The following is a 57,671-nucleotide window of genomic DNA, read 5'->3' on the forward strand; positions in this document are numbered from 1 at the left end:
TGCCGGCACCGCCGAGTACCTGGCCGAGAACGACGCCGACGGCGTGCGCCTGGCGCGTGAGATCCTCGCCATGCTGCCCTGGAACCAGCAGTTGCCGGCGCGGCCGTCGAACACCTGGCGCGAACCGCTGTACCCAGCCGAGGAACTGCTCGGCCTGGTACCGGCCGACGCCAAGAAGCCCTACGACGTGCGCGAGATCATCGCGCGCATCGCCGATGGCTCGGTGTTTCTCGACTTCAAGAACGAGTTCGACAGCCAGACCGTCTGCGGCCATCTGCAGATCGAAGGCCAGGCCTGCGGCTTCATCGGCAACAACGGCCCGATCACCCCGCAGGGCGCGGCCAAGGCAGCGCAGTTCATCCAGCTGTGCGAGCAGAGCAACACGCCGATCCTGTTCTTCCACAACACCACCGGTTTCATGGTCGGTACCGAGTCGGAACAGAACGGCGTGATCAAGCACGGCTCGAAGATGATCCAGGCCGTGGCCAACGCCACCGTGCCCAAGCTCACCATCGTCGTCGGCGGCTCCTACGGCGCCGGCAACTACGCCATGTGCGGCCGCGGCCTCGACCCGCGCTTCATCTTCGCCTGGCCCAACAGCAAGACCGCCGTGATGGGTGGTGCCCAGGCCGGCAAGGTGCTGCGCATCGTCACCGAGGACAAGCATGCCAAGGAAGGCAAGGAAGCCGATCCGAAAATGCTCGACATGCTCGAGCAAGTCACTGCGCAGAAGCTCGACAGCCAGTCCACCGCGCTGTACGGCACCGCCAGCCTGTGGGACGACGGCCTGATCGACCCGCGTGATACGCGCAAGCTGCTGGGCTTCTTGCTGGACATCTGCGCCGAAGCCAACTTGCGTCCATTGAAGAAAAGCAGTTTCGGCGTGGCGCGATTCTGACCGTAGGGCGGGTGAAACCCGCAAAGCATGCGGCGGGTTTCACCCGCCCTACAGACCCATTCGATACGGAGCACAACAACAATGATCTTCACCCAGGAACACGAAGAACTCCGCCGTACCGTCCGCAATTTCGTCGACAAGGAAATCAATCCGTACGTCGATGAGTGGGAAAAGGAAGGCCGCTTCCCCATCCACGACATCTTCAGGAAGGCCGGCGAACTGGGGCTGCTGGGCATCTCCAAACCGGAGAAATTTGGCGGCATGGGCCTGGACTACAGCTACTCGATCGTTGCAGCCGAAGAGTTCGGCACCATTCACTGCGGCGGCATCCCCATGTCCATCGGTGTGCAGACCGACATGTGCACCCCGGCCCTGGCGCGCTTCGGCTCCGATGAGCTGCGCGAAGCGTTCCTGCGCCCGGCCATTACTGGTGAGATGGTCGGCTGCATCGGCGTCTCCGAAGTTGGCGCCGGCTCCGACGTGGCCGGTCTGAAGACCACCGCGCGCAAGGACGGCGATGACTACGTGATCAACGGCAGCAAGATGTGGATTACGAACTCTCCGAGTGCCGACTTCATCTGCCTGCTGGCCAACACCAGTGACGACAAGCCGCACGTCAACAAGTCACTGATCGTGGTGCCGATGAAGACTCCTGGCATCACGGTGAGCCCACACCTGGACAAGCTCGGCATGCGCAGCTCGGAAACCGCCCAGGTGTTCTTCGACAACGTGCGCGTGCCGCAGCGCTATCGCATCGGCCACGAAGGCGCCGGCTTCATGATGCAGATGCTGCAGTTCCAGGAAGAGCGCCTGTTCGGTGCGGCGAACATGATCAAGGGCCTGGAACACTGCGTAGACACCACCATCGACTACTGCAAACAGCGCCACACCTTCGGTCAGCCGCTGATCGACAACCAGGTCATTCACTTCCGCATGGCCGAGCTGCAGACCGAGATCGAGTGCCTGCGCGCACTGGTGTACCAGGCCACCGAGCAATACGTGAAAGGCCGCGACGTGACCAAGCTGGCATCGATGGCCAAGCTCAAGGCCGGGCGCCTTGGCCGCGAGGTGTCCGACGCCTGCCTGCAGTACTGGGGCGGTATGGGCTTCATGTGGGACAACCCGGTGTCGCGCGCCTACCGCGACGTACGCCTGGTCAGCATTGGCGGCGGTGCCGACGAAATCATGCTCGGCATCATCTGCAAGCTGATGGGCATCCTGCCTGGGAAGAAAAAATAGTCGGGACCGATTGTTAACGTCGCGTAGCGACGGCCCGAAGGGGGGCCGCCAGGGACGGCAGGCCTGAACATAGGGTGGACGTCGCTTTTCACGTCCACCGCAACGGTGGATCGATAAAGCGTGATCCACCCTACGCACTGAACGCCATTGTCGTGCGGCGGGTTTCACCCGCCCTACACCGAGGTCTCCAATGAACGACCTGCCCCACTGCGAAACCCTGCTGCTCAACCTCGAAGGTGGCGTGCTGCACATCACCCTCAACCGCCCGGACAACCGCAACGCCATGAGCCTGGCCATGGTCGGCGAACTGCGCGCCACGCTGGAGGCCGTGCGCCATGACGCGAACGTGCGCGCTCTCGTCCTGCGCGGCGCGGGCGGCCACTTCTGCGCCGGTGGCGATATCAAGGACATGGCCGGTGCCCGCGCCAAAGGAAGTGACGCCTACCGCGAGCTGAACCGCGCCTTCGGTGCACTGCTGGAAGAGGCCCAGGCCGCCCCGCAGGTGCTGGTGGCCGTACTGGAAGGCGCCGTACTCGGCGGCGGTTTCGGCCTGGCCTGCGTGTCCGACGTGGCCATCGCCGCCAGCAGTGCCAGGTTCGGCCTGCCGGAAACCACGCTGGGCATCCTCCCGGCGCAGATCGCCCCCTTCGTCGTGCATCGCATCGGCCTGACCCAGGCGCGTCGCCTGGCTCTGACCGCCGCCCGCTTCGACGGCACCGAGGCACTACGCCTGGGCCTGGTGCATTACTGCGAATGCGATGACGCAGCCCTGCAGCAGCGCCTGGACGAGACCCTGGAACAGATTCGCCAATGCGCGCCACAGGCCAACGCCCAGACCAAGGCCCTGCTGCTGGCCAGCGAACGCGAAGCACTCGGCCCGCTGCTCGATCGCGCCGCCGAACAGTTCGCCACTGCAGTGACCGGCGCCGAGGGCGCCGAAGGCACCCTGGCCTTCGTGCAGAAACGCAAGCCGAAGTGGGCCCAATGATGGATTGGACAGACAAGCACTACCGACAAAGACCGTAGGGTGGATCGGGGCGCGCAGCCGTCGCTCTTCTCATCCACCCATGCAACAAGCGGTGGATCGATAAAGCGTGATCCACCCTACGCCAGAACACCATAGCCCGGATGCAATCCCGGGATCGCCCCCACAGGAGCACGAAGATGCCCGCATTCAACAAGATCCTGATCGCCAACCGTGGCGAGATCGCGTGCCGGGTGATACGCACCGCCATCGAACTCGGCTACCGTACCGTGGCGGTGTACTCCGAGGCCGATAGCGACGCCCGTCACGTGCAGATCGCCGACGAAGCCGTGTGCATCGGCCCGGCACAGGTGGGCCAGTCCTACCTGCGCATCGACGCCATCATCGAGGCGGCGCGCAAGACCGGCGCCGACGCCATCCACCCCGGCTACGGTTTCCTCTCCGAGAACGCCGACTTCGCCCGCGCCTGCGAGGCGGCCGGTATCGTCTTCATCGGCCCGACCGTAGAGGCCATCCACCTGATGGGCAGCAAACGCCTGTCCAAGATCGCCATGCTCGAAGCCGGCGTGCCCTGCATTCCCGGTTACGAAGGCGCCGCCCAGGATGACGAGACCCTGGCCAGCGAAGCCGAACGCATCGGCTACCCGCTGATGATCAAGGCCAGCGCCGGTGGCGGCGGCCGCGGCATGCGCCTGGTACAGGAATCCAGCGAACTGCTGGCACAAATCCGCACCGCCCGCTCGGAGGCGCAGAACGCCTTCGGCTCCGGCGAGCTGATCCTCGAACGCGCGGTGATCCGCCCGCGCCATGTGGAAATCCAGATCTTCGGCGACCAGCACGGCAATATCGTCTACCTCGGCGAACGCGACTGCTCGGTACAGCGTCGCCACCAGAAGGTGGTCGAGGAAGCGCCCTGCCCGGTGATGACGCCCGAGCTGCGCCGCGCCATGGGCGAGGCGGCAGTGAAGGCGGCGGCCTCGGTCAGCTATGTCGGCGCCGGCACCGTGGAGTTCCTGCTCGACGCCAGCGGCGAGTTCTTCTTCCTGGAAATGAACACTCGCCTGCAGGTCGAGCACCCGGTCACCGAGCTGATCACTGGACAGGATCTGGTGGCCTGGCAGATTCGCACGGCCTCCGGCCAGCCCCTGCCGCTGCTGCAGAACGAAATCCGCCTGACCGGCCACGCCATGGAAGTGCGTCTGTATGCCGAAGACTCGGCCGCCGGCTTCCTGCCGCAAACCGGCAAGGTGCTGCGCTGGGAACCCGAGACGCTACCCGGCGTGCGCATCGATCACGGGTTGGTCGAGGGCCAGGCGGTCACGCCCTTCTACGATCCGATGCTGGCCAAGGTCATCGCCTACGGCGCAACCCGCGACGAAGCCCGGCGCAAGCTGGTGCGCGCCGTGGAAAAGTGCGTGCTGCTCGGTGTGAACGGCAACCAGCGTTTCCTCGCCAACCTGCTCAAGCACCCGCAGTTCGCGGCTGGAAACGCAACAACCGCCTTTATCGTCGAACACTTCGAAGGCGATCCCAGCCTGCACCCGCACACCGCCAGCCTGGCCGAGCTGGCCATGGCCGCCGCCCTGCTCTACCAGGTCTCGGCCAATGCCCGCGCTCACCAGCCAGGCCTGTCCGGCTGGCGCAGCGCCGGCAGCGCGCCCTGGCGTTTCGTTCTCAAGCAGGGGGAACACAAACACGCTGTGGAACTGGACGTGCTCGCCAGTGGCCCACAAGCACAGCTTCGCGTGCGCCGAGGTGAAGAGCATTTGTCCTTGCGCCTGCTGGCCAGCGACGGCCGTTGGCTGACCCTCGAACTGGACGGCGTGCGCCGCCGCCAGGCATACCACATAGAAGGCGAACACCTGTGGCTGTACGGTGAACACGGTAACCTGGAACTGCTGGACGTGACCCACGAGCCAGCGGGCGGGCAGAACGCCGCCAGCAGCGGCGCGGTAAAGGCACCGATGGATGGTGCCATCGTCGACGTACTGATCGCCGAGGGCGCTAGCGTGAGCAAGGGGCAACTGCTGGTGGTACTGGAAGCAATGAAGATGGAGCACCCGCTCAAGGCCGGCGTCGACGGCATCGTCCGTCGCGTTGGCGTGAGTCAGGGCGACCAGGTCAAGAACCGTCAGTTGTTGGTGGAGATCGAAACGGCTTCGTAGGGTGCGCTGCGCGCACCAGGATTAACAGACGGTGCGCACGGCGCACCCTACGACAAGAGGAACGCCCAATGTCACTTTCCGGCAAGACCCTGTTCATCACCGGCGCCAGCCGTGGCATCGGCCGCGAGATCGCCCTCAAGGCCGCCGCCGATGGCGCCAACATCATCATCGCGGCCAAGAGCGCCGAGCCGCACCCGAAACTGCAAGGCACCATCTTCAGCGTCGCAGCCGAGGTCGAAGCCGCAGGCGGTAAGGCCCTGGCGATACAGCTGGACGTGCGTGACGAGCAGGCCGTGGCGGCCGCCATGGCCAAGGCCGCCGAGCATTTCGGTGGCATCGATGCACTGATCAACAACGCCGGGGCGATCAGGCTGGTGGGCGTGGAGAAACTGGAACCCAAGCGCTTCGACTTGATGTACCAGATCAATACCCGTGCGGTGATGGTCTGCAGCCAGGCGGCGCTGCCGTACTTGAAGAACAGCAACTCCGCTGCGGGGAAGAAAAGCTTGGGCGGGCACATCCTCAACCTCTCTCCGCCGCTCAACCTCGATACCAAGTGGTTCGCCCAGCACGGTCCCTACACCGTCACCAAGTACGGCATGAGCATGCTCACCCTGGGCATGAGCGAGGAATTCAAGAAGTACGGCATCAGCGTCAACTCACTGTGGCCGAAGACCATGATTGCCACCGCCGCCATCGAGTTCGAACTGGGCAGCCGTGACGCCTTCAAGCGGGCGCGCACCCCGGCGATCATGGCCGACGCGGCTCATACGATCCTGGCCAGCCAGGGCCGCAGCATCACCGGGCGCCTGCTGATCGATGAAGATATCCTGCGCGAACGGGGCGTCAGCGACTTCGAGCAATACCGTTTCGACCCTGCCGGCGGCAGCCTGATACCGGATCTGTTCGTCGATTGAGTCAATCTTCGGCTGCTCATCGGGCCTGCAGCAAATACCGAATATGCGCCCGAAAGAAGTCAGGCACAATGCCATCACATGCTTGGCATGTCAGGAAGCCGTATGCAGGGAAGTGCAATCTGAACCCTCCCGCCGTACCGCTGATAAAAATGCGTCGCATCGCTCGCCTGGCAGTTGCCAGGTAGCGCAGGGAGCTGTGATGAACAAAGCTTTTAGTATCGTCTGGAGCTTTACCCGCAATACGTTCGTCGTTGCCGATGAACATGCCAACCTGCACGGCAAGCGCAGTGGCGGCGCACTCAAGCTCGCAGGTGTAGTCCTTGCCCTGACGACAGCTGGAACAGTACAGGCTGTCCCGGCTATTTGCGGGGCTGGCGATAACACCATCAGCGGCAACGAATCCTACAGCTGTTATCTGTACGGCAATGACAGCCTGACCGTGAGCGAATCCGGCAACATCACCACAGCCAATGAGTCAGCCGTTTTTAGCGATTCCGGTTTCGGCAGCATCAGCAATGCCGGGATCATCCGCAATACCAGCGGTACCTACTACCTGGACGGTTCCGGCATTTATCTCCAAGCCAGCGGCAGCAGCATCAGCAACCTGGCAGGCGCCACCATCGAGGGTTCCTTTGTCGGTATTACCCTGGATGGTCTGATGCAAACGGTGACGCTCGATAGCCTCGACAACGCCGGTACAATCACCGGAGGTATCGGTATCCTGGCGACCGGAGATGTGGACATCGACACCATCGTCAACAGCGGCACCATCAGCGGTATCGGTATTGATGGTGTCGGCATCGGTATTGATACCGGCACGACCATCGACTCAGTCAGTAACAGCGGCACCATCAATGGCACCCTGGTGGGCATTCAGGTCTATGACAGCGCCATCGGTTCCATCGACAACAGTGGCACCATTTCCGGAACGCAATACGCAATCAGCGACCTGAGTTTCAGTGGTATTTCGGCAATCAACATCACGGGCAATACTGCACGCCTGGTGGGCGACGTTGATGCTGGGAATAGTCTATTCACCCTCAGGTCAGGTGCAGTTTTCAGCAGTGAAAATGCCATCGCCGTCGACCGTTTTGTAATCGAGAACAGTGCCACTCTGAAGATGGGCGCGGGCCTCAGCACATCCGGCACGATGGACGACGGCATCGTTGCCTTCACGGGCTTCAGCAACGCGGGAACCCTTAGCCTGGCAGCGGGCGTCACAGGCACCATTTATGGCGACTACGACCAGGCCAGCAGCGGCGCCTTGAAGATTGGCGTGGCTGATGACAACGCCTACGGCAAGCTGGTGGTAGATGGCACCGCTACCTTGCTCAGCAATGCCAAGATCATGGTAGACGTCAGCAATCCCGGCTACTCCTTCACGGCCAGCACACTCAACGATGTACTCAGCGCCAACAACCTGATCAGTGACGGTACCTTTGCCGTCAGCGACAACTCCCTGCTCTTCAACTTCGGCGCAGTCAAGGACGGCAATACCGTCGATCTGACACTGGCCAAGGCCGAGAGTGCCGGCGTGCTGGACAGCGTCATCAATACCGGCAACAACCCGGCACAAGAAGCGGCCCAGGTGCTCGATAACGCACTAGCCGAAGATCCGACTGGTGAGCTGGCGTCCAACTTCATCGGCCTGACCAGCGAGCAGGAGGTCTCCAACGCAGTCACCTCTACCCTGCCCACTGTCGCCGGCAGCGCCAGCAATGCCACCAGCAGCACATTGGCCGGTCTCAACCGGGTGATTCAGGCCCACCAGGACAGCAATCGCGGCCTGTCTTCGGGTGACGCCCTGAGCAACGGCGATCTTTGGATCAAAACCTTTGGTTCCTGGGCCGAGCAAAATGAACGTAGCGGTATCTCTGGCTACGACGCCAACACCAAGGGCCTGGCTATCGGTGCCGACGCGGCCGTTTCCGAGACCACCCGACTTGGCCTGGCATTCGCTTACGCACAGACCGACCTGGACAGCGACTCACGGGTTGCCCCGCAAAGCGCCCAGATCGATACGTTCCAACTGATTGGCTACGGCAGCTACGCCCTGAGTTCCGATACCGAGCTGAACTTCCAGCTGGACGCGGGGCAGAACCGCAACGAAAGCAAGCGCCACATGCCTTTCGCAGATGCTACTGCGCACGCCGACTACAACGGCTACAACGTCCATGCCGGCATTGGCATCGGTCACAACATGCACCTGTCCGAACAGTTGACCTTCGTACCTTCGGCCCGCGCGGATTACACGTGGATAGGCACTGATTCGTATCATGAGAAAGGTGCTGGCGCTCTTGATCTGGACGTAGACAGCAACGACACCGAAGAGCTGCTGCTTAGCATCGACGGAAAACTCAACTACGCCTTGAGCGAAGCCACCCTGCTCAGTGCCAACCTCGGCGCCGGCTATGACGTGATCGACGAAGACGGCACAATCACGTCCACCTACGCTGGCGCTCCCGGCGCCGCCTTCAGAACCCAGGGACTGGATCTGGAGCCCTGGCTAGCCCGCGCCGGACTGGGTCTGACCCACACGCTGAGCGGAGGCACCGAAGTCAGCCTGCGTTACGATGCAGAGGCGCGTAGCGACTTCACCAACCAGGGTGCCTCAGTGAAAGCACGCTGGGCCTTCTGAGCACGGCATCGCGACTCAAAGGCCACGCTCAATGCCGTGGCCTTTGCGTGCTGGCCCTTAGCACGGATGAGCAAGATGAAACGACGGCGCGCACTACCTGATGAAACCCCGCTCTATCTGCAAACAGCTCAGTCAGCTGAGGTAGATATTCATCCATGCCCTTGAGCCCCCTATTCCTGCTGGCAGGAACACTGCTGCTGGCAGCCTGCACCTCCTTTCCCAACCCGGACGAGCGGCGCCAGCAAGCATCCATGCTCGCGCACCAGCAGAACTGGCAGGCTCTGCAACTGCAGGGCGGTGCTTTTCGCCTGCAGGCCTTTGCGCCTCAGACCAGAGGTGATGAGCTGACGATCTATCTGGAGGGTGATGGTTTTGCCTGGATCAGCGCTCGCCAACCCTCCAGTGACCCGACCCCACTCGATCCGATTGCCCTGCGCCTGGCATTGGCACAACCACGAGGCAACGCTGCCTATCTGGGCCGCCCCTGCCAGTATCTGGATACCTCTCGCCCACCCTGCCAAAGACGCTACTGGACGGACGCCCGCTTCGCCGAAGAAGTGGTACAGAGTCTTGATCAGGCTGTTGACCAACTGAAAGACCGGGCTGGCGCTCGACGCCTGGTGCTTATCGGCTATTCAGGCGGTGGAACCCTGACATTGCTCCTCGCGTCGCGGCGTCACGATGTGAAGCGCATCGTCACAATTGCCGGCAACCTCGATCATTCCGCCTGGACCCATCACCATCGAATCTCCGCCCTGAAAGGTTCGTTAAACACTGCAGCCCTGCGTGCGCGTTTGGCGAATGTTGAACAGTTTCACCTCGTAGGTGATGAAGATCGCATTATTCCTCCCCAACTAAGCGAAGCGTTCCTGGCGGGCTACCCTCCCGGCCACCGCGCGCAGCGCAAGGTAGTACCTGGCTATGATCATCGCTGTTGCTGGGCACAAGACTGGCCTGTCCTTTGGGAGCATATCGAGGCCGGGCAACCAGGCGCACACGATTTCTAAACGACGATAGCTACGCAATTCGCCGATCTGCCCACCGAAGCGCGCGCCAAGGCCATGGCTGGTAAGCGCCACGCTGACTAGAGTCAGGACTCGCCTCCCATTCATGACATCCCAAGTGCGAGCCCCATGAGCCAAGCCGATCTGATTTCGCCCTTCCGCTTCCTGGCCCACCTGCCGCAGCACCTGCCGCGAGTGCCGCGCATGCTGCGCGGCCTTTACTACGCAGGCATTCGCAACCGCGAGAAGAACCTATCGCTGGCCTGGGCCCTGCAGCGCGCTGCCGAACGCCACCCCGAGCGTCCGGCACTGATGGATGAAAACCGCCAGCTCAGCTATCACGCGTTCAACGCCTGGGCCAATCGCCTGGCCTGGACGTTCAAGGCCGAGGGAGTAAGCCATGGCGACGTGGTCGCGGTGATGATGGAGAACCGCCTGGAACTGCTGGCGATCCTCGCCGCGTTGAGCAAACTCGGTGCGGTCGGCGCACTGATCAACACCACTCAGCGCGGCAAGGTGCTGGCGCACAGCTTCAACCTGGTCAAGCCCGGCTTCCTGGTGATAGGTGACGAACTGCATGGCGTCTTCGACGAAATAGCCGACCAGTTGCACACCCCATGCACTCGCCGCTACTGGATCGCTGACCGGGATTGCCTGAGCGATGCTGGCCAGGCACCGGACGGCTGGCTCAACGTCATGCAACTGGCCGCCGCCCAGGCCGAGGACAACCCGCCGGACAGCCTGCGCGTGCGCATGAAGGACGCCTGCTTTCTGATCTACACCTCCGGCACCACCGGCCTGCCCAAGGCCTCGATCATGAGCCACGGCAAGTGGATCAAGGCCTATGGCGGCTTCGGCCACTCAGGCCTGACCCTGAGCGAGCGCGACGTGCTCTACCTGACCCTGCCCTGCTACCACAACAATGCCGTCACCGTATGCTGGAGCGCAGCGCTGGCCGGCGGTGCAGCCATCGCCCTGCGCCGCAGGTTTTCCGCCAGCGCCTTCTGGAGCGACGTGGCGCGCTACCAGGCTACCTGCTTCGGCTACATCGGCGAACTGTGCCGCTACCTGCTCAACCAGCCCGTGCACCCGGCGGAACAGGGCAACAGCCTGCGCTGCATGATCGGCAACGGCCTGCGCCCGTCGATCTGGAGCGACTTCAAACAGCGCTTCGGCGTCGAGCAGATCACCGAGTTCTATGCCTCCAGCGAAGGCAACATCGGCTTCACCAACGTCTTCAACTTCGACAACACCGTCGGCTACACCCCCGCTACCTACGCCATCGTCCGCTACGACCTGGAGAATGATCGGCCGATCCGCGGCAACAAGGGCTTTCTGCAGAAGGCCGACAAGGGCGAAGCCGGTCTGCTGATCAGCGAGATCAGCGCCAAGTGGCCGTTCGATGGCTACACCGATCCGGCCAAGAGCGAGGCAGCGATCCTGCGCGACGTGTTCAAGAAGGGCGACGCCTGGTTCAACACCGGCGACCTGATGCGCGACATCGGCTGCAAGCACGCGCAGTTCGTCGACCGCCTCGGCGACACCTTCCGCTGGAAGGGCGAAAACGTTTCAACGACCGAGGTGGAGAACGTGCTCGGCGCCTTCCCAGGCGTGGAGGATGCGGTGGTTTACGGCGTGGAGATTCCCGGCACCAACGGCCGCTGCGGCATGGCTGCGCTGCGCCTGGCACGAGGCTTTGAGCTGGATGGTGCCGCGCTGGGCACCCACCTCGACGCACGATTGCCGGCCTACGCGGCGCCACTGTTCGTGCGCTTGCTCGGCGAAGTGGAGACCACCGGCACCTTCAAGTACAAGAAAGCGGATCTGAAGCAGGCTGGCTACGATCCGCGCCAGGTCGACGACCCGCTGTTCGTGCGCCTGCCGAGTTCGACGAGCTTCGAGCCGCTGGATGATGAGCTGCATGCGGCCATCGCACGGCAGGTCTATCGCTTCTGAGCGCAACCTACGCCCGTGAGGACTCACCCGCAGGAGACCGCCAGCTCTGTAAATGCCTGCTGTCCAGGTGATGCCAGTGCACGGCATCGCTCAGCTGTTCGGCAAGCAACCAGATATCACCAGTGCGAATCAGCATCTGTCGGGGTAACGCCAGCAGTGCCTGCATCGCAACCAACTGCACCTGTTGCTCGACACCACTGACATGCAGGCCGGCAGCATCGAACGCTTCAAAGCATGGCATCGCAGCCAGAGGCTGGGGGGCGTGGCGCAGCGTGTGATCCTGAGTATCCAGCAGCAACAGGTGCCACTGTACGGTCACTTCGCCGATCACCCGACGACTCAACGCCAGATAACGGCCGTCCGCCGACCAGGCCATCGAGGGAGCGAGATCCGCCACGCCGCAACCGGAGGCGGTCAGGACGCACGCCCCACCTGGCAGCGAATTGCCTTCGCGCACGTAGCTGTCGAGTCCGAACAGCCAGGCAGCATCTCCTGCGCCGGGCGCAGCGAGCAGGTAATCACCCTGAGCACTGGCAGGCACAGGGCGCCATTGCAGACGCCAGTTGGGCAACAAACGCAACGACCAGGGATCGACCGCAATCTGCGTGATTCGATGATGCAAGCGGCCAAGCGCAACGAAGGCATCGGCCTGCTCTGCCGACGGCGCCAGCGCCTCTAGGTGCGGCAGGGGGCCGGTACCCATGGCACTGGCCCGCCTGCCGACTATCTGCTGCAGACGAATGACACCCTCCTCGAACGCCTCTAGCCTGGCGATCAGCAGCGCCTCATCGACCCTCAGCAGGCGCCGCGCCAGCACATCAGCCACGACCAGTTGATGAGGAATGGCGGGCGCCTCGGCAAAAGCGATCAAGGCCAGATAGCGCCCGCAGTCGGAAATGCGGTGATCGAGACACCACAACCCCGGCAACTGCCAGGCACCGATATGGCAGGCAAAGGCATGGCGGCGACCATCACGGCTCTTGCGCAGCAGGGTCAGGCAGGGTTGCGCGTCGCCCGACATCGACGCTGGCTGCAGCGATGCAGTGCCAGCCCGCTCCCCTTCCAACTCGATGCACAGTGTCAGACTCATAGATCGCTCAGCTTGCGGCCCATGCATCAGTGCATCGTAAAAGAGACGCCCGCCCTCCAGGCGCACGGGTGCGCCCCACTCCAGCAAGGGCTCGTCGACGAGCGACTGCCAGGGCTCTTCCAGCGGGCGCCAGCCGGAGGCTGATCGCCAAAGCCAGGAGGTGGTTTCTTCAAAGGACTGGCTCTCGGCACGCGCGAAACAGACAAGCGACTGACCGTCATCGCTCCACAGCACCGAAGCACCCTGTTCGAGCAACAGTCCGGTGGGCTGGTCATCCAACCAGAGACCAAAACCTGGCGCGCCTTGGCCGTCCACTGCGCTGAATGGCTCGCCACGAAGCATGTGACTGCCCCCCGGCGCATTGAACGTCAAGCGGCCGCTGCCGTCGATTTGGCCTTGGCAACGGTGCTCAGGCGTCGGTGTGCCGACAGCCACAGGCGGCTCGGTTGGCGCAGGTGAAGCCGCCGTTACTCGCGCGATGGGACGCGACCACTGATCGACTCCAGCCTGAAGCTGCTCGCTCACCCGCCCATCAATGGCCCAGGCAAAGCCAGCTATGGTTCTGGCCAGCCAGGCGGTGCCATGTTGGGGCAGGTAATCCGAACGGGAAGTCGGCTCCCAATCTACTTTTCTGCCATGAGATGACAAGGTGTGACGGTATCTGAAGTCTTTGCTGGTGAAGCCCAGAAACTGCATCCAGAAAAAAAGATGCACACCGCTAAATAGCAGAACGAACAGCCCAACGAAAAAGCCGAGGAAACCAGAAACCTCTCCCCAAAGATTAAAACTGAAGCCCAGAATCAGGCTCATCAGCGGTAACGGAAAGTGCTTGTAGAGTCCGGGATGACCCGTAATGGCAACGACACCCAAAGCAATGATCGCCGCCTGAATCAGACCCAGTACCTGCTCCCATTGCAGGAGAATCCCCAGAGAAAGCGGAACGATAAAGCTCGCCATAGCGGCGACAATTGTCAACGCTGCTGGGCTGTCGTACTCATCGGTATTGGCAGACATTCGGCGCTCCTTTGCCAGTGATGCAGTTTGCAGCCCGCAATCATAACGGCACAGCACCCACGCGGACTTGCGCCAACCCGCAATCCCATTCATCCATGACCGCCAGGTACGACAGTCGAGTCGACGCAACTTACTGCTTGAACTCGAACTGCAGCTCAGCGCCTTCGATGGAGTCCCAGTAGTCGTCGACCCGGTCGTTACTGATCAGCCGGCCACTGATCTGGAACGGGCTTTGAACTTCGGGTTTCTCGCCAAACAGCGGTGGCAGCACCGGCGAGAGATCCTCGCGCGTTTCACTTTCCAGCGCCTGCTCGAACAGTTCCTGCGGCACGCTCAGATCCAATGCCAGTTTCGACTCGGGCTCTGCCGGTTTGGACGGTGGCGCTGCAGCAGGCTTGGGCTTGGCGGCGACGGGTGGTTTGGCGGTTGTAGCCACTGGTTTGGCCTCGACCGGCTCTGGCTTGACAGCAGGCACCTTGGCCGGCGTCGCAACCACTGCCGGCTCTGGCTCGGGCCGCTGCGCAACAGGCTCCGGCTCACGCTCACAGGCGCTCAGCCAACCCAGACACAGCAGTAGAAGAATGGACTTACGCATCATGGGACAAGATCAACTCGATCAGTAACGCGCCCATGCTCCTCCGCATGGGCGCGCCTGACAAGCCGACTTACACGACTTTTACTTTGCAGCCTCCGCGGCCAGGTGTGCGAGTTCGGCTTCGATATCCAGTTGCGGATAGTCGACCTTCAACTGCTCCAGCAGCCGCTGCGCCTCGTCCTGCTCGCCCGCCTTGCGCAGCTCCAGCAGACGCAGCAGCGCCTCGCGCGGCTCGCTCTGGACCACCAGCTCGGCCATGGGCGCCAGCGCAGCGCTGCTGGCCATCGGTGCCTCAGCCCTATCGGCAGAAGGCGCCTGGCGTGCCATGGCCTGGCTTCTCATGCGTTCCTGCGGGGCAGCCACAGGCGCAACCGCCTCCTGCTCTGGCGCACGTTTGGCCGCCATCGGCGCCGGCGCGACCGGGCTCATCGCAACGCTGGGCGGTACCGCATCGAAGGCATCCGGCGCCTGCTCCAGCGTGCGCCAGGTCAGGCTGACACCGATCCCGACACAGGCCAGCCCAGCCACGGCCACCGACCAGCGCTGACGGCCACTACCGAACAGCCATTGGTGCAGGCGCTGCGCCCAGCCGGATTCAGCCTGGTCGGGCTGATGCGCTTCTCGGGCAGCCGCACTGGCCGCCGCCAGGATACGTGCATCCAGCTCGGCCGAGGGTTCACCGCTGCCATGGGCACGGAAATGCGCCAGCAGCGCCTGCTCGTGGTCCAGGGATTCTCGTTCGTGGGTCATGCGGACAACTCCTCGGTGGCCAGCAGCCGGCGCAATTTCTGCAGGGCATAGCGCAAACGGCTCTTGACCGTCTCGGCCGGCGTGCAGGTCAACTCGGCAATCTCGTTCAGTTCCAGGTCACCATGGGCGCGCAGCAGAAACACTTCGCGCTGATCGTCCGGCAAGTCGGCCAGCGCTGCCTGCAGCCGCTCACTGTCGCGACTCAGGCTCCACTGCTGCTCAGGGCCGGGCTGCGGATCGGCCTGGGCGTGCTGGCCTTCATCGTATTCGTCATGCCCGGTCTGATGACGGCCCGTCTTGCGCCAGTGGTCGATCAGGCGGTTGCGGGCGATCTGGTACAACCAGGTCTTGAACAGCACTGCCTCGCGCTGCTCGCTCTGACTGCGCACCAGGCTCATCCAGGTGTCCTGGAACACTTCCTCGGCCAGGGCGTGATCGCCACACAGGCCGAGCAGAAAGCGGAACAGGCCCAGACGATGGCGCTGGTAGAGCATGTTGAAAGCGGCGGCATCGCCGCGACGGTAACGCCGCAATAAAGCGGCGTCGTCATCCATGAGAGGTGCGTTCACTGCTGAGCTCGTGCAGGGGTTGAAGCCGAAGTGTGCAGGCTCTGGGCGATTTCGGCCAGTTGGATGAACTCGCCACGCAGACCGAAGCGATCCTCGCCCTTGGCCGAACGCGCCAGCGCGATGCTCTGCGCCAGATCGAAATCGCCGGTGTAGCGGCCGTCCTTGAGCTGCTGGGCGAATGCAGCCACCGCTGCGGCAAAGCGCAGGTCCTCGCTGGCAGTCGCGACCGGCTTGGCATCGACACGCACGATGGGCCGCTCCAGCAGCCGGCTGGCCGCCTCGCCTGTGGCCTTGTAGCGAATCCGCAGCCAGGCCAACTCGCCGCTCTTGCTCACGGGCTGGGCACCTGCCTGATAACGCAGGGGTTCCAGCCAGCCTTTGGCCCCCGCCGGGACGATCTCGTAGAGCGCGGTGACGGTATGCCCGGCGCCGATATCACCGGCGTCGACCTTGTCATTACTGAAGTCCTCGCGCTTTAGCGCCCGGTTCTCGTAGCCCAGCAGACGATACTCACTGATCTCGCTCGGATTGAACTCCAGTTGCAGTTTCACGTCGCTGGCCACGGTGGCGAGGGTGGAAGCGAGCTGATCCACCAGCACCTTGCGCGCTTCGCGCAAATTATCGATATAGGCGTAATTGCCGTTTCCGGCGTCAGCCAACTGCTCCATCAGGCGCTCGTTGTAGTTGTCCACGCCAAAGCCCAGGGTGGTCAGCGAGACGCCGCTCTTGCGCTTGTCGGCCGCCAGTTGCTTGAGGCTGTCGAAGTCGCTGATACCCACATTGAAGTCGCCATCGGTCGCCAGGAGGATGCGGTTGATGCCGCCATCGATCAGATGCTTGCTCGCCTGCTGGTAGGCCAGTTGAATACCCGACTCCCCCGCCGTCGAACCGCCAGCGTTCAGTTGATCGATGGCAGCGCGGATCTTCGCCTTGTCGCTGCCGGGCGTGGAGTCGAGCACCACCTGGCTGTCACCGGCATAGGTAACCAGCGAGACGCGATCCTGCGGGCGAAGCTGGTCGACCAGCAGCTTCAACGTGCCCTGCACCATCGGCAGGCCTTCGCGACGATGCATGGAACCGGAGACGTCGACGAGGAATACCAGATTGGCCGGCGGCAGTTCCTCGACGCTGCGATCCGACGCCTTGATGGCAATGCGCAGCAGGCGCGTCTGCGGGTTCCAGGGCGTCACCGCCAGTTCGGTGCTGACACCGAAGGGCGCGTCGCCCTGAGGCAGCGGATAGGTGTAAGGGAAGTAGTTGACCAACTCCTCCAGACGCACGGCATCCTTCGGTGGCAGCTGCCCGTCATTGAGGAAACGCCGCACGTTGGCGTAGCTGCCGGTATCGACATCGATGCTGAAGGTGGATACCGGCGTCTCGGCGACAGCAAGCACCGGGTTGTCGGCGTAGGTCTGGTACTGCTCGCGTGATTCATCACGGTAGCCCGGCGGCAGGGCATCGGCGATGGGAGACGGCGTGTAAGCCAGGGTCGCCTGGCGCTTCTGGCTCGCCTCGGCGCGCATTTCGGCCACTGCGGGCGCGGCCAGGCGTTCACGTACGAGCGGTGATGCCGGGGCCGGGATGGCCTGGACTTCCGGCTCCGGGCCAGAGGCACTGCAGGCGGCGAGCAGCAGCAAGGTGCTCGCGGAAAAACCGACGGCGAACGGACGAATGAGCAACGCGGAACAAGCGGACATGGTGCACCTCCTGAGCAATGGCACGAGACCTTCGCTCAGGTAGACGCAGTCCTTCGATGAAACGGGTTAACCCAGGCCGTGCTTTCTCAACCTTCCCAGGAACCGCCCGCTTCCTGGCACAACTGAGTGGCCAGCATGCCCAGGGTCATGAGCGCCCTCTCCGCCTCGCGGTTCCAGGGAATGCCGCAATTTAGCCGCACACAATGATTGAACTGTTCGGTGTTGCTGAAGATCAGCCCCGGTGCGATCGAAATGCCCTGTTGCAACGCGCGCACGTGCAAATCCTTGGTATTGACCCGCGCCGGCAGGCTGACCCAGAGGATGAAGCCGCCCTTGGGCCGGGTCATCTGCGTGCCGACCGGAAAGTACTGCTGCACAGCCAGCTGGAAGGCATTGAGGTTCTTGCGGTATTCCTGACGAATATGCCGCAAATGGCGGTCATAGCCACCGTTCTCCAGATAAGCCGCCACCGCCATCTGGGTCACGCTGCACGCCGAATGGGTGGAAAAGGTCTGCAGCCGCTGAATCTCGTCCTGGTACTTGCCGGCGACGATCCAGCCAATGCGCACACCGGGCGACAACGTCTTGGAAAAGCTCGAGCAATAGATCACCCGGCTGTCGCGATCATGCGACTTCAGCGCCTTGGTCGGCCCCTGCTCGAACATCAGCTCGCCATAGATATCGTCCTCGACGATCTGGAAATCGTAATCGCCGGCCAGGCGCAACAACTGACGCTGACGCTCCTCGGGAATGGTGCCGCCCAGCGGGTTGGACAACCGCGCAGTCAGCACCAGCGCCTTGATCGGCCACTGGTTGGCCGCCAGTTGCAACGCTTCGAGGCTGATGCCGGTGGTAGGGTCACAGGGAATCTCGATGACCTTGAGGCCCAGCAGATCGGCCAGTTGCAGCAGGCCGTAATAGGTGGGCGACTCCACCGCGATCAGATCGCCCGGTTTGGTCAGCACACGCAGGCTCATCTGCAGCGCATCGACGCAACCGTGGGTGATCACCACCTCGGACGGATCGACCACCACGCCGGCATCACGCATGCGGATCGCCACCTGGCGGCGCAGCGGCTCGAAGCCGGGGCTGAACATGTAGCTGAACGCACGCGGGCTGTGAAAACGGGTGACCTTGGCCAACTGCTGGTGCAGCGCACGCACCGGCAGGTAATCGACATGCGGCACCGCGGCGCCCAGCGGGAACACACCTTCACGACGCGACTCGGTGAGCACCTGATTGATGATGCTGGCGCGGGTGACCAGGCCTGGCCGCTCCACCTTGGCGATATCCGGCGTCGGCGCGGTCAGTGCTGGCGTCTGGTGGACGTAGAAGCCGGACTGCGGGCGTGCACGGATCAGCCCCTGATCCTCGAGGTTGGCGTACGCCTGCAAAACCGTGGCATGACTGACATTGAGCTGCGCACTCATCTTGCGCACCGAAGGCACGCGCTCGCCAGGCTGGTAGACACCGCGACGAATATCTTCGGCCAACTGCTGGGCGATACGTTGATAGAGCAGCAGATTGGTCATAGCGGTATCCTCCGGGTCACTGGAGCATAACAGTAACCTATTGCTACACAATTGTACCGGCACAGATGCTATCTGTTTTTCTGGTACGGCATAACTTGCCAAAATCGCGCAGTGCCGTAGCCATTTTCAGCGCACAAAAAACCCCGGACGCTGCCGGGGTCTCGTCAGACTCGGGGCCAGGCATTCAACGCGCAGCGCCTAGCTGGCCTCGCTCGTCGGAGAAGACGATCTCCACCCGCCGATTCTGCGCTCGACCACGCGCCGAAGCGTTTTCCGCTACGGGGAAGTCGACGCCGTAACCGGCCACCTGAATACGCTTGGCATCCACACCCAGGTCCACCAGCAGATCGGCTACAGCCTGTGCGCGTGCACGGGACAGTTCGAGATTCTCGGTAGCATCACCGGTATTGTCGGTGTAGCCCTCGATCCGCACGCGGCGCTGCGGATTGATCTGCAGGAACTGCACGAGTTTGAGCACCGTCCGGTTGGCTGCCGGCTGCAGCTCGGCACGACCGGCGTCGAACAGCATATCGCCCAGAGTCATGACCAAGCCGCGCTCTGTCTCGTTGGTGGCGAGGCTGACCATCTGCTCCTCCAGCCAGCCATTGTGCTGCTGCACGCTCATCAGCTTGGCCTCGCGCAACGTCAGTTGCAGGCGCTGGCGCTCCAGCTCGAGCTTGGCTGCGCGCTCCTGGTTGAGGCTGATATCGCTGTGCTGTCGGGCGATCGCGGCATAGCGCTGGCTGAGGTAAGCGTAATGACGGACATCATCGCCACTGCCCCAGTAACTGGACAGACGTTCGGCACGGGCCAGCGACTCGCCTGCGCGAATCACGTCCTTGGGTGCGGCGCGCAGCACACCGGGATCTTCCTTGACTGACTGGAAGCTCAGACGCGCCTCTTCCAGGGCCTGCTCGCTCGCCAACTGACTGGAGGCACAACCACTCAACAGCGCAGCGACCAGCATCAGGCCGCCCAGGTGCTCAAAATCCTTCATCACATGGCTCCCAGTTGCTGGCGCAAACGGCCGATGCGGTGATTGAGCTCGGTCAGCTGTTCCTGCCCCTTGCCATTGAGGTACTCAGCCTCGGCCAGACGCGCATCCAGCTCAGCTTGCTCGGCCAGCAGGCGCGACTGCTTGTTTTCACCGTCCTGCATGGCCGCCTGTGCCTGGGCGAACTTGCCTTCAGCGAGGCGCAGCGACTCGGACTGATCGCTGACCACGCCCAGGGATTTGGTCTGCGCCAACGCCTGCTCGGTCAGCCGCATCTGCTCGGTGGGTGCAGGATCGCTTGCGCAGGCCGTCAGGCCCAGCGCCAGCAGCAAGGGAAGGGTTCGATTGATCACGAAAATTTCCTACTGAGTGACGTCGCCAACCGGGTCGGGCTGCATCTGCTGCGCCTTCCATAGTTCCAGGTTGCGTTGCAGGAACTGCTCAGGCAGGCCAGCGGCGACCATTTCTGTCATCTTTCGAGCCAGTTGGCCGCGTAGCCAAGGCTCATTGCATGCCGAATTGTGCGACAGGGTTAAATAAAGGCCCTCGCTGGAAATCGGCGGGTCCAGCACCTCCAGATCATCGTCCATACCCAGCGTCTCGGCGAGCGCCAAGCCGGGGTAGCGCTCGTAAAGCACGTAGTCGGTGCGACCGAGCAGCAACTTCTGGAAAGCCTGGGTCAGGCTGGAGACGCCCTCGAGCTTCAGGTTCTGTTTGGCGAAGGTATCGAACTGCTGGCCAAAACTGTTGCCCACCAGGGTGTCGCCGGTATGTCCCTGCAAGTCGATCCAGCTGCCATAGGGAAATGCTTCGCCCTTGCGCACCCAGACCACGCTGGGCGTATAAAAGAACGCCGGGTGCACGTAATCCATGTGTTCCAACCGCGGCAGAGTGATGAACGCCCCAGCAATCAGATCGACACGCCCGGTACGCACCTCATCCTGCGCGCGCGACCAGGGCCCGGTGTAGATCACGTCAACCACGACGCCGAGCTCTTTTGCCAGGTGTTTGAGCAGATCGGCATTGGCGCCAATCAACTGCTGTGGGTTCTGTGGATCACGCCAAAGATAAGGGGGATATTCCGGGTTACCGGTCGCCACCAGGCGCTCGCATTTACCAACCGCCACGGCCGCAGTCGGCATAACGACCAAGGCGCACCACAGCAACAGCGACTTAAACAGACAACGCTCAGGCATTGGCTACTCTCGGTTTATGCGTTGATTGGCAGGATGAGCTTGGCACCACGGCATCCTCTGTGTTCATGCTAGCTTAGTGGCGCCGCCGGAATAGCCCGCGATAAGGACGCGCCATGAAAAAACTGCTGCACGCTTTGCTGCTACTGCTTCTCGCCGCCTCAGCAACGCTGTATTTCTTTCCCGCCACTCAGTTGACCAGCCTGCGCCTGATAGAAAAACAGCGCGCCGGGCTCAGTCACGAGCGGCTATCTGTCCGCAATCTTAACATTCATTACTACCAGGGAGGACCGGCGAGCGGCGAAACGCTGGTGTTGCTTCACGGCTTCGCTGCAGACAAGGATAACTGGCTGCGTTTTTCTCGCCATCTGACCAAGGACTATCGCGTCATCGCACTGGACCTGCCCGGCTTCGGCGACAGCGACCTGCCCCCTGGCAGCTACGACGTCGGTACCCAGACGGAACGCCTGGCGGGCATTCTCGATGCCATGGGCATCCAGCAGGCTCATGTGCTGGGCAATTCGATGGGTGGACACATTGCCGCACTCTTCGCGGCACGCTACCCGGATCGCGTTCGCTCGCTGGCGCTATTGGCCAACGCGGGAATCGACAGCCCGCACAAGAGCGAACTGTATCGATTGCTGACCAGTGGTGCGCCCAATCCACTGGTGGTCAAGCAGCCGCAGGATTTCGACAATCTGCTGCAATTCATCTTCGTCGAGCCACCCTATCTGCCCGAGTCGCTCAAGCGATATCTGGGCGAGCGTTCCATGGCCAAAGCTGCGCACTATGAACGGGTATTCGAGCACCTGGTGGAGCGCAACATCCCATTGGAGCCCGAACTGGCAAAAATCCAGGCGCCCACTTTGCTGCTCTGGGGCAAGCAGGACCGGGTGCTGGACGTATCCAGCATCGAGGTCATGCAACCACTGCTACGCAAACCCAGCGTGGTGATCATGGAGAACGTCGGTCACGCCCCCATGCTCGAACGCCCCGAAGAAGCCGCCCTGCTCTACCGGCATTTTCTGGAAGGCCTGAAGTGATGATTACGCACTGATGTGCAGGCAATAAAAAACCCGCTCACCAGAGCGGGTTTTTCGTTGCAGCAAAAGCGGCTTAGACCGACTTCTCCAGCTCCGGTACGGCTTCGAACAGGTCGGCGACCAGGCCGTAGTCAGCAACCTGGAAGATCGGCGCCTCTTCGTCCTTGTTGATCGCAACGATCACCTTGGAGTCCTTCATGCCGGCCAGGTGCTGGATCGCGCCAGAGATACCGACGGCGATGTACAGCTGCGGTGCGACGATCTTGCCGGTCTGACCGACCTGCATGTCGTTCGGCACGAAGCCGGCGTCGACGGCAGCGCGGGAAGCACCGACGGCAGCCCCCAGCTTGTCGGCCAGGGCGTAAAGGTGCTTGAAGTTGTCGCCGTTGCCCATGCCACGGCCGCCGGAAACGACGATCTTGGCAGCGGTCAGTTCCGGACGGTCGGACTTGGCCAGCTCTTCACCCACGAAGGCGGACTTGCCGGCATCGGCCGGGCCGGATACGGCTTCAACAGCGGCAGAACCGCCTTCGGCAGCAGCAGCGTCAAAACCGGTGCTACGTACGGTGATCACCTTGATGGCAGCCGAGGACTGCACGGTCGCGATGGCGTTACCGGCATAGATCGGACGCTTGAAGGTGTCGGCGCTTTCGACGGCGATGATCTCGGAGATCTGGTCGACGTCCAGAGCAGCGGCAACGCGCGGCAGGATGTTCTTGCCGTTGCTGGTGGCGGCAGCCAGGATGTGGCTGTAGCCCTTGCCCAGTTCGGCTACCAGCGGAGCGACGTTCTCCGGCAGCTGGTTGGCATAGGCAGCGTTGTCGGCAACCAGGACCTTGGCCACGCCGGCGATCTTGGCTGCGGCTTCGGCAGCAGCGCCAGCGTTGGCACCGGCTACCAGAACGTGAATGTCGCCACCGATCTTCTGCGCAGCAGCAACGGTGTTCAGGGTCGCGGCAGCCAGAGCGGCATTGGTGTGTTCAGCGATAACCAGGATAGTCATTTAGATTACCTTCGCCTCGTTCTTCAGTTTCTCGACCAGTTCAGCCACGGACTTGACCTTGATGCCAGCGCTGCGAGCAGCAGGCGCTTCGACTTTCAGGGTCTTGACGGTGGAGGCGGTGGAAACACCCAGCGCGTCCGGGGTGACGGTTTCCAGCGGCTTCTTCTTGGCCTTCATGATGTTCGGCAGCGACGCATAGCGCGGCTCGTTCAGACGCAGGTCGGTGGTGACGATCGCCGGCAGGTTCAGCGCAACGGTCTGCAGACCGCCATCGATCTCACGGGTGACGTTGACCTTGTCGCCAGAAACTTCGACCTTGGAGGCGAAGGTGCCTTGGCCGAAGCCAGTCAGGGCGCCCAGCATCTGGCCGGTCTGGTTGTTGTCGCTGTCGATGGCCTGCTTGCCCATGATCACCAGCTGCGGCTGCTCCTTGTCGACCACTGCCTTGAGCAGCTTGGCCACGGCCAGGGAGTTCAGCTCGTCATTGGATTCGACCAGGATGGCGCGGTCGGCACCCAGAGCCAGCGCGGTGCGCAGTTGCTCCTGGGCGGTAGCCGGGCCGATGGAGACGACGACGATTTCGCTCGCCACGCCTTTCTCCTTCAGGCGTACGGCTTCTTCCACGGCGATTTCGCAGAAGGGGTTCATGGACATCTTGACGTTGGCGAGGTCGACGCCGCTGTTGTCCGCCTTGACGCGAACCTTGACGTTGTAGTCAACCACTCGTTTGACAGCTACAAGAACCTTCATGGATTCCTCGTTACTCTCCGGTGAATAAGAATGTCGCCAAGGCGAGCCTGGCCGGTGATGCAAAATCAGCCGCAACCAACCTTTCAGCTCAGACGGCGAGCGCAAAACCGCCCGTATCTTGACCCCGCGGCCTGGCCTGGTCAATACAGCGAACTGGCCGGTCATCCGCGATGTAGTACGATTCTAACAGGCCTACAGGAAATTCAAACAAACGTTTGTATTGGCCCACTGAGAGGGTGTAGATATAATGCCCACGCCGTGCTTAGGGAGCGAGCCGCGCCCTCCAACATAAAATATCGAAGAGCCTTGAGTAGGAGATAGCCTGTGGAACGCGAATTTATGGAGTTCGACGTCGTCATCGTCGGCGCCGGCCCGTCCGGACTGTCCGCCGCCTGCCGACTGAAGCAGAAAGCCGCTGAAGCGGGTCAGGAGATCAGCGTCTGCGTGGTCGAGAAAGGCTCCGAAGTTGGCGCTCACATCCTCTCTGGTGCGGTATTCGAGCCGCGCGCCCTGAACGAACTCTTCCCCGACTGGAAAGAGCTGGGCGCCCCGCTGAACACCCCGGTCAAGCGCGATGACATCTACCTGCTGCGCGACGCTGACAAGGCTACCCGAATTCCTGACTTCTTTGTGCCAAAAACCATGCACAACGAAGGCAATTACATCATTTCCCTGGGCAATCTGTGCCGCTGGCTGGCCCAGCAGGCCGAGAACCTGGGCGTCGAGATCTACCCGGGCTTCGCCGCTCAGGAAGCGCTGATCGACGAGAACGGCGTGGTACGTGGCATCGTCACCGGCGATCTGGGTGTCGACCGCGAAGGCAACCCCAAGGAAGGCTATTACACCCCTGGCATGGAGCTACGTGCCAAGTACACCCTGTTCGCCGAAGGCTGCCGTGGCCACATCGGCAAGCAGCTGATAAAGCAATACAACCTCGACAGCGAAGCAGACGCCCAGCACTATGGCATCGGCATCAAGGAAATCTGGGACATCGACCCGGCCAAGCATGAGCAGGGCCTGGTGGTACACACCGCCGGCTGGCCGATGGACATCATGGGCACCGAGAACACCGGTGGCTCCTTCCTTTATCACCTGGAGAACAACCAGGTGGTGGTGGGCCTGATCATCGACCTGTCCTATTCCAACCCGCATCTGTCGCCATTCGACGAGTTCCAGCGCTACAAGCACCACCCGGTGATTGCCCAGTACCTGGAAGGCGGTAAGCGTGTTGCCTACGGTGCTCGCGCCATCTGCAAGGGTGGCCTGAACGCACTGCCGAAGATGGTCTTCCCGGGTGGCGCCCTGATCGGCTGCGACCTTGGCACCCTGAACTTTGCCAAGATCAAGGGCAGCCACACTGCGATGAAATCCGGCATGCTCGCTGCCGACGCCATCGCCGAAGCCCTGGCAGCCGGCCGTGAAGGCGGCGATGAGCTGAGCAACTATGTCGATGGCTTCAAGGCCAGCTGGCTGTACGACGAACTGTTCCGTAGCCGCAACTTCGGCGCAGCCATCCACAAATACGGGGCCATCGTCGGCGGCGGCATCAACTGGCTGGACCAGAACATCTTCGGCGGCAAGGCGCCCTTCACCCTGCACGACAACAAGCCGGATTACGCCTGCCTGAAACCGGCCGCAGAGTGCGCGAAGATCGCCTACCCGAAACCGGACGGCAAACTGAGCTTCGACAAACTGAGCTCGGTGTTCCTCTCCAACACCAACCACGAAGAAGAGCAGCCCTGCCACCTGAAGCTCACCGACCCGAGCATTCCGCTGGCGAAGAACCTGCCGCTATATGACGAACCGGCGCAGCGTTACTGCCCGGCCGGCGTGTACGAAGTGGTGACGCAGGAAGACGGCGAGAAGAAGTTCCAGATCAACGCGCAGAACTGCGTGCACTGCAAGACCTGCGACATCAAGGACCCGGCCCAGAACATCACCTGGGTTGCGCCGGAAGGCACCGGTGGCCCGAATTACCCCAACATGTAATTCACGCCACATGTGAAAAAGGCTCCTTCGGGAGCCTTTTTCGTTTCTGTCGAGCTCGTTCCCACAGGTATTCAATCCTGATAGATCATCTTGCGGCTCATGCCACCGTCGATGACGAACTCCTGCCCGGTGACAAAACCGGCCGCATCGGAGAGCAGCCAGGCGACCTGCGCCGCGACATCCTCCACCGTGCCGACACGGCCGACCGGATGTTGCGCATGATCGAACACCGACAGCGGCTCCAGGCGCTGCTGCGACGGGTCACGAGAGTCGATCCAGCCTGGGCTGACGCAGTTGACGCGCACCTCCGGCCCCAGGCTGATTGACAGCGCGTGAGTGAGCGCGACAAGACCACCCTTGCTCGCGGCATACGCCTCACAATCGGCCTCGGACTGGCTGGCGCGGGTAGAGGTGATATTGACGATGGCGCCGCGATGCCCACGCAAATAGGGCGCACAGTGCTTGGCCAGCAGCATGGCGCCGGTCAGGTTGACCGCCAGCAGGCGATTCCAGCGCTTGAGGTCGAGCGACTCCACAGGCGGGGTGTGCGGATCGGAGATAGCGGCATTGCACACCAGCGCATCGAGACGCCCGAACTGACCGAGCACCTCGGCGACGCCGACGCTGACCTGATCTTCCTTGGCCACATCCATGGCCACGAACCAGGCGTTATTACCCAAGGCACGTGCCACTCTGGAGCCACGTTCACGGTCGACGTCGGCCAACACCACCTGCCAACCCTCGGTGATCAGCCAGGCACTGATACCCAGGCCGATGCCACGCGCGGCACCGGTGACCAGCGCGACACGCCCGTTGTTGGGCGTGTCATTCGTTCCCCACTCGAGCATGCTCAGAGCGCGGCCAGGCCGCGCGCCAGGTCAGCCTTGAGGTCCTCCAGCGCTTCCAAACCCACAGCGACGCGGATCAGATTGTCGCGAATGCCGGCGCTGGCACGCTCCTGCGGAGTCAGGCGGCCATGGGAGGTGGTAGCCGGATGGGCGACGGTGGTCTTGGTATCGCCGAGGTTGGTGGTGATGGAGATGACTCGCGTGGCATCGATCACCTTCCAGGCGGCATCACGGCCGCCCTTGACCTCGAAACCGACCACGGCACCGAAGGCACTCTGCTGCTTTTTTGCCAGCTCATGCTGCGGATGGCTGGGTAGCCCCGCGTAATGCACGCGCTCGACCTGCGGCTGCTGCTCGAGCCACAGCGCCAGTTGCAGGGCACTCTCACTTTGCGCCTGCATGCGGATGCGCAGGGTTTCCAGGCCCTTGACGAACATCCAGGCGTTGAACGGGCTAAGAGTGGGACCTGCGGTACGCAGGAAACCGACCACTTCCTTCATCTGCTCGCTACGCCCCGCCACCACACCGCCCAGGCCACGGCCCTGGCCATCGATGTACTTGGTCGCGGAATGCATGACGACGTCAGCACCGAGCTTCAGCGGCTGTTGCAGGGCCGGCGTGCAGAAGCAGTTGTCCACCGCCAGCAGCGCGCCGCGCGCGTGAGCGATGTCGGCAAGCGCGGCGATATCCACCAGCTCGGCCAGCGGGTTGGATGGCGACTCGACGAACAACAGCTTGGTATTGGGCTTGAATGCACCCCGCCAGGCATCGAGATCAGCCAGCGGCACGTAATCGACCTCGATGCCGAAGCGCTTGAGGTACTTCTCGAACAGACTGATGGTGGAGCCGAACACACTGCGCGACACCAGCACATGGTCACCGCCACTGCACAGGCTCATGACGATGGCGAGGATCGCCGACATGCCGGAGGCAGTGGCCACCGCCTGCTCGGCGCCTTCCAGCGCGGCGATGCGCTCCTCGAAGGTGCGCACGGTGGGGTTGGTATAACGCGAATAGACGTTGCCCGGCACCTCACCAGCAAAGCGTGCAGCGGCATCTGCAGCGGTACGGAACACGTAACTGGATGTCAGGTACAACGCCTCGCCATGCTCGCCCTCGGGCGAACGGTGCTGGCCTGCACGCACCGCCAGGGTGTCGAAGCCTACGCCATCCAGGTCGCTGTCGAGCCTGCCGGCATCCCATTCCTGTGTCATATCGCTACCTCACGCAATGTAACCCGGATGCAATCCGGGCTACGGGCCGGGGTGCGCCGTGCGCACCATCGAAACGGGCAGAACCGCTGCCCTGCCCGCTCGAATCAGTTGTTATACAGATCGATGATCGCGCTGACGGCCTGCGATTTGACCTTGCTGGCATCGTTGCGCGCCTGCTCGATCTTGTCCAGGTAGGCTTCATCGACGTCGCCGGTGACGTACTTACCGTCGAACACCGCGCAGTCGAAGTTGTCGATCTTGATCTTCTTGCTGCCGCTGACCGCCTCGATCAGGTCCGGCAGATCCTGGTAGATCAGCCAGTCGGCACCGATCAACTCGCAGACCTCTTCAGTGGTCCGGCCGTGCGCGATCAGCTCATGGGCGCTAGGCATATCGATGCCGTAGACGTTCGGGTAACGTACCGCCGGGGCTGCCGAGCAGAAGTAGACGTTCTTCGCACCGGCCTCGCGGGCCATCTGAATGATCTGCTTGCAGGTGGTGCCACGCACGATTGAGTCGTCCACCAGCATCACGTTCTTGCCGCGGAACTCCAACTCGATGGCGTTGAGCTTTTGCCGTACGGATTTCTTGCGTGCCGCCTGGCCGGGCATGATGAAGGTACGGCCGATATAGCGGTTCTTGACGAAACCTTCGCGGAATTTCACGCCCAGATGATTGGCCAGCTCCAGCGCCGCTGTACGGCTGGTGTCGGGAATCGGGATGACCACGTCGATGTCATGATCCGGACGCTCACGGAGAATCTTGTCGGCCAGTTTCTCGCCCATGCGCAGACGTGCCTTGTACACCGAGATACCGTCCATGATCGAGTCCGGGCGCGCCAGGTAAACGTGCTCGAAGATGCAGGGCGCGTACTGCGGGTTGGCCGCGCACTGACGGGTGAACAGCTTGCCCTCTTCGGTGATGTAGACCGCCTCGCCCGGCGCCAGGTCGCGGATCAGGGTGAAGCCGAGTACGTCCAGCGATACGCTCTCGGACGCGATCATGTACTCGACGCCCTCATCGGTATGGCGCTGGCCGAAGACGATCGGGCGAATGCCGTTAGGATCACGGAAGCCGACGATGCCATAACCGGTGATCATCGCGACGACGGCGTAACCGCCCAGGCAGCGCTCATGCACGTGGGTAACGGCGGCGAACACATCCTCTTCGGTCGGCTGAAGCTTGCCGCGCTGGGCAAGCTCATGGGCGAACACGTTGAGCAGCACTTCCGAATCGGAATTGGTGTTCACGTGACGCAGATCGGACTCGTAGATTTCCTTGGCCAACTGCTCGACGTTGGTCAGGTTACCGTTGTGCGCCAGGGTGATGCCGTAAGGCGAGTTGACGTAGAACGGCTGAGCTTCGGCCGAGCTGGAGCTACCAGCAGTCGGGTAGCGCACATGGCCGATGCCCATATGACCGACCAGGCGCTGCATATGCCGCTGCTGGAACACATCACGCACCAGACCGTTGTCCTTGCGCAGGAACAGGCGACCATCATGGCTGGTGACAATACCGGCAGCATCCTGGCCGCGGTGCTGGAGGACGGTGAGCCCGTCATACAGCGCCTGATTGACGTTCGATTTACCGACGATACCGACGATGCCACACATGTGCCACGACCCCTGCTAGATAGTTCAGGCTAATTCAGCGACCGATGCAGCGGTTACTCCGCAGCGGTCACTCTTTTAAAGCAGATCAGCTGGGTGAGCCGATCCACCGGTAAACCACTGATCGGACCACCCCAGAATGAGGTTCTTCGACCAGTCGGCGACCATCAGAAAATGCGGCACCAGCTGTGACTGTTGCCACCACGTATCCTGTTCCACGGGTGCCAGGCTGATCAGCCCGACCAGCAGCACCACCAACAAACCACCACGCGCGGCGCCGAATACCATGCCGAGAAAACGGTCGGTACCGGACAGGCCAGTCACACGGATCAGTTCGCCAATGAGGAAATTGACCAGAGCGCCCACCAGCAAGGTGGCGATGAAGAGAATGGCACAGGCTGCAATGACCCGCGCGGAAGGCGTTTCGATAAATTCGACGAGATGCTGGGCCAGTGCGCCACCGAACATCCAGGCGACCACACCTGCGATGATCCAGGTCAGCAGCGACAGGGCTTCCTTGACGAAGCCGCGCTTCAGACTGATCAAACTAGAAATGGCGATGACGGCGATGATCGCCCAATCGACCCAGGTGAATACCACGGTGCGGCCTACCAGCGGAAAAGGCGGAGCATTCTAGCAGAGCCCGGCGTATCGGGTAACCAGGCACTGCAAAGTCCCTTGCGTGCTTAGCCTGCTTCCGGCTGGAAGCGCACGACAAAACCGCTGAGTTTGTGCTGGCGGTTGAGCTGGTCACGCAGACGCTCGGCCTCGGCGCGCTCGATCAACGGACCGACAAACACCCGATTCATGCCGTCGAAAGTACGGATATAGGCGTTGTAACCCTGACTGCGCAGCGTTTTCTGCAGATTTTCTGCTCCAGCCCGACTGGACAGACTGGCCAACTGTACCGACCAGCTGATCGGCAGACTATTGGCGTCCAGGCGGCCTTCCGGCTTTGCTGGAGCAGCGCTCGCAGCCTGTTCGGTCTTGACCGGATCGGGCTTGCTCTGCTGCACGACAGGCAGCGGGGTCGGCTTGGGCTGCTCAGGCACCTCGACGATCTGAGGCTCCACCTCTTCGACGGGAACCGGCTCCTGCAGCAACTCCTCGGGCTCGACGACCTCGGCAGGCTGCACGATGATCTCGGCAGCAGCCGGCGCTTGCGGCATGGCCGGCGCATCCACTACCACGCGGCGCATCTCATCCTCGCGCGACAGCAGCATAGGCAGGAAAATCACCGCCAGCGCCACCAGCACCAGAGCACCGACCATGCGCTGCTTGAGCCCACTGTCCAGCATTGCCATTCCCAATCCCCTTATCAAGCCGGGCGGGCCAGCCAATCCAGGGCCTCGGCCACGCAGAAAAACGATCCGAACAACAGTATCTCGTCACCCTCTGCCGCCTGCTCGCACTGCGCATCGAGCGCGGTACGCACATCCGGGTACTGCACCACCACCGCGCCCTGCCCCCGCAGGTGCTCGGCCAGGTTATCGGCAGAGCGTGAACGCGGCGTATCCAGCGGCGCCACGGCCCAACCAGAAACCAGACTCAGCAGTGGCGACACCACGCCGGGCAGATCCTTGTCGACCAACAAACCGAACACCGCCCAGCGCTGCCCGGCCAGCGGGCGACTTTCCAGGCGCTGCGCCAGATAATCGGCGGCATGAGGATTATGCCCAACATCGAGCAACAGTGTGAGTGACTTGCCTCGCCAATCCAGCGCGCGACGATCCAGACGCCCGGTTACCCGCGTGGCGAGCAGGGCCTGGACGATCTGCTGGTGATTCCACGGCAGCGGCAGAAGCGCATAAGCCTGCAACGCCAGCGCCGCGTTTTCCATTGGCAGATCAAGAAGCGGCAGCTGCTCGAGTCGCAGTACCTGGCCTTTTACGTCAGAGCCATACCAGGACCAGTCCTGCGCTTGCACGCTTAGGTCATAGTCACGACTGCGCAGGAACAGCGGCGCATCCAACGTGACTGCTTGCTGCAGCAATGGCAGCGGAGGGTCGAGGTCACCGCACAACGCAGGCATGCCGGCGCGCATGATCCCGGCCTTTTCGAAGGCGACCGATTCACGGGTATCGCCCAGCCAGTCAGCGTGATCCAGCCCGATGCTGGTGACCAGCGCCAGATCGGCATCGACCAGATTAACCGCATCCAAGCGCCCGCCGAGGCCAACTTCGAGCACCACGGCATCCAGCTGAGCACGCTCGAACAGCCAGAAGGCCGCCAGCGTACCCATCTCGAAATAGGTCAGGGAGATCTCGCCACGCGCGGCTTCGACCGCCGCAAAAGCCTGGCACAACTCTTCGTCGCTGGCTTCTCGCCCCTGCACAAGCACACGTTCGTTGTAACGCAGCAGGTGCGGTGAACTGTAGACACCGACGCGCTGCCCCTGGGCGGCGATCAGACTGGCGAGAAAGGCGCAGGTAGAGCCCTTGCCATTGGTACCGGTGACGGTAATCACCAATGGCGCAGGCTTGCCCAGGCCGAGCCGCTGCGCCACCTCACGCGAGCGCTCCAGGCCCATGTCGATGGCCGAAGGATGCAACTGCTCGAGATAGGCGAGCCACTCGCCCAGGCTACGCTCGGTCATGCAGTGGCCGGCAGGGAAACCGGAGAGGGACGATTCATCATCTGCGCAAGCAGACGAGCCAGGCGCGGACGCAGTTCATCGCGCGGAATGATCATGTCGATGGCACCATGTTCGATGAGGAACTCGCTACGCTGGAAGCCTTCCGGCAGTTTCTCGCGCACGGTCTGCTCGATAACACGCGGGCCGGCGAAACCGATCAGCGCCTTCGGCTCGGCCACGATGACATCTCCAAGCATTGCCAGGCTGGCGGAAACACCACCGTAGACCGGGTCAGTCAGCACGGAAATGAACGGCAGGCCTTCTTCACGCAGACGCGCCAGGGCGGCGGAAGTCTTGGCCATCTGCATCAGCGAGATCAGCGCTTCCTGCATGCGCGCACCGCCCGAAGCGGAGAAGCACACCAGCGGGCAGCGTTTTTCCAGTGCGACATTGGCCGCCTGGACGAAACGCTCACCGACGATGGCACCCATGGAGCCACCCATGAAGGAGAACTCGAACGCGCAAACGGCGATCGGCATACCTTCGAGGGTGCCGCTCATTGAGATCAGGGCGTCCTTCTCGCCGGTCTGCTTCTGCGCACCAGCCAGACGATCCTTGTACTTCTTGCTGTCGCGAAATTTCAGGCGATCGACCGGTTCCAGATCAGCACCGATCTCCTCGCGCCCCTCGGCATCGAGGAAGATGTCGATACGCGCACGAGCGCCGATACGCATGTGGTGATTGCACTTGGGGCAGACGTCGAGCGTCTTTTCCAGCTCAGGACGGTAGAGCACGGCATCACAGGACGGACATTTGTGCCACAGGCCCTCGGGCACAGAGCTCTTCTTCACCTCGGAACGCATGATCGAGGGAATGAGTTTGTCTACCAACCAGTTGCTCATGCTGTCATTTCTCCATAACCGTTGGTTCGGATGAACGCCTCATCATGAAACGCCCATCTCCAGCAATTCTTTTCTGCCGCACCTAGCGCCCGTCGAAACGAGCCAGGGCGGCGTGACAGGCTAATTGACGGCCCTGCTTCAATCGCCGTCACATCGAGCACGCACCGCCCGCACGAATGCACGAATCTTGTCTGCATCCTTTATGCCTTTACTGGCCTCTACCCCACCGCTGACATCCACGGCATAGGGCCGCACCTGGCGAATAGCCGTCGCGACATTGCCTGCATCCAGGCCGCCGGCCAGGATGATTGGCTTGGCGGCATCTTCAGGCACCAGCGACCAATCGAACGAAGCGCCCGTACCACCCGGCACGCCCTCGACGAAGGTATCCAGCAGAATACCCCGTGCACCAGTGTAGGGCGCCATGGCGGCCGTCACGTCCTCACCGGGGCGAACCCGCAGCGCCTTGATATAGGGGCGGCCATAGCCTTCACAGTCGGCTGGCGACTCGTCACCGTGAAACTGCAGCAGATCCAGCGGCAGGCGCTGCAGCAACTGCAGCAGCTCGTCGCGCGGCATGTCGACGAACAGCCCGACAGTGGTCACGAACGGCGGTAAGGCATGCAGGATCGCAGCGGCCTGCTCGACGCTGACTGCTCGCGGGCTTTTCCCGTAGAACACCAGGCCAATAGCGTCGGCTCCCGCCTCCACCACCGCCAGGGCATCCTCGATGCGGGTGATACCACAAATCTTGCTGCGTACGACCGTCACGTTCATGCCTCTCGCCATGCGGGTTTGGATGGTAACAAAGGGTTATGGCTGTCGCACGTCCGGAAGACCAGAGAGAAAATGCGGCCCCAGATAGCGCTGCGGCAATTCGAACTCCTCCGGGTAATCGACCTGTATCAGATATAGACCGTAGGGGTGCGCTGTCACTCCCCCGCTATGTCGATCGCCGCGCTCGAGCACCTCGCGCGCCCATTCCGGCGGCCGCTCGCCCGCACCAATGGTCATCAGCACACCGGCGATGTTACGCACCATATGGTGCAGAAAAGCATTGGCGCGGATATCCAGCACGATGAAGCGGCCATGCTCGATCAGTTGCAGGTGGTGCACGGTCTTGATCGGTGACTTGGCCTGGCAGCGGGTTGCCCGGAAGGCGCTGAAATCATGAGTGCCTACCAGCGCCAGGGCCGCTTCACGCATGCGCGCCACATTCAGCGGTCGATGATTCCAGGTGACTTCCTCAGCCATGTGCGCCGGACGAATCGGATCGTTGTAGATCACGTAGCGGTAACGTCGCGCCATGGCCGAGAAGCGTGCATGAAAGTGCGCCGGCATCACCTTCGCCCAGGTCACGCTGATGTCACCGGGCAAATTCATGTTGGCACCCATGATCCAGGCGTGCAGCGAACGCTCGACAGTGGTATCGAAATGCACCACCTGACCACTGGAATGCACAGAGGCATCGGTACGTCCGGCGCACAGAATGCTGACCGGGGCACCACCAGCGACTTTGGATAAGGCAGTTTCCAGATGACCCTGGATCGACGGAACATTCGCGCCCTGGCGTTGGAACCCACGATAACGTGCGCCCTTGTATTCGAGACCCAGAGCGATTCTGAAAAAGCCAGCGGCCGCCATTTCGGCGGCCGCTACAGGTACTGCATCAGACATCTTTCAATCAAACCATCTTGGCAATCATCTCGCGAGCTTCCTGCTGCTGAGCATCACTGCCCTCGGCAACCACTTCATCAAGAATGTCGCGGGCACCTTCAGTGTCGCCCATGTCGATATAGGCCCGGGCCAGATCCAGCTTGGTCGCGGTTTCATCGGTACCGGACAGGAAGTCGAAGTCATCATCGCCATCCAGATCACTGGACAGGCTATTGGCCGGTGCCAGCGGAGCTGCTTGCGGCTCTTCGAAATCAGTCGACAGCTGATCCAGCTCAGCGGTCACCTCGTCCAGCTGCGCGGCGAAGCTATCAGGCGCGACAGCCTGCTGAGCCGGAGTTTCATCTTCGAGCGAGAGATCGAAGTCAGCCGGCAGATCGAGATTGGCAGACGGCGTTTCTTCAGCCAGATCGATGCTCAAATCGGAAAGATCGTCAGCCGACGGGTTCAGCGGCGCATCGTCATCGAGGCTCAGCAGGAAATCATCAACTTCGTCGCTGGCTGCTGGAGCAGGTTCATCCAGGTCCAGGCTGAAGGCGGACAGATCGTCGCTCGGCCGGGACAATTCAACCTTGTCATCATCCAGGGCCAGATCGAAGCTCAGATCGTCATCGGCAGAAGCTGCCGGCGCGGCGGGCTCATCGACCAGACCGAAGTCCAGATCATCGCCCAGCGACAACGGCGCTTGCTCAGTCCTGGCTGACTGAACATCACTCTCCAGATCAGCCTCCAGATCGTCGAGACTCAGATCGAAGGCGTCATCCAGATCACCACCAGTGGAAGCAGACGCCTCAGCAGCCGGCTCATCCAGGCTGAGGTCGTCCAGACTGAACTCGCCCATGTCGTCATCGGCGGAGGCAGCGGCCGCTACGGCACCCGCCCCCGCGAAGGCAGCGATCGCCGGATACTTGGACTTCAGCTGCTCGGCTTCGGCATTCACACCGCCGATCTCGCGCAGTTCGTTATCCTGACGGGCAAAGCCTTCGCGATCGCCCAGCTCGGCATAGACTTCCATCAGCTTCAGACGCAGATCGGCACGATGTGGCTCGTCATTGATGGCGTTCTGCAGCAGTTCGGCCGCCTGATTGAAGCGCCCGTAAGCAATATAGATATCGGCCTCGCCCAGCGCGTCGCCAGTCTGCGCCGTAACGCGGTCTTCGCCAGCGCCCTGAACGGCCTGGACAGGCTCGTCGTCAAGGCCTGCGAAGCTGTCTTCGGGCATGTCCAGATCGGAGGCGAACACCTGCTCCTGAGACAAGTCGTCAGCCAGGTCATCTTGCAGCTCGGACTCTTTCTGGGCGTTGCGGCGCGACAGCGCCATCAAGCCAACCAGCAGGAGCAGAAGCGCACCACCACCGGCCAAACCCAGTGTCATCGGGTTAGCCAGCAGGTCATCGATGAAGCTCTGTGGGGCCGGTGCAGGCGCAGGAGCAGGTGTAGCAGGTTTGGCTGCTTCGGCCGGCTTGACCGGGGCGGCTGGCTCAACGGCAGCAGCCGGCTCACTGGCCGGCTGTTGGGTTGCGGCGGCGCTGTCCTCGACAGGCGCAGCCGGTTCCTCGGAATAGTTGTAGTCAGGCGCCGCCTCCTCAGGCGGCGTAGTCGGCGGCGTTGTCGCTTGCGCAGCGGGCGGCGCGGCTTCAGGCGCCGCTGCCGGAGTTTCCGCAGGCGGCTCTTGCGTTGCAGCAGGAGCAGGCGCTTCGGGCGCTGCCGACAGGTCGGCCTGCATCTTGGCTAACTGACTGTCCTTCAGCTCCACCAGACGCTGCAACTTGTCCAGCTGGCTTTGCAGATCACCTACACGGCTCTGCAGCTCGGCGTTCTCGCGACGGGTCGAATCCAGACTTTCCTGAGTCACTGCCAGCTTGTCAGCCAGTGCCTTGCTTCCAGCCGAACCGGTATCGCTACCGCGAGTGGCCTGACCAGCCTCAGCAGCAACCAACTTAAGACTGTCGCCCGCCTCCGTAGTCGCCGGTGCCGCGCCAGCAGTGGTACGGCGAGTGGCATCCAGTTGACGCGAGGCAACGGCACGACCTTCACGCCAGGCTGCATTCTGCTCGGAGACCTGAGCGATCGCCTCGGCATTGCTGCGGCTGCGAATCTGCTGCTCGTCTGGCAGACGCAACACCTGACCGCTCTTCATGCGATTGATATTGCCGCCAATGAAGGCATCCGGATTCAGGTCCTGGATAGCCAGCATGGTCTGATTGACCGAACCACCGCCAACACGCTGGGCGATTTCCCAGAGCGTATCGTTAGCAGTGGTTTTGTATTCGCTACCGGAAATGGCGCGCGCTGCAGGCGCTGGCGCAGCAGGACGCGGTGCAGGTGCAGGAGCAACGCTGCGTGGCGCAGGCGCTGGAGCGGAGGCCGGACGCGGTGCAGGTGCGGCGACCGGCAGCTGCGGAGCAGCGGCGACGGCCGTTTGCGGGGAATAAAGTGGCGGATCGAGCAGCAGGGTGTATTCACGCAGCAGGCGACCGTTCGGCCAGAGCACTTCAACCAGGAAATTGAGGTAGGGCTCGCGCACGGTCTTGCTCGACGTGATGCGAATAACGCTCTTGCCGTTGGGCTTCAACACCGGAGTGAACTTGAGGTCGGTCAGAAAGTACTGACGATCGACGCCCGCTTTGACGAACTCCTCAGGAGACGCGAGACTGGGAATCACCTCATTGGAAGCAAGATCGCGCACTTCCAGCAATTCGATCTCCGCTACCAACGGCTGATTCAGCGACGATTGCAGGGTAACTTCACCCAACCCCAGCGCATGCGCCATACCGGAAGACAGCGCGGAAGCGGCTGCGATTGCCAGCACCAGTTTGCGAACCCGAACCATAGCGTTATCCCTTGTTTTATCTTTTTCTCGGCATGCGAGAGGGTCTTGAGAACTGCTGCCTGCCTCCGCTCCACGAGCGGCTCCCCATTCAGCAATCAACTCAGCCAGTATTGCCAAGCTAGAAAGATTCTTCAAATTTCTAGGTAAGTATCTTTTACAGATAGTGTTTTATCAATAACTCAGCTATCTGCACAGCATTCAGGGCAGCGCCTTTTCTTACATTATCAGACGCAATCCACAAATTGAGTTGCCTTGGATCGCTCACGCCGCGACGGATACGCCCCACGTACACCTGATCCTGCCCCACCGCATCACCCACTGCAGTCGGGTAGTCGCCGGCCTCTACCAACTCGATCCCTTGCGCGACCTCGAGCAACTGCTGCACGGCACTGATATCGATATCCGAATCAGCATACACACCCAGCGCGAGACTATCGCCAAAGAATACTGGCACCAAGGCGCAGGTCGCTGCGACCGGAAGCTCAGGCAGACTCAACAATTGTCGAATCTCGGCGGCCAGGCGCTTCTCCAGCTGAGCATGCCCTTGATCATCCACCTCGCCGACCTGCGCCAGCAGATTGAACGCGATCTGGCGATCCACCGTCTTGGGCTCCAGTGGGCGCGCGTTGAGCAGCTCGGCAGTCTGCCGTGCCAGCTCCTGAACACCACTGCGCCCCAGCGTGGAAATCGACAGCATGGCCGTCACCTGCAACTGCTGCGGCTTTAGTACAGGCTTCAGTGCCGCCAGTACCAACGCACAGGCAACCGCCGAAGGCGTCGGCGCACTGACGCACCAAGGCGCGGTCAATGCCGGCAAGCCCGTGGCGCCGAGCTCGGGCAATACGCATGGCGCCTGATCCAGCGAAAAAGCAGCGCTCAGATCGATAACGGAACAACCGGCTGCGACCACGCGCTCCTGATGGGTGCGTGTCACTTCAGAACCTGCGGCAAAGAAAGCCAGTTGCACCTGAGTGAAATCGAAGGCATCGAGCGACCTGACCCGCACCTGCCGACCACGGAAAGAAAGACTCTGCCCAGCCGACTCGTTGCTGGCCAGCAGATGCAGATCCTTCACAGGGAACTCACGCTCTTCGAGCAACTCGACCAGCGCTTCGCCGACGTTGCTGGTGGCGCCAATCACGGCGATATTGATGGACTGACTCATGAGCGGACCTGCGACACAGAGGGAGCGGCACTGTAACTGCGCCCCATCGCCCAGGCAATCAGCTTGCGCCCCCAGAAAAAACAAAGCCCCTCTGCCAGGACAGAAGGGCTTTGCTTGACGCTGGATATCAGCCTGGCGGTTAACGCTCCAGCAGAATCCGCAGCATGCGGCGCAGCGGCTCGGCAGCGCCCCACAGCAGTTGGTCACCGACAGTGAACGCGCCCAGGTACTGCGAACCCATGTTGAGCTTGCGCAGACGACCGACAGGAACACTGAGGGTGCCGGTCACGGCAGTCGGGCCGAGGTCGCGGATGGAATCTTCGCGATGGTTCGGCACCAGCTTGACCCACGGATTGTGCTGGCTGATCAGGCCTTCGATGTCGGCCATCGGCACGTCCTTGTTCAGTTTGATGGTCAGCGCCTGGCTGTGGCAGCGCATGGCACCGATGCGCACGCAAATGCCATCGACCGGGATCGGGTTCTTGAAACGACCGAGAATCTTGTTGGTTTCGGCCTGAGCCTTCCACTCTTCACGGCTCTGCCCGTTCGGCAGTTCCTTGTCGATGTAGGGGATCAGGCTGCCAGCCAGCGGCACACCGAAGTTGTCGACCGGAAAGCCTTCGCCACGCATGGCCTCGGCCACCTTGCGGTCGATGTCGAGGATGGCGCTGGCCGGGTCGGCCAATTCATCGGCAACGGCACCGTTGATCGCGCCCATCTGCTTGATCAGCTCACGCATATTCTGCGCGCCAGCCCCGGAAGCAGCCTGATAGGTCATGGCACTCATCCACTCCACCAGACCAGCCTCGTACAGGCCACCGAGAGCCATCAGCATCAGGCTGACGGTGCAGTTGCCGCCTATGTAGTTCCTGGTGCCGGCGTCCAGTGCCTGGTCGATCACCTTGCGGTTGACCGGATCGAGCACGATCACCGAGTCGTCATCCATGCGCAGGCTGGAGGCCGCATCGATCCAGTAGCCCTGCCAGCCGGCTTCACGCAGCTTGGGGAATACTTCATTGGTGTAGTCGCCGCCCTGGCAGGTCAGGATCACGTCCAGGCCCTTGAGGTCATCAATGCTGTAGGCATCTTTCAGCGTCGCGATGTCCTTGCCGATGGCAGGGCCTTGGCCACCGACATTGGAAGTGGTGAAGAACACCGGCTCGATCAGGTCGAAGTCCCGTTCTTCCAGCATGCGCTGCATGAGCACGGAACCGACCATGCCACGCCAACCGATCAGACCTACACGTTTCATAACGACTACACCTATATAAACAGCCCGCCGGAACCACACCGGCGGGGCTGGGAAGATTACAGACTACGCAGCGCGGAGGCCACTGCATCACCCATCGCAGCAGTACCGACCTTGGTCTTGCCTTCGGACCAGATGTCGCCCGTGCGCAGGCCCTGATCCAGTACCAGGCTCACCGCCTTCTCGATGGCATCGGCGGCAGCGACCTGGCCGAAGCTGTAACGCAGCATCATGGAGACCGAGAGAATAGTGGCCAGCGGGTTGGCGATGCCCTTGCCGGCGATGTCCGGCGCGGAGCCATGGCAAGGCTCGTACATGCCCTTGTTATTGGCGTCCAAGGATGCCGACGGCAGCATGCCGATGGAGCCGGTCAGCATTGAAGCTTCGTCAGACAAAATGTCACCAAACATGTTGTCGGTGACCATCACGTCGAATTGCTTGGGTGCGCGCACCAGCTGCATGGCAGCGTTGTCGACGTACATATGGCTCAATTCGACGTCTGGGTAGTCCTTGGCCACTTCCTCGACCACGGCGCGCCACAGTTGGCTGGAGGCCAGGACGTTGGCCTTGTCCACCGAGCACAGCTTCTTGCCACGCACGCGCGCCATGTCGAAACCGACCTTGGCGATGCGGCGGATTTCGCTCTCGCTGTACGGCAGGGTGTCGTACGCCATGCGCTCGCCGTTTTCCAGCACCTTGCTCTCGCGCGGCTGGCCGAAGTAGATGCCACCGGTCAGCTCACGGACGATGAGGATATCCAGGCCAGCAACCACTTCCGGCTTGAGGCTGGAGGCCTCGGCCAGTTGCGGGTAGAGGATGGCCGGACGCAGGTTGCCGAACAGACCCAATTGCGAGCGGATTTTCAGCAGGCCGCGCTCCGGGCGAATGGCCGGATCGATGGCATCCCACTTCGGCCCGCCAACGGCACCGAGCAGCACAGCATCGGCAGCCCTGGCGCGCGCCAGGGTCTCGTCAGCCAGCGGCACGCCATAACGGTCGATAGCGGCGCCGCCCAGATCATCGAAGCTCAGCTCGAAGCCCAGAGCGTACTTGTCGTTGGCCAGGTTCAGCACCTTGACCGCCTCGGCCATGATTTCCGGGCCGATACCGTCGCCGGGGAGAACCAGAATCTGCTTGCTCATTGCATCCTCAATACGCAGTAGGGTGCGCCGTGCGCACCATTTAAACAGTGAATCAGTCAGTGCGCACAGCCTAGGCGGCCCCGCACACCCTACTTGATTGCGCCGAACAGCCAGGGGCTGCTCTGCTGGTAACCGACCTCGAACGCCTTGATCGCGTCCTGATCCTGCAGGGTCAGACCAATGTCGTCCAGGCCGTTGAGCAGACAATGCTTACGGAAGGCATCGACCTCGAAGCTGTACTGCACGCCATCAGGGCGAGTCACGGTTTGCGCCTCGAGATCGACGGTCAACTGGTAACCCTCGGTGGCCTCGGCCTGCTCGAACAGCGCATCGACTTCTTCGTCCTTGAGGACGATCGGCAGCAGGCCGTTCTTGAAGCTGTTATTGAAGAAGATGTCGGCGAAGCTCGGCGCGATCACCGTGCGGAAACCGTACTCGTCCAGTGCCCACGGCGCGTGCTCGCGCGAAGAGCCGCAGCCGAAGTTCTCGCGGGCCAGCAGCACGCTGGCGCCCTGGTAGCGCGGGAAGTTGAGCACGAAATCCTTGTTGATCGGGCGCTTGGAGTTGTCCTGGTTCGGCTGGCCGACATCCAGGTAACGCCATTCGTCGAACAGGTTCGGACCAAAGCCGGTGCGCTTGATCGATTTCAGGAACTGCTTGGGAATGATCTGATCGGTGTCGACGTTGGCACGGTCGAGCGGACAGACCAGGCCGGTGTGTTGGGTAAAGGCTTTCATCATCTAGCTCCTCAGGCCTGGATCAATTCGCGAACGTCGATGAAACGACCGGTTACTGCAGCAGCGGCAGCCATGGCAGGGCTCACCAGGTGGGTACGACCACCGGCGCCCTGGCGGCCTTCGAAGTTGCGGTTGGAGGTGGAGGCGCAATGCTCGCCGCTGCCCAGCTTGTCCGGGTTCATCGCCAGGCACATGGAGCAGCCTGGCTCACGCCATTCGAAACCGGCCTCGATGAAGATCTTGTCCAGCCCCTCGGCCTCGGCCTGCTGCTTCACCAGGCCGGAACCCGGCACCACCATGGCTTGCTTGACGGTACTGGCGACCTTGCGTCCCTTGGCCACCTCGGCAGCAGCGCGCAGGTCTTCGATGCGCGAGTTGGTGCAGGAGCCGATGAATACGCGATCAAGCTGGATATCGGTGATCGGCTGGTTGGCGCTCAGGCCCATGTACTTCAGTGCGCGGGTGATCGAGTCCTTCTTCACCGGGTCGGCTTCGGCGGCCGGGTCCGGCACGTTCTGGTCGACGGCCAAAACCATCTCCGGCGAGGTACCCCAGCTGACTTGCGGCTTGATGTCTTCAGCTTTCAATTCGACCACAGTGTCGAACACCGCATCGGCGTCAGACACCAGGCTCTGCCATTGCGCCACGGCCTTGTCCCAGTCGCTGCCCTTGGGCGCGAATGGACGGCCCTTGACGTAGGCGATGGTTTTCTCGTCCACCGCCACCAGGCCCACACGGGCACCAGCCTCGATGGACATGTTGCAGATGGTCATGCGCCCTTCCAGAGACAGGTCGCGGATGGCGCTGCCGGCGAACTCCAGCGCGTGGCCATTACCGCCGGCCGTGCCGATCTTGCCGATCACGGCGAGCACGATGTCCTTGGCGGTGACGCCGAACGGCAGCTTGCCTTCGACGCGCACCTGCATGTTCTTCATCTTCTTGGCCACCAGGCACTGGGTGGCGAGCACATGCTCGACCTCGGAGGTGCCGATGCCGTGGGCCAGCGCACCGAAGGCGCCATGGGTGGACGTGTGCGAGTCGCCGCAGACCACGGTCATGCCCGGCAAGGTAGCGCCCTGCTCCGGACCAACCACATGGACGATGCCCTGGCGTACGTCATTCATCTTGAACTCGAGGATGCCGAAGTCATCGCAGTTCTCGTCCAGAGTCCGCACCTGAATGCGCGAAACCTCATCGGCGATGGCCTCGAGGCCACCCTGACGCTCGGCCTTGGTTGTCGGCACGTTGTGATCCGGCGTGGCGATATTGGCATCGATGCGCCACGGCTTGCGTCCGGCCAGGCGCAGGCCCTCAAAGGCCTGCGGCGAGGTCACTTCGTGAAGGATGTGACGATCGATGTAGATCAACGAAGAACCGTCGTCGCGACGTTTCACTTCGTGCATGTCCCAGAGCTTGTCGTAGAGCGTCTTGCCAGTCATCAGCCTTACCTCATCAGCGCCTTTTGAGCACATCCGCAAACTGCCTGCGTTATCACCGCCCGGCGTCAGAAGTGCACCTTTCTATGCCTGGGCGAAAATGGCCCTTCGGCTTATGGGGAGAATGCTATTGCCAGGCACGAAATAACTCAAATTCATATTTTTTATTCAAAGGATTCCGAAGAGGAATGTATGCTCAGCGCATCATTACTGACCCGGAGCGCTCCATGGATCTGGCCAACCTCAATGCCTTCATCGCCATTGCCGAAACCGGCAGCTTTTCCGAAGCCGGCGAGCGCCTGCACCTGACCCAGCCTGCCGTGAGCAAGCGCATCGCCGGCCTGGAACAGCAACTGGGCGTGCGTCTGTTCGACCGCCTCGGACGCGAGATTGGCCTGACCCAAGCCGGCCGCGCCCTGTTGCCGCGCGCCTACCAGATTCTCAACGTGCTGGACGATACCCGTCGCGCGCTGACCAACCTCTCCGGTGAAGTCAGCGGCCGCCTGACCCTGGCGACCAGCCACCACATCGGTCTGCATCGTCTGCCCGCCCTGCTGCGCGCCTTTACCCGCGCCCATCCGCAGGTGGCGCTGGATATCCAGTTCCTCGACTCGGAGGTCGCGTACGAAGAAGTCCTGCATGGCCGCGCCGAACTGGCGGTGATCACCCTAGCCCCGGAAACACGTGAGCCGATCCGCGCCGTCGCCGTGTGGGACGACCCTCTGGATTTCGTCGCCGCACCGGAACACCCACTGGCCCGCAGCCAAATGATCAGCCTGGCCGACGTGGCGCAGCACCCAGCCGTATTTCCCGGCGGCAACACCTTCACCCATCATATCGTCCAGCGCCTGTTCGAGGCCCAGAGCCTGACACCCAATATCGCCATGAGCACCAACTACCTGGAAACCATCAAGATGATGGTCTCCATCGGCCTGGCCTGGAGCGTGCTGCCCCGAACCATGCTCGATGATCAGGTCGCGCGCCTGCCGATACCGGGCATCCAGCTGACCCGCCAGTTGGGCTACATCCTGCATACCGAGCGCACCCTGTCGAATGCCGCACGGGCATTCATGGATTTGCTCGACAGCCAGCGGGATGATCTTGCATAGGCATCCGAACTGAGACTAACGTGGCGACATAACGACAAAAACCTATCTACATGCCTCTAAAGCCCGCCCCGCACATCGCGCACTCCGGAGGAAGGTACGGCCATGGCCAGATCGACTGACCAGACCCCGCCCCTGCCACATATACCGGCGATGGATCCCGCCGAATTCGAGCAAACCTGGCAAGACGCGCCGCGTTTGCTAGCTGCGCTGAACGGCGCGCACCTCGGCACCTGGTATTGGGACATTCGTAGTGGCCAGGTGAACTGGTCGCGCGGCGCCCAGGCACTGTTCGGCCTCGATCCCAATCGCCCGGTCACGCGAGAACTGCACTACATCGAGCTGATCCCCGAAGAGGAACGCGCCGACGTTCTGGCTAAATTCGACGCCATCCTCAAGGGCGAACAGATTGCCAACGCCCTGCGCCACCGCATCCGCTGGCCGGACGGGAGCCTGCACTGGCTGGAGATCACCGGCAGTCTGCAACGCGAGGCCGATGGTCGGCCGCGTATGTTCGGCGTGATCCGCGACATCAGCGCCCAGCAGGAGCGTGCCGAGGCCCTGCGCGCCTCCGAGGAACGCTTCGCCAGCCTGTTTCGCCTGAGCCCGGACATCATGATGCTGGTGCGCTACGACACCAGTGAGATCGTCGAGGTCAACCAACACTTCACCCACGCCTTCGGCTGGAACGCCAGCGACATTCTTGGCCGCCCCACCCATGAGCTGAATCTCTGGGTTCACGCCAGCCAGCGCGATCAGTTGCGCCAGCAAGCGCCACTGAGCCGCGAGCCGGTGATTCAGGAAGTACAACTGCGCACCCGTGATGGCGATATTCTCGATGGCGTACTGTCGAGCCAGTACATCGAGCTGCAGGGCGAGCGCCTGATGCTCTGCACCTTCCTCGATACCAGCGAACGCAAGCGCGCAGAAAACGCCCTGCGCGCCAGTGAGGAAAAGTTCGCCAAGGCCTTCATGCATACGCCCGATGCGGTGGCCATCACTGACCGGGCGACCGGCCGCTTCATCGAGGTCAACCCGAGTTTCGAGCAGCAATTTGGCTGGAGCAGCGCCGAAGCCGTGGGCCGCACCTCACTGGAGCTGGGCATCTGGGCTGACCCCAGCGACCGCCAGCGTATGCTCGACGCCGTGCAGACCGGGCGCCTGAACAACCTCGAGGTACGACTGTTCAGCCGCGACGGCAGCGTCACCAGTAACTTGCTGTTCGGTGGCGAAATAGAGCTGAACGGCACTTCCTGCCTGGTCCTCACCGTGCGCAACATCACCGAGCAGCGCGCGCAGGAGCAGGCACTCAACGAAAGCAAGCAGCGCCTGCGCCTTGCCCTGGAGTCGGCCGACCTGGGCACCTGGGACTGGCACATTCCCAGCAGTCGGCTGTTTGCCAGCGCCCGGGCCTCCCAGCTGCAAGGTCTGGAGTCGCTACCGTTCGAAGGTGCCTTCCTCGACTTCTTCCGTCAGGTACCGATGGAAGATCGACGCAGTCTGCGTCAGAGCTACCAGAGCCTGGTCGAAGAGCACCGCAGCCACTATCAGGTCACCTACCGTGTGCAACTGAAAAATGGCGGCCTGCGCTTTCTCGAAAGCACTGCCAAACTGCAGCTCGACGAGGCCGGTCAACCACTGCGCATGGTCGGCACGCTGGTCGATATCAGCGAGCGACTGCTGCGCGAACAGCGCCTGCAAGCCTCGGAAGAGAAGTTCGCCAAGGCCTTCCACTCCAGTCCGGACGCCATCACCATCACCGAACGGGACAGCGGGCGCTACATCGAGGTCAACGAAGGCTTCACCCGCATTACCGGCTACCAGGGCTGGGAGGTGATCGGCCGCACGGTGCATGAGCTGAGCATCTGGGCCTACCCCGAAGAGCGCGTGCGGATGATCGAGCTCCTGGCTCAGCAGGGCAAGGTGCTGCACTTGGAAATGCACGGCCAGCATCGTGACGGTGAGGTGCGTCTGGTCGACGTTTCCGTGCAGCCCATCGAGCTCAATGGCGTGCCCTGCCTGCTGCTCACTGCACGCGACATCAGCGAACTGAAGCAGGCGCAGGCGCAAGTACAGCACCTGGCCTACCACGATGCGTTGACCAACCTGCCCAACCGCGCCCTGCTGATGGACCGCCTGACCCAGCAGATCGCCCTGCTCAAGCGCCATGATCTGCGCGGCGCCCTGCTGTTTCTCGACCTCGACCACTTCAAGCACATCAACGATTCACTCGGCCACCCCGTCGGCGACTCCGTGCTGCGTCTGGTCACCGCACGCCTGGAAGCCAGCGTGCGCCTCGAAGACACCGTGGCCCGCCTGGGCGGCGACGAATTCGTGGTGCTGCTCTCCGGCCTGGAGGGCAAGCGCTCGGAGGTCACCCGCCATGTCCGCCAGATCGCCGACAAGCTGCGCCAGTTGCTCGCCGAACCGATGCTGCTGGACGGCCACCGCCTGCAGGTGACCCCGAGCATCGGCGTCGCCCTGATTCCCGATCACGGCAATACTCCGGCGGATCTGCTCAAGCGCGCCGATATTGCCCTCTACCGCGCCAAGGACTCCGGACGTAACGCCATCCAGCTGTTCCGCACCACCATGCAGGAAGCGGCCAGCGCACGTCTGCGTCTGGAGAACGATCTGCGCCTGGCCCTGGCACGTGGCGAGTTCGAACTGCACTTCCAGCCCCAGGTAGACGCTCGTGATGGCCAGGTGGTCGGCGCCGAGGCGCTACTGCGTTGGCTGCATCCGCAGCTGGGACCACAGTCGCCCGCGCAGTTCATCCAGGTGCTGGAAGAAAGCGGACTGATCGTCGAAGTCGGTGGCTGGGTGCTGGCCGAGGCCTGCCATTTCTGCTCCCAGCTACTCGTGGGCGGCTTGATCGACAGCGAACGCTTCAGCCTGTGCGTCAATATCAGCCCTCGCCAGTTCCGCCAGCACGATTTCGTCGAACGGGTCGCGACCAGCCTGCGTGACAGCCAACTGCCCAACGCCATGCTCAAGCTGGAGATCACCGAAGGCATCGTCATTCAGAACATCGATGACACCGTCGGCAAGATGCTGCGCCTGAAAAAGCACGGCGTCAGCTTCGCCATGGACGATTTCGGCACGGGCTACAGTTCGCTGACCTATCTCAAGCGCCTGCCGGTGGACATGCTGAAGATCGACCAGTCCTTCGTGCGTGACGCCACCAACGACCCCAACGATGCCGAGATCATCCGAGCAATCGTCGCCATGGCGCGCAGCCTGGGCCTGGCGCTGATCGCTGAGGGCGTCGAGCAGCAAGATCAACTGGACTTCCTGCAGGCGCAAGACTGCTATCTCTATCAGGGCTATCTATTCAGCAAACCATTGCCGCAGGAAGCCTTTCGTGAACTACTGAAAAGGCAGCGACCGTAACCGGACAGCACTCTCGGTGCGCACAGCGCATCCTACCGACGAAACAGCCGTAACCAGGCTTTTGCCTGAAGTGAAAAAGGCGCCCCAAGGGGCGCCTTCTTCATCATCAGCTATCGACTCAGCTTTCCAGCGCCGGACGCTGGCTGCCGATAGGAATGCGCTTGGCCTTGGCCTCTTCCGGCACGATGCGCTCCAGCTCGACATGGAGCAGGCCATTGACCAGATTGGCACCCTTGACCTCGATATGGTCAGCCAGGCGGAACGACAGCTTGAATGCACGCTGGGCGATGCCCTGATGCAGGTAGCTGATGCTCTCGGCGCTGCGGTCACGCTTGTTGCCGACCACGGTCAGCACACCACGCTCGACCTGCAACTCCAGGTCGTCTTCCTCGAAGCCGGCAGCCGCGACCACGATGCGGTAGTGGTCCTCGCCATGCTTCTCGACGTTGTAGGGCGGGTAGGAACTGCCGGCGTCATTGCTGCGCAGGGCAGATTCAAAAAGATCGTTGAAACGGTCGAAACCGACAGACTGGCGAAACAGTGGGGCCAGAGACAGTAAGTTGCTCATGAGTAATCTCCTGAAATTTCAGCAAGTGTCATATCGCGGAACCCGACTTCGGCATCCCGCAGTCACTTATCTGAGGTCACTCGGACATTTTTCAAGACCTGGAAAATTGCTCACGACCAACAGGGCAAGAGGCACACATTCATGCCTGGCAGGCGGTGCGCACAGCGCACCCTATGGAAATGGCGCAAGCAGCTGGTCGATGCGCTCGCAATCCTGTTCGCGGCGCACCTCGGCGAACAGCGCGACAGCTTCCGGGTAGGTACGGGTAAGCATCGCCAGCCACTGCTTCAGTCGCCCCGGCGCATAGCGTGGTGCCAGCTTGCGCCGTGCCTGCTGCCAGAAGTCGAGCAGCAGCGGCTGCAGCTCGGCCCAGCTCATTTCCTGCGGTTCTTCACCGGCCCGGACCGCTGCGATCTGCCGCGCCAGGCCCGGCCGTGACACCAGGCCACGGCCCAGCATGATGTCATCCACGCCGCTGATCTCGCGGCAGCGACGCCAGTCGTCCAGCGTCCACACCTCGCCATTGGCGAATACCGGTACGCCGACCACCTCCTGTACCCGTGCCACCCACTCCCAGTGCGCCGGCGGCTTGTAACCCTCGACCTTGGTCCGCGCATGCACGACGATCTGGCTCGCCCCACCCTCGGCAAGCGCTCGCGCGCAATCCAGCGCACCCTCCTTGCCCTCGAACCCCAGGCGCATCTTCGCTGTCACCGGAATCTCGGCCGGTACCGTGCGCCGCACTTCACGGACGATGGCGTGCAGCAACTCCGGCTCCTTGAGCAGCACCGCGCCGCCGCGCGACTTGTTCACCGTCTTGGCCGGACAGCCGAAGTTGAGATCGATCACTGGCGCACCGAGGGTACAGGCGAAGGCAGCGTTGTCCGCCAGGCACTGCGGATCCGAACCCAGAAACTGCACACGCATTGGTGTGCCAGCCAGGGTGCGCGAGCCGTCGAACAGCTCAGGCGCCAGCTTGTGATAAGTCGCAGCCGGCAACAGCCGTTCGCTGACGCGAATGAACTCGGTGACGCACCAGTCGATACCACCGACACGAGTCAATACGTCGCGCAGAATCTCGTCGACCAGTCCCTCCATGGGCGCCAGGGCGATTTGCATGAGGTTGTCCGGAAAAATGGGGCGCACAGTCTAACAGGCCGTTGAAAAACGTAGGCGACGACTGCATGGATGCAGGAGGTAGGGCGAAGCAGGAAGCCCGAGCCGACGACTGCATGGATGCAGGAGGTAGGGCGAAGCAGGAAGCCCGAGCCGAGGCAGCCAGTGCAATACCGGTGGCGGCCCCGCAAAAACAGCCGAAAAGGACCGGGGGGCGCCCGACTTTACGTGTTGTAAATCAGCATTTTGACGGGGGCGCCTAGCCTGTTTTTTAACGCAGCAATGGCAACACACGACTGCATGGATGCAGGAGGTAGAGCGACGCAGGAGGCCAAAGCCGAGGTAGTTTTTCAATGGCCTGTTAAGGGGTCGCGCGCGGCGCGCAACATGGGCCACACTGACGCCTCGCCAAACGGGGAGGCTCGCCATGCGTTATCTCGCACTGATCGTAGTGGGTATGTGCTGTTTGGGGGCACAAGCCAACGAGGCGGCGCCCAGCGACATCGCGCCAATGCCTGCAGACCCGGCGGCCGATGCACCGGCCCGGATCATTTTCAGTCGCGACAACAACGCGCCGAATGCCTGCGACGTGGAGCTCTACGTCAACCAGCAGGTAGTGGCGAAACTCGGCCCCGGCAAGCACACCAGCCTGGATCTGCCCAGCGGCGAACTGAGCGTAGCCGTGGCCATGTCGCCAGATGGCTATTGCGCTGGCCGTGGGCCGGATGTGGCGCAATCGGTCATCCTGCGCCCCGGTGAAACCCGCCAGTTCGACGTCATGGTCGAGCCGGGGCAGGTTTTTCTCGCACCAGCGATCGACTGAGCAGCCTTACAGCTCCAGCGGATAGGGCTGCATCAGCGCCTTGCCATAACCTTCGACGAACTCCGCCGGCATGCGCTTGGGGCGACCGCTGGACAGCTCGATGCAGACAAAGGTGGTCTTGGCGCGCAGCAAGGTCGCGCCATCTTCCGGGCGAACCAGCTGGAAGCGCCGATCCATCTTCAGGCGCTGGTCGGACTCGACGATCCAGGTCGCCATCTGCAGATGCTGCCCTTCGTAAGCACTGGCCAAATAGTCGATCTCGTGACGCACCACGGCCATGGCTCGATCCAGACGGCGATACTCGACCAGGTCCAGCCCGAGGAACTGCGAATGCCGCCAGGCGCAGCGCTCCAGCCAACTGACGTACACCGCATTATTGGCATGACCGAGGCCGTCGATGTCCTCTGCGCTCACTTCGATATCGATGACGAAGGGGCTGGGCAACTCCCAGTTCATGACTGTACCTCCAGGTGTGCAGCCTGCATGTGGCAAGCTGGGTGATCCGATTCATGAGCGTGGCCGCCAGCATCCTCGGCGACCGTTCGGCCAGGTGCTGCATGATACGCCGCGCAGCCCTTCCATGCAGTGCCGAGCTTTCATCGCGTCATCGCCGCGCGCCATAATGCAGTGCACTCGCCTGAGAGCCCGAGAACGAGCAATTGACTGCCATCCTGCGCCTACTGATGCTTTTGCTGCTGCCAGCGCTGACCTGGGCAGAAAGCCTGCCGCTGCCGATCGGTCAGGCGCAGACACTGCCCGGTCCCTATATGCACGTCTGGGAGGACCCGGACGGCCAGGCCGACTTCATGGATGTCAGCGCACTCCCCGACTCCGCCTGGCAGGTCGTCGCCCGGCGCGATGCCAGCTTCGGCTACAGCGGCAACGCCTATTGGCTGCGCCTGGATGTGCACAATCCGCACAACCGCTCGCTTGGCTGGGTCCTGCTGATCGGCAATCCCTTGCTGGATCAACTCGACGCCTACGGCCTGGACGGCAAGCGCATCTACCGCGCCGGGGACCAGCGCCCCTTTGACTGGCGCTGGATCGCACACCGGCAACTGGTACTCCCCCTCGACCTGGAGTCTGGCGAGCAGCAGCGCATCTGGCTGCGCATGCAAACCGATGGCTCGGCCAACCTCAGCGCAAGCCTGATGACGCGCGAAGCCTTCGACCTCCAGGAACAGCGCAGCCTGTTGCTACAAGGTCTGTTCTTCGGCGCCCTGATCGCGATGCTGATCTATAACCTGAGCATTTTCTGCATCACTCGCGATCGCAACTACCTCTGGTACAGCCTGTTCGTCGCCAGCTTCAGCCTCTACCAGTTCATTCAGCTCGGCTTCGCCTTGCAATGGCTGTGGCCCAACGCCCTGAGCTGGCATCAACTGAGCTTCCCGCTCAGCTCGGCACTGGCGACACTGTTCGGCATTCACTTCACCTACGGCGTGCTGGAACTGGACAAGGCCGCGCGGCCTTACCGCTGGGTCGCCAACACACTCAAGGCATTCGCCTGGCTAGTGCTGGGCATGGCGCTGTTTGGCCCCTACGCACCAGCCCTGATCGGCAGCTTCGTGCTGGTGGTCGCCTGCGCCGTGGCTGCCTTCATCATCACCCTGCTGCGCTGGCGGGGCGGTTACGCGGCCGCGCGCCTGTTCGCCCTGGGCTGGTTCGTGCTGATTGCTGCCAGCCTTGCCAGCATCCTCACCGGTACCGGATTGCTGCCCTACTCGCTGCTGACCCTGCATGCCCAGCAGATCGGCGGCCTGATCGAGATGACAGTGTTCTCCATCGCCCTGGCATCACGTATCCGCCACGCTCAGGAAGCAGAGCGCCTGGCCCAGGCCAAACTGATCGACCAGGAACGCCGCCTGCGCACCGAGCAGACCAGGCACCTGGAACTGCAGACGCAGATCAGCGAAAGCCTGGAACAGCGCGTACAGGAGCGTACCGCGACCCTGCAGGACACCCTGCATCAACTGTCCAGCGCCAACCTGCGCCTGGCCGAACTGAATCGTCGCGACGGACTCACCGGCCTGTTCAATCGCCAGACACTCAGCGAAGAACTGGCACGCGCCTGCTCCCGCGCCGAGCGCAGCCGGCAGTCGCTGGCGGTATTGATGCTGGATCTGGATCACTTCAAGCAGGTCAATGATCGCTACGGCCACCTGGCTGGCGACGCCTGCCTGCGTCATGCGGCCCAGCGCATTCAACAACGCCTGCGCAGCAGCGATCTGCTGGCACGCTTCGGCGGCGAAGAGTTCGCCGCCCTGCTCGACAGCACGGATCTGACCGGCGCACTCGATCTGGCCGAGCGACTGCGCGAGGACCTCGCGCAAAACCCTTGCATCTATCAACAAACGCCGATAGCGCTGAGTATGAGTATCGGCCTGTACGCCGGAGTACCGAGCGACCCCGGCTGCGGTGAGCAATGGCTGGAACTGGCAGACCGTGCTCTGTATAGCGCCAAGGCAAGCGGTCGTAACCGTGTAGTCGGTTACGAAGCCAGCGCCTTTAACGACGTCTGAGGCACCTGCTCCAGCAGCTCGAGCACGGCCTGCAGAAGCAACGGATCGCTCAGCAGACGCTGATGCCCACCCGCAGGCAGGCGCAGCAGCTGACTGTCGAACCAGGCCTTGTGGATCAGATCGGCTTCGCTCACCGGCACCACCTGGTCATCCGCGGCATGCACGATCAGACCTGGCAGTTCCAGCTGATAACGCTGCACGTCGAGATGCGCGGCCGGGATACCGGCGGTCTTTTCCACCTGATGCACGAAATGCGCACGCGCCTGGGCAGGCAACCCCATGAATCGAGCGAAGCCGCGCAACAGCCCCAAGATGCGGCTCGGCGCGGCGATGGTCACCAGGGTCTCGCTGCGCAAGCCCATTTGCGTGGCCAGCAGCGCGCTGGCCCCTCCCATCGAGTGACCGATCACGGCGCGTAGCGGCGGCAACTCACTGGCCGCCTCGAGCAACGCACGTGCGAACAGCACCACATTGGCCTCACGCCCCGGCGATTGACCATGGGCAGGCGCATCCAGTGCGACGACACCATAACCCGCATCGACAAGGCCGCGAATCAACAGCGCGAACTGGGTAGGGCGCCCCTCCCAGCCATGCATCAGCAACACTGTAGGGCCGCTGCCCCAACGCAACGCAGAGAGACCGAAACGCAGGGTAATGCGCTCTGAACTGGCCAGCAGCGGCAGCTCCCAATCCCGCGGCGACGAAGTGCGCGGCGTCATGAAACGTTCGCGCAAACGACTGGCAATCAGTTGCGGCGCCACTCTACCCAGCGTTGCATTGACACCACGGACCCAGGTCATCTGGTTCATCACCCTCTCCTTCACGCTTGATTTCACACAACTGCCGACTTGGCAGCACGCAACACCCGGTCGGACAGTTCGCCAGGCCCCAAGGCCCGCGCCAGCGCCAGACCACCGATCATCAGCGCCAAGTCAGCCAGCGCCACATCGCCCTCTTCCGGCGCTCCACTCATTTGCGCGGTCATCAACTCGATGTGTTCAGCCAGGGTCTGGCGAAAACCATCCGGCAACCGCGCAATTTCCGCCAGCGAACTCGGTAGCGGGCAGCGCTCGTCAGTGTCGTCACGGTGCCTGCGCGAGAGGTAGAACGCGGCCAAGAGCACTCGGCGCTCTCTGCCTGTCAGGCTCTGATCGACCTGCGCCAGTCGCTCGCGCCGCACCCGCAGCAACTGGCGAAAGGCTTCAAGCATCAGCGCATCCTTGCTGGCGAAGTGCGCATAGAAGCCGCCGACCGTCAGACCCGCTTGCGCCATGACCTCAGCCACCGCCGGATCACCAGGCCCGCGCTCTGCGAGCACTCGCCCTGCCGCAGCGAGAATGCGCTTACGAGTTTCACTCTTGCGTTCGCTCATGATCGCGCCCTTGATATGATGAACCTAATATTACGACCATAATATTAATTTGCAAGTCAGCCGTTCGACCGCCGGTCAGCATTACCAGGCAGCCGCACCAGCATCGGAAAAAGAAGGGGCGAAAACAAAAAGGGGCCACTTCCGAAGAAGTGACCCCTGGGTCCCGCAAACGCGGCAAGAAAAATGGCGTCCCCTAGGGGACTCGAACCCCTGTTACCGCCGTGAAAGGGCGGTGTCCTAGGCCACTAGACGAAGGGGACGAAACCTTCGAACGACAAGGCCAGCACTAGGCTGGCCTTGAGTGTGATTGGTGGAGCTAAACGGGATCGAACCGTTGACCTCTTGCATGCCATGCAAGCGCTCTCCCAGCTGAGCTATAGCCCCGAAACCTTGCGGTCGGCTCGCAACACTTGAGCGCTGCGACTGGAAAATGGCGTCCCCTAGGGGACTCGAACCCCTGTTACCGCCGTGAAAGGGCGGTGTCCTAGGCCACTAGACGAAGGGGACAAAACCTTCGAAGAACAAGGCCAGCACTAGGCTGGCCTTGTCAGTGTTTGGTGGAGCTAAACGGGATCGAACCGTTGACCTCTTGCATGCCATGCAAGCGCTCTCCCAGCTGAGCTATAGCCCCAAAACCTTTCGGTCTGGCTGCAACGCCTGAGCGCTGCGGCTGGAATAAATGGCGTCCCCTAGGGGACTCGAACCCCTGTTACCGCCGTGAAAGGGCGGTGTCCTAGGCCACTAGACGAAGGGGACGCAAGACCCTGATCGTGAATCGACTTACACCGATTCTGGCACTCCCGAAGGAGCCGAGATTGGTGGAGCTAAACGGGATCGAACCGTTGACCTCTTGCATGCCATGCAAGCGCTCTCCCAGCTGAGCTATAGCCCCATCTCGAGGACGGGGCGCATGTTAAGAGCGCCCCGACTGGCTGTCAACAACATTTTTCCTGCCAGCCCAAAGTTTTTGCCACTAGAACAATTACTTAGAGCCAACCCGACAATCAAACGCCGACCTGACCGCAGGGTACGCCGCGCGCACCGATGCTAAACAACACAAGACCTGGTGCGCACGGAACACCCTACGAAGCCATCAACCGATGGCGGCCAGTAGCTTCTCCCACTCCTTGGCCTCTTTCTTCGAGGTGCCGCCGAGCAACTCCAGCGCCTGACGCAGGCGGAAGCGCGTCAGGTCCGGGCCGAGGATTTCCATGGCGTCGAGCACGGAAACCGAGCTGGCCTGGCCGGTGATCGCCGCGAACATCAGCGGCATGGCATCACGCAGCTTCAGCTCCAGATGCTCGACCACCGTCTGGATGCAGCCGGTGATGCGATCCTTTTCCCACTGACGCAGCGACTCGAGCTTCCATAGGATCAGTTGCATCAGCTGGCGCACCTGATCGGCCGAGAGTTTCTTGTGCTCGAACAGCTTGGCGTCCAGATTCAGGCCACCGGAGAAGAAGAAGCCCGCCAGCGGTGCGATCTGGCTGAACGTCTCTACCCTGCCCTGCACGTGCGGCGCGATCTTCATCAGGTAGTCGGGATTGAGTGCCCACTTCTGCACTTCGGCAGCGAAGGTTTCCACCGGCAGCTCGCGCAGCCATTGGCCGTTGAGCCAGGACAGTTTCTCCAGGTCGAAGATCGGCCCGCCCAGCGATACGCGGTTGATATCGAAGTGCTCGATCATCTCGGCGAGCGAGAATTTCTCGCGCTCGTCCGGCATCGACCAGCCCATGCGGCCGAGGTAGTTGAGCATGGCCTGCGGCAGGTAGCCCATGCGCTCATAGAAGGTGATGCTGGTGGGGTTCTTGCGCTTGGACAGCTTGCTCTTGTCCGGATTGCGCAGCAACGGCATGTAGCACAGCGCCGGCTGCTCCCAACCGAAGTATTCGTAGAGTTTGATCAGCTTGGGTGCCGACGGCAGCCATTCCTCGCCACGCAGTACGTGGGTGATGCCCATCAGGTGGTCATCGACCACGTTGGCCAGGAAGTAGGTCGGCAGGCCGTCGGCCTTCATCAGCACCTGCATGTCCATGCGATCCCACGGGATCTCGACGTTGCCACGCAGCATGTCCGGGACCACGCAAACACCTTCACTCGGTACCTTCATCCGTACCACGTGCGACTCGCCTGCGGCGATGCGACGCTGCGCCTCGGCCGGTTCCAGATGCATGCAGTGGCCGTCGTAGCGCGGGGTTTCCTTGTTGGCCATCTGCTGCGCGCGCACTTCGTCGAGACGCTCGGCGGAACAGAAGCACGGGAAGGCATGGCCCTTGGCGACCAGTTCGTCCGAGTATTGCTTGTAGATCTCGCCACGCTCGCTCTGCCGGTACGGGCCGTGCGGGCCGCCGACATCCGGGCCCTCGTCCCATTCGATGCCCAGCCAACGCAGGGCGTCGAAAATCTGCTGTTCGGACTCACGAGTCGAGCGCAGTTGGTCGGTGTCCTCGATGCGCAGGATGAACTGGCCACCGTGCTGACGGGCGAAGCACAGGTTGAACAGCGCGATATAGGCGGTGCCGACATGAGGGTCGCCGGTGGGCGATGGCGCGATACGGGTACGGACGGTGGTCATGAATGCTCTCGGAAGGAAGACACGAGGTTTGAATCAGGCGGGCGATGTTAGCAGGCCGACGGCCCCTGGCTCCAGCAACCCGCCACGGGTGATGGGCAAGCTGGCAATGAGGAAGTCGAGAAAGGCCTTGACCTTCATCGCCTGGAAGCGCCGTGACGGGTAGATGGCGTAGACCTCCCCCACCGGCAGACGCGCCTCGGGCAACAATTCGACCAGACGCCCGCTGCGCACCGCCTCTTCGCTGATCATCACCGGCAATCCGGCAACTCCTGCTCCCGCCAGTGCCGCCTCACGGGCGAAAGTGATGTTGTTGCAGGTCATCACCCGCTGGCAGGGCAGGTTCTCGCCCAGCAGCGGCCAGTAACGCGGCGCGTCGTGCTGCAGCAGGATCGCCCGATGCCCCTCCAGCTCCGCCACATTGCGCGGTGTGCCGTGTACAGCCAGGTAAGCGGGACTGGCGCACAGGCGCCGGCCACTCTCGAACAGCTTGCGCGCGATCAGCGTGGAGTCCTGCGGCTGACCGACCTGAATGGCGATATCCACGCCCTCCTCCAGCGGGTCGACCAGGCGCGAGGTCAATTCCACCTCGGCACCGATCTGCGGGTACTGGCGCATGAACTCACCCAGCACTCGCCCGAGAAACAGCTGGCCGAACTCGATCGGTGACGTGATGCGAAGCACGCCGGACGGCTCGCGCTGCAGTTGCATCACCGCCTGCTCCGCCTCGGCGAAGTCGAGCATGATCTGCCGGCAGCGCTCGTAGTAAGCCTGCCCCACCTCGGTCAGGCGC

Annotated in this window: 47 protein-coding genes and 6 tRNA genes (2 of these 53 only partly in view); 14 read left to right on the plus strand and 39 right to left on the minus strand. The window is 62.3% G+C overall.

Going from position 1 to position 57,671, the window contains the following annotated elements:
- The 8 genes from atuC to H3221_RS08665 form a co-directional block, all read left to right on the plus strand.
- A protein-coding gene (gene atuC / locus H3221_RS08630) for a geranyl-CoA carboxylase subunit beta (RefSeq protein WP_196474139.1) crosses the window boundary here: on the plus strand, positions 1-898 show its 3' portion. It extends 719 nt beyond the left edge of the window; the window shows 898 of its 1,617 coding nt (coding positions 720-1,617); the start codon falls outside the window, past its left edge; it ends in the stop codon at positions 896-898.
- 81 nt (positions 899-979) lie between these two features.
- Positions 980-2,137, plus strand: coding sequence for a citronellyl-CoA dehydrogenase (gene atuD / locus H3221_RS08635; protein WP_196474138.1), 1,158 nt, complete (start codon positions 980-982; stop codon positions 2,135-2,137).
- 190 nt (positions 2,138-2,327) lie between these two features.
- Complete coding sequence (gene atuE / locus H3221_RS08640) at positions 2,328-3,125, plus strand: isohexenylglutaconyl-CoA hydratase (protein WP_196474137.1); 798 nt, start codon at positions 2,328-2,330, stop codon at positions 3,123-3,125.
- A 176-nt stretch (positions 3,126-3,301) separates the two neighbouring features.
- Positions 3,302-5,287, plus strand: a complete 1,986-nt coding sequence (locus H3221_RS08645) for an acetyl/propionyl/methylcrotonyl-CoA carboxylase subunit alpha (protein WP_196474136.1) — start codon at positions 3,302-3,304, stop codon at positions 5,285-5,287.
- A gap of 68 nt (positions 5,288-5,355) precedes the next feature.
- Positions 5,356-6,204, plus strand: a complete 849-nt coding sequence (locus tag H3221_RS08650) for an SDR family oxidoreductase (RefSeq protein WP_196474135.1) — start codon at positions 5,356-5,358, stop codon at positions 6,202-6,204.
- Between the two features lie 199 nt (positions 6,205-6,403).
- Positions 6,404-8,842, plus strand: coding sequence for an autotransporter domain-containing protein (locus H3221_RS08655; protein ID WP_196474194.1), 2,439 nt, complete (start codon positions 6,404-6,406; stop codon positions 8,840-8,842).
- 155 nt (positions 8,843-8,997) lie between these two features.
- Entirely contained in the window at positions 8,998-9,849 is an 852-nt protein-coding gene (locus H3221_RS08660) for an alpha/beta hydrolase (RefSeq protein WP_224490536.1), read from the plus strand.
- Positions 9,850-9,975: 126 nt separating this feature from the next.
- Complete coding sequence (locus H3221_RS08665) at positions 9,976-11,802, plus strand: long-chain-acyl-CoA synthetase (RefSeq protein WP_196474134.1); 1,827 nt, start codon at positions 9,976-9,978, stop codon at positions 11,800-11,802.
- Between the two features lie 7 nt (positions 11,803-11,809).
- Here the strand turns inward: H3221_RS08665 and H3221_RS08670 are convergent, their stop codons facing one another.
- From H3221_RS08670 to H3221_RS08710, 9 genes are all read right to left on the minus strand, one after another.
- Positions 11,810-13,906 (minus strand): hypothetical protein, encoded by a 2,097-nt coding sequence (locus H3221_RS08670; RefSeq protein WP_196474133.1) that lies wholly within the window; start codon positions 13,904-13,906, stop codon positions 11,810-11,812.
- Between the two features lie 130 nt (positions 13,907-14,036).
- A complete protein-coding gene (locus tag H3221_RS08675; protein ID WP_196474132.1) occupies positions 14,037-14,504 on the minus strand; it encodes a hypothetical protein in 468 nt (155 codons plus the stop codon).
- Positions 14,505-14,582: 78 nt separating this feature from the next.
- Positions 14,583-15,251, minus strand: a complete 669-nt coding sequence (locus tag H3221_RS08680) for a hypothetical protein (protein WP_196474131.1) — start codon at positions 15,249-15,251, stop codon at positions 14,583-14,585.
- Complete coding sequence (locus tag H3221_RS08685) at positions 15,248-15,820, minus strand: RNA polymerase sigma factor (RefSeq protein WP_397428000.1); 573 nt, start codon at positions 15,818-15,820, stop codon at positions 15,248-15,250. The genes H3221_RS08680 and H3221_RS08685 overlap by 4 nt, the downstream gene beginning before the upstream one ends.
- The gene (locus H3221_RS08690; protein ID WP_196474130.1) at positions 15,817-17,517 is read right to left on the minus strand and encodes a vWA domain-containing protein; all 1,701 of its coding nucleotides are present in this window, start codon (positions 17,515-17,517) and stop codon (positions 15,817-15,819) included. The genes H3221_RS08685 and H3221_RS08690 overlap by 4 nt, the downstream gene beginning before the upstream one ends.
- A gap of 86 nt (positions 17,518-17,603) precedes the next feature.
- On the minus strand, positions 17,604-19,049 hold the full coding sequence (locus H3221_RS08695; RefSeq protein ID WP_021489928.1) for an aminotransferase-like domain-containing protein: 1,446 nt from the start codon (positions 19,047-19,049) through the stop codon (positions 17,604-17,606).
- Positions 19,050-19,233: 184 nt separating this feature from the next.
- Positions 19,234-20,046, minus strand: coding sequence for an OmpA family protein (locus H3221_RS08700; RefSeq protein WP_196474129.1), 813 nt, complete (start codon positions 20,044-20,046; stop codon positions 19,234-19,236).
- Complete coding sequence (locus H3221_RS08705) at positions 20,046-20,396, minus strand: DUF4398 domain-containing protein (protein ID WP_196474128.1); 351 nt, start codon at positions 20,394-20,396, stop codon at positions 20,046-20,048. The genes H3221_RS08700 and H3221_RS08705 overlap by 1 nt, the downstream gene beginning before the upstream one ends.
- Before the next feature lie 9 nt (positions 20,397-20,405).
- A complete protein-coding gene (locus H3221_RS08710; RefSeq protein ID WP_196474127.1) occupies positions 20,406-21,239 on the minus strand; it encodes a substrate-binding periplasmic protein in 834 nt (277 codons plus the stop codon).
- 113 nt (positions 21,240-21,352) lie between these two features.
- Here H3221_RS08710 and H3221_RS08715 point away from each other — a divergent pair, with 113 nt between their 5' ends.
- Entirely contained in the window at positions 21,353-22,279 is a 927-nt protein-coding gene (locus H3221_RS08715; protein WP_196474126.1) for an alpha/beta fold hydrolase, read from the plus strand.
- A 73-nt stretch (positions 22,280-22,352) separates the two neighbouring features.
- Here the strand turns inward: H3221_RS08715 and H3221_RS08720 are convergent, their stop codons facing one another.
- Positions 22,353-23,282 (minus strand): electron transfer flavoprotein subunit alpha/FixB family protein, encoded by a 930-nt coding sequence (locus H3221_RS08720; protein ID WP_017677310.1) that lies wholly within the window; start codon positions 23,280-23,282, stop codon positions 22,353-22,355.
- Positions 23,283-24,032, minus strand: a complete 750-nt coding sequence (locus tag H3221_RS08725) for an electron transfer flavoprotein subunit beta/FixA family protein (protein ID WP_160016648.1) — start codon at positions 24,030-24,032, stop codon at positions 23,283-23,285.
- A gap of 324 nt (positions 24,033-24,356) precedes the next feature.
- On the opposite strand from H3221_RS08725, the gene H3221_RS08730 reads away from it, so the two are divergent.
- Positions 24,357-26,021, plus strand: coding sequence for an electron transfer flavoprotein-ubiquinone oxidoreductase (locus tag H3221_RS08730; RefSeq protein ID WP_196474125.1), 1,665 nt, complete (start codon positions 24,357-24,359; stop codon positions 26,019-26,021).
- Between the two features lie 71 nt (positions 26,022-26,092).
- Here H3221_RS08730 and H3221_RS08735 read toward each other — a convergent pair whose 3' ends face one another.
- The 15 genes from H3221_RS08735 to leuC form a co-directional block, all read right to left on the minus strand.
- Positions 26,093-26,869: an SDR family oxidoreductase gene (locus H3221_RS08735; RefSeq protein WP_196474124.1), complete on the minus strand. Its 777-nt coding sequence runs from the start codon at positions 26,867-26,869 to the stop codon at positions 26,093-26,095.
- Positions 26,870-26,871: 2 nt separating this feature from the next.
- The gene (locus H3221_RS08740; RefSeq protein WP_196474123.1) at positions 26,872-28,083 is read right to left on the minus strand and encodes an O-succinylhomoserine sulfhydrylase; all 1,212 of its coding nucleotides are present in this window, start codon (positions 28,081-28,083) and stop codon (positions 26,872-26,874) included.
- Positions 28,084-28,187: 104 nt separating this feature from the next.
- On the minus strand, positions 28,188-29,696 hold the full coding sequence (purF, locus tag H3221_RS08745; protein ID WP_160016653.1) for an amidophosphoribosyltransferase: 1,509 nt from the start codon (positions 29,694-29,696) through the stop codon (positions 28,188-28,190).
- 75 nt (positions 29,697-29,771) lie between these two features.
- On the minus strand, positions 29,772-30,293 hold the full coding sequence (locus H3221_RS08750) for a CvpA family protein (protein WP_003461125.1): 522 nt from the start codon (positions 30,291-30,293) through the stop codon (positions 29,772-29,774).
- Positions 30,294-30,379: 86 nt separating this feature from the next.
- Positions 30,380-30,997 carry an SPOR domain-containing protein gene (locus tag H3221_RS08755; protein WP_196474122.1) on the minus strand — a complete coding sequence of 206 codons (618 nt, stop codon included), beginning with the start codon at positions 30,995-30,997 and terminating at the stop codon, positions 30,380-30,382.
- A 14-nt stretch (positions 30,998-31,011) separates the two neighbouring features.
- Positions 31,012-32,289 (minus strand): bifunctional tetrahydrofolate synthase/dihydrofolate synthase, encoded by a 1,278-nt coding sequence (folC, locus tag H3221_RS08760; RefSeq protein WP_196474121.1) that lies wholly within the window; start codon positions 32,287-32,289, stop codon positions 31,012-31,014.
- Positions 32,286-33,170 (minus strand): acetyl-CoA carboxylase, carboxyltransferase subunit beta, encoded by an 885-nt coding sequence (gene accD / locus H3221_RS08765; protein WP_196474120.1) that lies wholly within the window; start codon positions 33,168-33,170, stop codon positions 32,286-32,288. The genes folC and accD overlap by 4 nt, the downstream gene beginning before the upstream one ends.
- 138 nt (positions 33,171-33,308) lie before the next feature.
- Positions 33,309-33,959, minus strand: coding sequence for a phosphoribosylanthranilate isomerase (locus H3221_RS08770; RefSeq protein WP_196474119.1), 651 nt, complete (start codon positions 33,957-33,959; stop codon positions 33,309-33,311).
- A 24-nt stretch (positions 33,960-33,983) separates the two neighbouring features.
- Positions 33,984-34,847 (minus strand): tRNA pseudouridine(38-40) synthase TruA, encoded by an 864-nt coding sequence (truA, locus tag H3221_RS08775; RefSeq protein ID WP_021489937.1) that lies wholly within the window; start codon positions 34,845-34,847, stop codon positions 33,984-33,986.
- Between the two features lie 7 nt (positions 34,848-34,854).
- Entirely contained in the window at positions 34,855-37,677 is a 2,823-nt protein-coding gene (locus tag H3221_RS08780) for a FimV family protein (protein WP_196474118.1), read from the minus strand.
- Between the two features lie 154 nt (positions 37,678-37,831).
- A complete protein-coding gene (locus tag H3221_RS08785) occupies positions 37,832-38,842 on the minus strand; it encodes an aspartate-semialdehyde dehydrogenase (RefSeq protein WP_196474117.1) in 1,011 nt (336 codons plus the stop codon).
- 139 nt (positions 38,843-38,981) lie between these two features.
- A complete protein-coding gene (asd, locus tag H3221_RS08790) occupies positions 38,982-40,094 on the minus strand; it encodes an aspartate-semialdehyde dehydrogenase (RefSeq protein WP_160016664.1) in 1,113 nt (370 codons plus the stop codon).
- Positions 40,095-40,150: 56 nt separating this feature from the next.
- On the minus strand, positions 40,151-41,233 hold the full coding sequence (gene leuB / locus H3221_RS08795) for a 3-isopropylmalate dehydrogenase (RefSeq protein ID WP_196474116.1): 1,083 nt from the start codon (positions 41,231-41,233) through the stop codon (positions 40,151-40,153).
- A gap of 89 nt (positions 41,234-41,322) precedes the next feature.
- Positions 41,323-41,970: a 3-isopropylmalate dehydratase small subunit gene (gene leuD / locus H3221_RS08800; protein ID WP_021489940.1), complete on the minus strand. Its 648-nt coding sequence runs from the start codon at positions 41,968-41,970 to the stop codon at positions 41,323-41,325.
- A gap of 11 nt (positions 41,971-41,981) precedes the next feature.
- On the minus strand, positions 41,982-43,409 hold the full coding sequence (gene leuC, locus H3221_RS08805) for a 3-isopropylmalate dehydratase large subunit (RefSeq protein ID WP_196474115.1): 1,428 nt from the start codon (positions 43,407-43,409) through the stop codon (positions 41,982-41,984).
- A 224-nt stretch (positions 43,410-43,633) separates the two neighbouring features.
- Here leuC and H3221_RS08810 point away from each other — a divergent pair, with 224 nt between their 5' ends.
- The gene (locus tag H3221_RS08810) at positions 43,634-44,515 is read left to right on the plus strand and encodes a LysR family transcriptional regulator (RefSeq protein WP_192982416.1); all 882 of its coding nucleotides are present in this window, start codon (positions 43,634-43,636) and stop codon (positions 44,513-44,515) included.
- A gap of 102 nt (positions 44,516-44,617) precedes the next feature.
- Positions 44,618-47,905, plus strand: coding sequence for a sensor domain-containing protein (locus tag H3221_RS08815; RefSeq protein WP_196474114.1), 3,288 nt, complete (start codon positions 44,618-44,620; stop codon positions 47,903-47,905).
- A gap of 118 nt (positions 47,906-48,023) precedes the next feature.
- Here H3221_RS08815 and H3221_RS08820 read toward each other — a convergent pair whose 3' ends face one another.
- Entirely contained in the window at positions 48,024-48,473 is a 450-nt protein-coding gene (locus H3221_RS08820) for an Hsp20 family protein (RefSeq protein WP_196474113.1), read from the minus strand.
- Positions 48,474-48,644: 171 nt separating this feature from the next.
- Positions 48,645-49,592, minus strand: a complete 948-nt coding sequence (locus tag H3221_RS08825; protein WP_196474112.1) for a tRNA dihydrouridine synthase — start codon at positions 49,590-49,592, stop codon at positions 48,645-48,647.
- 424 nt (positions 49,593-50,016) lie between these two features.
- Here H3221_RS08825 and H3221_RS08830 point away from each other — a divergent pair, with 424 nt between their 5' ends.
- The gene (locus tag H3221_RS08830; RefSeq protein ID WP_196474111.1) at positions 50,017-50,412 is read left to right on the plus strand and encodes a hypothetical protein; all 396 of its coding nucleotides are present in this window, start codon (positions 50,017-50,019) and stop codon (positions 50,410-50,412) included.
- A gap of 6 nt (positions 50,413-50,418) precedes the next feature.
- On the opposite strand, the gene H3221_RS08835 is transcribed toward H3221_RS08830, so the two are convergent.
- Positions 50,419-50,868 (minus strand): acyl-CoA thioesterase, encoded by a 450-nt coding sequence (locus H3221_RS08835; RefSeq protein ID WP_017677327.1) that lies wholly within the window; start codon positions 50,866-50,868, stop codon positions 50,419-50,421.
- Positions 50,869-51,071: 203 nt separating this feature from the next.
- Between H3221_RS08835 and H3221_RS08840 the strand changes: the two genes are divergently transcribed.
- The gene (locus H3221_RS08840; protein ID WP_224490538.1) at positions 51,072-52,934 is read left to right on the plus strand and encodes a sensor domain-containing diguanylate cyclase; all 1,863 of its coding nucleotides are present in this window, start codon (positions 51,072-51,074) and stop codon (positions 52,932-52,934) included.
- On the opposite strand, the gene H3221_RS08845 is transcribed toward H3221_RS08840, so the two are convergent.
- From H3221_RS08845 to H3221_RS08890, 10 genes are all read right to left on the minus strand, one after another.
- Positions 52,904-53,743, minus strand: coding sequence for an alpha/beta fold hydrolase (locus H3221_RS08845; RefSeq protein WP_196474110.1), 840 nt, complete (start codon positions 53,741-53,743; stop codon positions 52,904-52,906). The genes H3221_RS08840 and H3221_RS08845 overlap by 31 nt on opposite strands.
- A 23-nt stretch (positions 53,744-53,766) precedes the next feature.
- Positions 53,767-54,306 carry a TetR/AcrR family transcriptional regulator gene (locus tag H3221_RS08850; RefSeq protein WP_196474109.1) on the minus strand — a complete coding sequence of 180 codons (540 nt, stop codon included), beginning with the start codon at positions 54,304-54,306 and terminating at the stop codon, positions 53,767-53,769.
- Between the two features lie 184 nt (positions 54,307-54,490).
- Positions 54,491-54,566: transfer RNA gene (locus H3221_RS08855), tRNA-Glu, on the minus strand.
- Positions 54,567-54,614: 48 nt separating this feature from the next.
- Positions 54,615-54,690 (minus strand) — tRNA-Ala (locus H3221_RS08860).
- 47 nt (positions 54,691-54,737) lie between these two features.
- Positions 54,738-54,813, minus strand: a tRNA-Glu gene (locus H3221_RS08865).
- A 48-nt stretch (positions 54,814-54,861) separates the two neighbouring features.
- Positions 54,862-54,937 (minus strand) — tRNA-Ala (locus H3221_RS08870).
- Positions 54,938-54,986: 49 nt separating this feature from the next.
- A tRNA-Glu gene (locus H3221_RS08875) sits at positions 54,987-55,062 on the minus strand.
- A gap of 60 nt (positions 55,063-55,122) precedes the next feature.
- Positions 55,123-55,198: transfer RNA gene (locus H3221_RS08880), tRNA-Ala, on the minus strand.
- A gap of 201 nt (positions 55,199-55,399) precedes the next feature.
- Positions 55,400-56,881: a glutamate--tRNA ligase gene (gene gltX / locus H3221_RS08885; RefSeq protein WP_196474108.1), complete on the minus strand. Its 1,482-nt coding sequence runs from the start codon at positions 56,879-56,881 to the stop codon at positions 55,400-55,402.
- Positions 56,882-56,914: 33 nt separating this feature from the next.
- Positions 56,915-57,671: the 3' portion of a LysR family transcriptional regulator gene (locus H3221_RS08890; protein ID WP_196474107.1), read on the minus strand. 164 nt of this gene lie beyond the right edge of the window; only the last 757 of its 921 coding nucleotides appear in the window; its start codon lies off the right edge, out of view — the gene reads right to left on this strand; its stop codon occupies positions 56,915-56,917.

Origin of the sequence: Pseudomonas chaetocerotis, assembly GCF_015712105.2 — a bacterium.
GTDB classification, from domain to species: domain Bacteria; phylum Pseudomonadota; class Gammaproteobacteria; order Pseudomonadales; family Pseudomonadaceae; genus Aquipseudomonas; species Aquipseudomonas chaetocerotis.

Bases quoted from the DNA above. Each gene is read 5' to 3' on its own strand.
- H3221_RS08735 (WP_196474124.1), bottom strand. From the start codon at position 26,869: ATGCTCGAGTGGGGAACGAATGACACGCCCAACAACGGGCGTGTCGCG.
- atuE (WP_196474137.1), top strand. From the start codon at position 2,328: ATGAACGACCTGCCCCACTGCGAAACCCTGCTGCTCAACCTCGAAGGT.
- H3221_RS08645 (WP_196474136.1), top strand. From the start codon at position 3,302: ATGCCCGCATTCAACAAGATCCTGATCGCCAACCGTGGCGAGATCGCG.
- H3221_RS08755 (WP_196474122.1), bottom strand. From the start codon at position 30,997: ATGGCAATGCTGGACAGTGGGCTCAAGCAGCGCATGGTCGGTGCTCTG.
- H3221_RS08830 (WP_196474111.1), top strand. From the start codon at position 50,017: ATGCGTTATCTCGCACTGATCGTAGTGGGTATGTGCTGTTTGGGGGCA.
- truA (WP_021489937.1), bottom strand. From the start codon at position 34,847: ATGTCTGATGCAGTACCTGTAGCGGCCGCCGAAATGGCGGCCGCTGGC.
- accD (WP_196474120.1), bottom strand. From the start codon at position 33,170: ATGAGCAACTGGTTGGTAGACAAACTCATTCCCTCGATCATGCGTTCC.
- H3221_RS08820 (WP_196474113.1), bottom strand. From the start codon at position 48,473: ATGAGCAACTTACTGTCTCTGGCCCCACTGTTTCGCCAGTCTGTCGGT.
- H3221_RS08770 (WP_196474119.1), bottom strand. From the start codon at position 33,959: ATGGCGAGAGGCATGAACGTGACGGTCGTACGCAGCAAGATTTGTGGT.
- H3221_RS08720 (WP_017677310.1), bottom strand. From the start codon at position 23,282: ATGACTATCCTGGTTATCGCTGAACACACCAATGCCGCTCTGGCTGCC.
- purF (WP_160016653.1), bottom strand. From the start codon at position 29,696: ATGTGTGGCATCGTCGGTATCGTCGGTAAATCGAACGTCAATCAGGCG.
- H3221_RS08700 (WP_196474129.1), bottom strand. From the start codon at position 20,046: ATGAAGGATTTTGAGCACCTGGGCGGCCTGATGCTGGTCGCTGCGCTG.
- H3221_RS08815 (WP_196474114.1), top strand. From the start codon at position 44,618: ATGGCCAGATCGACTGACCAGACCCCGCCCCTGCCACATATACCGGCG.
- H3221_RS08785 (WP_196474117.1), bottom strand. From the start codon at position 38,842: ATGAGTCAGTCCATCAATATCGCCGTGATTGGCGCCACCAGCAACGTC.
- folC (WP_196474121.1), bottom strand. From the start codon at position 32,289: ATGACCGAGCGTAGCCTGGGCGAGTGGCTCGCCTATCTCGAGCAGTTG.
- H3221_RS08710 (WP_196474127.1), bottom strand. From the start codon at position 21,239: ATGCCTGAGCGTTGTCTGTTTAAGTCGCTGTTGCTGTGGTGCGCCTTG.
- H3221_RS08845 (WP_196474110.1), bottom strand. From the start codon at position 53,743: ATGAACCAGATGACCTGGGTCCGTGGTGTCAATGCAACGCTGGGTAGA.
- H3221_RS08835 (WP_017677327.1), bottom strand. From the start codon at position 50,868: ATGAACTGGGAGTTGCCCAGCCCCTTCGTCATCGATATCGAAGTGAGC.
- asd (WP_160016664.1), bottom strand. From the start codon at position 40,094: ATGAAACGTGTAGGTCTGATCGGTTGGCGTGGCATGGTCGGTTCCGTG.
- H3221_RS08660 (WP_224490536.1), top strand. From the start codon at position 8,998: ATGCCCTTGAGCCCCCTATTCCTGCTGGCAGGAACACTGCTGCTGGCA.
- leuB (WP_196474116.1), bottom strand. From the start codon at position 41,233: ATGAGCAAGCAGATTCTGGTTCTCCCCGGCGACGGTATCGGCCCGGAA.
- H3221_RS08670 (WP_196474133.1), bottom strand. From the start codon at position 13,906: ATGTCTGCCAATACCGATGAGTACGACAGCCCAGCAGCGTTGACAATT.
- H3221_RS08780 (WP_196474118.1), bottom strand. From the start codon at position 37,677: ATGGTTCGGGTTCGCAAACTGGTGCTGGCAATCGCAGCCGCTTCCGCG.
- leuC (WP_196474115.1), bottom strand. From the start codon at position 43,409: ATGACTGGCAAGACGCTCTACGACAAGCTCTGGGACATGCACGAAGTG.
- H3221_RS08715 (WP_196474126.1), top strand. From the start codon at position 21,353: ATGAAAAAACTGCTGCACGCTTTGCTGCTACTGCTTCTCGCCGCCTCA.
- H3221_RS08825 (WP_196474112.1), bottom strand. From the start codon at position 49,592: ATGCAAATCGCCCTGGCGCCCATGGAGGGACTGGTCGACGAGATTCTG.
- atuD (WP_196474138.1), top strand. From the start codon at position 980: ATGATCTTCACCCAGGAACACGAAGAACTCCGCCGTACCGTCCGCAAT.
- H3221_RS08740 (WP_196474123.1), bottom strand. From the start codon at position 28,083: ATGACACAGGAATGGGATGCCGGCAGGCTCGACAGCGACCTGGATGGC.
- H3221_RS08725 (WP_160016648.1), bottom strand. From the start codon at position 24,032: ATGAAGGTTCTTGTAGCTGTCAAACGAGTGGTTGACTACAACGTCAAG.
- H3221_RS08850 (WP_196474109.1), bottom strand. From the start codon at position 54,306: ATGAGCGAACGCAAGAGTGAAACTCGTAAGCGCATTCTCGCTGCGGCA.
- H3221_RS08695 (WP_021489928.1), bottom strand. From the start codon at position 19,049: ATGACCAATCTGCTGCTCTATCAACGTATCGCCCAGCAGTTGGCCGAA.
- H3221_RS08680 (WP_196474131.1), bottom strand. From the start codon at position 15,251: ATGACCCACGAACGAGAATCCCTGGACCACGAGCAGGCGCTGCTGGCG.
- gltX (WP_196474108.1), bottom strand. From the start codon at position 56,881: ATGACCACCGTCCGTACCCGTATCGCGCCATCGCCCACCGGCGACCCT.
- leuD (WP_021489940.1), bottom strand. From the start codon at position 41,970: ATGAAAGCCTTTACCCAACACACCGGCCTGGTCTGTCCGCTCGACCGT.
- H3221_RS08675 (WP_196474132.1), bottom strand. From the start codon at position 14,504: ATGATGCGTAAGTCCATTCTTCTACTGCTGTGTCTGGGTTGGCTGAGC.
- H3221_RS08690 (WP_196474130.1), bottom strand. From the start codon at position 17,517: ATGTCCGCTTGTTCCGCGTTGCTCATTCGTCCGTTCGCCGTCGGTTTT.
- H3221_RS08665 (WP_196474134.1), top strand. From the start codon at position 9,976: ATGAGCCAAGCCGATCTGATTTCGCCCTTCCGCTTCCTGGCCCACCTG.
- H3221_RS08655 (WP_196474194.1), top strand. From the start codon at position 6,404: ATGAACAAAGCTTTTAGTATCGTCTGGAGCTTTACCCGCAATACGTTC.
- H3221_RS08810 (WP_192982416.1), top strand. From the start codon at position 43,634: ATGGATCTGGCCAACCTCAATGCCTTCATCGCCATTGCCGAAACCGGC.
- H3221_RS08650 (WP_196474135.1), top strand. From the start codon at position 5,356: ATGTCACTTTCCGGCAAGACCCTGTTCATCACCGGCGCCAGCCGTGGC.